This window comes from Streptomyces sp. DH10, assembly GCF_029813805.1.
GTDB lineage: Bacteria > Actinomycetota > Actinomycetes > Streptomycetales > Streptomycetaceae > Streptomyces > Streptomyces coeruleofuscus.
The window spans coordinates 56,321-113,018 of the sequence record NZ_JARVKU010000020.1; the positions used below are offsets into that span (position 1 = coordinate 56,321).

Below are 56,698 nucleotides of genomic sequence, written 5' to 3' on the forward strand. Positions count from 1 at the left end.
CCGGACAACTTCGACGACGTGGCGCTGCTCATCGCGCGGGCGACGGCACCGGACTGAGGTGCCGCCGCCGGCGTCCGGCTGCGTTCCGGCGTCAGGGTGCGACGCCGATCACCACATGGGCGTACAGCTCCTGCGAGACGGCCAGGTGTGCCGTCAGGCCGTTGCGTTCGAAGGCGTCGAGGGCGGTCTGTGCCTGGTGGCGGCTCGTCTCCACCAGGACGCAGCCGCCGGGCGCGAGCCAGTGGGGCGCCTCGGCCGCGACCCGGCGCAGGACGTCGAGGCCGTCCGCACCGCCGTCGAGGGCGACCAGCGGCTCGTGGGCGCGGGCCTCCAGCGGCAGCAGGCCTATCTCGCCGCTCGGTACGTACGGCACGTTGGCCGCGAGGATGCCGACGCGGCCCCGCAGGTCACCGGGCAGCGCATCGAACAGGTCGCCCTGGTGCACGTGGCCGCCGGCGGCGGTGACATTGCCGCGGGCGCAGCGCACCGCGGCGGGGTCGATGTCCGCGGCGTGCAGTTCGACGCGGCCGAGTCCGGCGGCCAGCGCCGCGCCGACGGCGCCCGAGCCGCAGCACAGGTCGACGACGACGCCGGCGCCGGGCGCCCGGGCCAGGGCCTGCTCGACCAGGAACTCGGTGCGGCGGCGCGGTACGAAGACGCCCGGGTCGACGGTGATGCGCAGGCCCCGGAACTCGGCCCAGCCGACGACGAGTTCGAGGGGAAGACCCGCGACGCGGCGTTCGACCATGGCGGCGGCTTCGGCCGGAGTGCGGGCGGTGGTGAGGATCAACTCGGCCTCGTCCTCGGCGAAGACGCAGCCCGCGGTGCGCAGGGCGACGACGACGGAGTCACGGGACGACGGTGGGACGGGAGACACGGAGGGCATGGAAGCCAGGGGCCTTTCGAGATTCGAAGGGCGCTCCTGCGGTCGCCTACGGCCGGCGATCCGCGCGACGTCGAGGAGAGAGCACCCGAGCTGACACAGCGGTAATGGGTCTCACCTCCTCGGTCCGGCGACGGCTGGGTCCGTCCGCAGCCGGCGGCAACACTACCCGACGGGTCTGCCGACCCGTACGGCACCTGATCCGCCTCCCCGTCGGCGGATGGTTGGGTTATGCAACCATGGAGTGACCGGAGGGCGACGTGGTGAGGAGGTCGGATGAAGCCTGCCGATGCCGTGGAGACCATCCAGCGGGAGATGACGGTCTTCGCCCGCCGTGCCCGTGCCGCGGCGGGGCGGATGCACCCGGAGCTGTCGCTGGTCTCGTACACGCTGCTCGGGCATCTGGAGGAGAGCGGCGGGTGCCGTGCCACCGACCTGGCCGCCCACTACGCCCTGGACAAGTCCACCGTCAGCCGCCAGGTGGCCGCGCTGGAACGCGCCGGTCTCGTCGAACGCCGCCCCGACGCGCAGGACCAGCGCGTCCAGGTGCTGCATCTGACGGAGGCCGGGCGGCGCATCCTGGCCCAGGTCACCGAGAGCCGCCGGGCGGCCTTCCGGGAGCGGCTGGCGGACTGGCCGGCCGAGGATCTAGCGCGGTTCGCGGACTACCTCGTGCGCTACAACGCGGGCCCTGGTTCCGGTCGCACGACCAGGGGCGCAGCACGTAAGCACGACTAGGGACGCATCCCACGTACGGTTGAACACGCAATCACTGATCACGCCGGCCCGGCGGGGCACCGTCGGCCCGGTCCGGAGGCACACCGCATGCACATCACCCGAGGCTTCACCGGGCGCCCACGCGTGGCCGGCCCCGGTCTGCCGCCCGGCCAGTACGACGCGGGCGACGACTGGCCCGTGCTGTCCGCCGAGGTCACTCCCGATCTCGCACCCGCCGACTGGACGTTCCGTATCGACGGTCTGGTGGACGAGCCCCGCACCTGGGACTGGGACGAGGCACACCGGCTGCCGCCGTCGGCGTACGAGGGAGCCATCCACTGTGTGACGAGCTGGTCGAAGTTCGGGGTGCGGTTCGCGGGGGTGTCCCTGGACGCGTTCTGGGATGTGGTCCGGCCCCATGGGTCGGCGACCCATGCCGTCGCCTACTCGCACACCGGCTACACCACGAACCTCCCGCTCGCCGACCTGACCGGCGGGCGCGCCTGGATCGCGTGGGAGTACGACGGCAGGCCGCTCGCCCCGGAGCACGGCGGTCCGGCGCGGCTGCTGGTGCCGCACCTGTACTTCTGGAAGAGCGCGAAGTGGATAGCCGGCCTGCGGATCCTCGACCACGACGAGCCGGGGTTCTGGGAGCGGAACGGCTATCACGAGCGGGGCAACCCCTGGCAGGAGCAGAGGTACTCCGGTGACTGAGACCTTCGTGCCTCCCACGCGGTTCGCCGTGCCCGGGCGCATCGCCGTGAGCGAGCAGGCCGCCTCCGTGTGGCAGACCGCCACGCTGACCGCGATCCGCCGCGAGACCGCGCGTGCCACCACCTTCCGGTTCGCCGTGCCCGGCTGGCCGGGGCACCTGCCCGGCCAGCACCTGATGGTGCGGCTGACCGCCGAGGACGGCTATGTGGCCCAGCGCCATTACTCGATCGCGTCCGTGCCGGACGACTCCGGGCACGTCGAGCTGACCCTCGATCACGTCGAGGGCGGCGAGGTCTCGGGCTGGTTCCACACCGTCGCCCGGCCCGGCGACCAGGTCGAGGTGCGGGGCCCGGTGAGCGGCTTCTTCGCCTGGCCCGGCGACCGGCCCGCGCTGCTGATCGGCGCGGGTTCCGGCGTCGTGCCGCTGATGTCGATGGTCCGGCACCACCGGGCGCGGAACCTACCCGTGCCGCTGCGGCTGCTGGTGTCCGCGCGCAGTCCGGAGGAACTCATCTACGCCCGGGAGTTCGGCGCCGAGACGACACCCGTGTTCACGCGGAGCGCGCCGGAGGGTGTGCCGGTGGGACGTATGGCGGCCGCACATGTGGCGCCGCTCCTGGCCGAGCAGCCTTCCGGTGGGTGGGAGGCCTATGTGTGCGGCTCCAACTCCTTCGCCGAGCACGCCTCCCGGCTGCTCGTGTCGGCCGGTCAGCCGGTGGACCGCATCCGGATCGAGCGGTTCGGCTGATCTCGGCGGCGGTCCTCCTGCCGTGGTGTCACAGGGGTGGCGTGGGGCTCGCCATCGGCGCGCCGGTCGCGGTCCGTCGTGTGCGCGGGCCGGTGTTTCGCCGCGGCCGGCCCGGGCACTCCGGCCGGAGGGCTCCGGCATGCGGCAACCCGGGCCGTGCCGAGCGATCGATGTGTGTCGGAGGGGTACCTGACCCGTGTGGGCACTCGCACGCGTGACGTGACGCGCAGGGAGCGGCGACGCCGCCGGCGCACGGCTGGTCGGGCCCTCCGGCCGCGGTGACGGCGAGGAGGTCGACATGCGAACCCGGGTGCGCGGCTGGCGCTGGCGGCGCAGTCCGCTGCGGCGCCGGTCGGATGCCGTCGAGGCGTGGACGGTGCTGGTGGTCGCCGTCCTGATACTCGTGGGCGCGCCTCTGGCCGGGGCGGCCGCCGCCTGGTGGGCCCACGACGAGGCGCGCTCGGTCTCGGCGGAGCAACAGGCCGAGCGTCACCGCGTCCGTGCCGAGGTGGTCGGCAGGAAGGGCGAGTCGCTGCCGTCGGTGCAGGCCGGCGGGCAGCACGCCTACCGGGCCACCGTGCGCTGGACCGAACCGGGCGAGGGCACGCGCACCACGACGGCACGGGTCCCCGGGGACACCCGGCCGGGTGAGGTCGTGGACGTGTGGTTCGACTCCCGGGGGCGGAGCGTGCCCCCGCCGGTGGACGGCACCGGCGTCTGGCAGCACACCCTCACCATGGGCACGTGCGCCGCGGTCGGCGAGGTGCTCGTGGTGCTCCTCGCCCACTCCGCGGTGCGCCGGGTCGCCCTGCGCCGCCGGCTGGCCGAGTGGGAGCGTGAGTGGGCCCGCACGGAGCCGGAGTGGACGCGTCGAGACGCGTGACGCGACCGAAGAACCGCAGGTGGACGGGCTACGGCAAAAATCATGGCGAGTCCTCCGACCACTCACGTAGTGTGATCATCCGCACTGTCTCCGCAGCCGTTCCTCACCCAAAGGCGGTCCTACATGGCCCAGTTCGACCTTCCTCTCGACGAACTCCGCGAGTACCGCAGCGCGTCGACCGAACCCGAGGACTTCGACGCGTTCTGGTCCAAGACGCTCCAGGAGGCGCGGGAGTACGACCTGGACGCCCGCTTCGAACCGGTCGACACGGGACTGTCCACTGTGCAGGTGTTCGACGTGACGTTCGCCGGGTTCGGCGGTCACCCGGTCAAGGGCTGGCTGATCCTGCCGGCGGGGGCGGACGGCCCGCTGCCGCTGGTCGTGGAGTTCATCGGCTACGGCGGAGGCCGCGGGCTGCCGCACGAGCATCTGCTGTGGGCGTCCACGGGCCGGGCGCACTTCGTGATGGACACCCGCGGGCAGGGCAGCGCCTGGGGCGGGGGTGGCGGCACGGCGGACCCGGTGGGTGGCGCGCCCGCGTACCCCGGTTTCATGACGCGCGGCATCGACGCGCCGGAGAACTACTACTACCGCCGGGTGTTCACGGACGCCGTGCGTGCCGTGGAGGCGGCCCGCTCGCACCCCCTCACCGACCCGGCGCGCACGGTCGCCGTCGGCGGCAGCCAGGGCGGCGGCATCACGATCGCGGTGGGCGGCCTGATACCCGACCTGGCGGGCATCGCCCCGGACGTGCCGTTCCTGTGCGACTACCCGCGCGCGGCGACGCTCACGGACCGTCACCCGTACCGGGAGATCGCCCTGTATCTCAAGACGCACCGCGGCCGTAGCGAGCAGGCGCTGCGCACGCTCTCCTACTTCGACGGTGTCCACTTCGCCACCCGTGGCAGGGCTCCCGCGCTCTTCTCGGCCGCCCTGGAGGACCAGACCTGTCCGCCCTCGACCGTCTTCGCGGCCTTCAACGCCTGGAGCCACGAGGACAAGACGATCGAGGTGTACGACTTCAACGACCACGAGGGCGGCGGTCCCTTCCAGGAGGCGGCCCAGCTGCGCTGGTTGCGTTCGTACATCTGAGTCCGCCGCCGTCCGGCGACTGATCCGGCCGTTTCACCGGGGCGGCCTTCCACCAAGTCCGACCAGTCGGTACGTTCTTCGCGCCCGGGCCGCTCACCGGCGGCCCGGCCCGGCGAGGTGGTGGAGGGGCCCATGCCCGAGGACGAGGCACAGGTGCACGGTCGCTGCGACGCGCGTTTCACGGCGGTACGCAGGACTTTCGAGGAGAACTTCCGGGAACGGGGCGAGCTGGGGGCGGCGGTGGCCGTCACCGTCGGCGGCAGGACCGTGGTGGACTTGTGGGGCGGCTGGGCCGACGCGGCACACACCCGGCCATGGGAACAGGACACGCTGGTCAACGTGTGGTCCACGACCAAGGGACCGGTGGCACTGTGCGCGCACATCCTCGCCGACCGGGGGCTGCTGGACCTCGACGCGCCGGTGGCCGTGTACTGGCCGGAGTTCGCCGCGGCGGGCAAGGAGAAGGTCCTCGTCCGGCACCTGCTGTCCCACCGCGCCGGTCTGGCCGGGCTGCGTGAACCGCACTCGCTGGAGCAGCTCTGCGACTGGGAGCTGACCACACAGCGGCTCGCGGCGACGCAGCCCTGGTGGGAGCCGGGAACCACGTCCGGCTATCACGCGCTGACCTACGGCCATCTGGTCGGCGAGGTCGTACGGCGGGTGTCGGGGCTGATGCCGGGGGCCTTCCTGGAGCGGGAGGTGACCGGGCCGCTCGGCATCGACTTCCGCCTCGGCCTGCCGGAGAAGGACCACGGGCGGGCGGCCGAGCTGGACCAGCCACCCGTCACCACGAGCAGTGAACAGGCCGCTGTCTTCGCCCAGTTGGCGCCCGCGGCGATCGCCGCGCTGACCAATCCCCCGGTGTCCGCCGCCGCGGTCGGCACGCCCGGGTGGCGGGCCGCCGAGATACCCGCGGCGAACGGGCACGGCACCGCGCGTGCGGTCGCCGAGCTCTACGGCGTCTTCGCGGGGCGCGGCTCGTACGGGGATCACCGTGTGCTGTCCCCCGAGGCGGCCGAGCGGGTGCGCGAGGGGCAGGGCAGGTGCCGGGATCTGGTGCTCGGCGCCGGGCTGGGCGAGACGGAGGCGGGGCTCGGGCTGTGGCTCAGCGGTTCCAACGGCTCCTACGGACCCAACCCGCGCGCTTTCGGTCACGACGGCTTCGGTGGCTCCTGCGGGCTCGCGGACCCGGAGGCGGGGGTGTCGCTGGGATACGTGATGAACCGCATGGGGCCTCATATCGCGGACGACCCGCGGAAGATGGCGCTGATCGACGCCCTGTACAGCGCGCTCTGACGGACGGCGCGGGCGGGCCGGTTTCGGCCGAACCGCCCGGCCGCCCTTCCCTGTTGGTTTAGACCAATGCTAGATCTGGTGGCGCACCGAGCCCGCACGGCTACCGAACGTCACCAACAGGAGGCGCGGCATGGCCCGCACCACCCCGCACGACCATCCGTCGGCCGAAGGAGAGCCCCTGTACCGGCGGATCGCCACGGAGTTGCTCGGCGAACTGTGCGACGGCACCGTGCCGCCCGGCGAACGGCTGCCGGGCGAGCGGCGGCTTGCCGGGCACTTCGGAGTCAGCCGGGAGACCGTACGGCAGGCGCTGGAGCTGCTGCGCCGCGACGGGCTGGTCGCCACCGACCGGCGCGGCAGCCACGCCACGCTGCCCGGCCTGCCGGTCGAGACCCCGGCCTCGCTCACCTTCCCGGTCGGCGCCCGGGCCGCGACCCCGGGCACGGTCGCCCGCGCCACCGTCGCCTGGGAGCCTCCCCCGCCGGACCACGCCGAAGTCCTGGGGCTGGCCCCGGGCCGGCCGACCCTGATTCACCGCTACCGGTACGCGACGGCCGACGGAAGCGGTCTGCGCACCGCCGTGACGTCCTTCTCGGCCGTGGCGCTCGCGGAGGTGGAGGAGCTGGCCCGCTACCGCGACCGCGCCGACGGCACCGCCGCCGCGCACCTGCGGCGGGCCTACGACTGGATGCGCCGGGCCGGTCTGACCCTGCACCACCGCGACGCCATCACCCGCCTCACGAGCACGCCGTCGGTGCGGGTCACGCGGCACGTACACGACCAGTACGCCCGCCCGCTGGAGATCACCGACCTCGTGGTGGATGCCCAACAGGACGCGCTGGTCTACGAGTTCACACTGCCGGGCCGGACGCCGGCGCCAAGCGGCACGTGAAGCGTCCGGGGTCGCTCAGATCCCGGACCGGTTACGCCCCGGCACCGTCGCAGCGCATCGGTCACTCGTTCGGCGGACCGCTCACGCCGATTCCCGCCGGGCGGAGCCGGTCCCCTACCGGCACCGGCGGCGCGAAGCATGGATCACGGAGATCATCGAGAGGAAGCCCAGGATCACACCCCGATGCCCCACCGAGAGGATGCTTCATGAGCACGTTCACCACGTCCGACGGAACCGAGATCTACTACAAGGACTGGGGCGAGGGGCAGCCCGTGGTGTTCAGCCACGGCTGGCCCCTCAACGCGGACGCCTGGGACGGGCAGGCGCGTCTGGTCGCCGAGCACGGCTTCCGGGCGGTCGCGCACGACCGCCGCGGGCACGGCCGCTCGGGTCAGCCGTGGCAGGGCAACCACATGGACCGGTACGCCGACGACCTGGCCGAGCTGATCGAGGCGCTGAACCTCGACGACGCGGTCCTGGTGGGCCATTCGACCGGCGGCGGCGAGGTCGCCCGCTACATCGGGCGGCACGGGACCGCGCGGGTCGCCAAGGCCGTGCTGCTGGGTGCGGTGCCGCCGCTGATGCTGCGGACGGAGGCCAACCCGGAGGGCACTCCGAAGGAGGCCTTCGACGGGATCCGCGCGGCCGTGGCGGCGGACCGCTCGCAGTTCTACTGGGAGCTGAGCGAGAGCTTCTACGGCTTCAACCGGCCGGGGGCCGCCGTGTCGGAGGGCGTGCGGCGGGCGTTCTGGATGTGGAGCATGCAGGCCGGGCTGAAGGGCGCCTACGACTGCGTCGCACAGTTCTCGGAGACCGACTTCACCGAGGACCTGGGGCGGATCGACGTGCCGACGCTGGTCGCGCACGGCGACGACGACCAGATCGTGCCGATCGGCGCCTCGGCCCAGCGGACCGCCCAGCTCGTCAAGGACGCGACGCTCAAGGTGTACCCGGGCGCGCCGCACGGTCTGGTGGGCGACTTCGAGAAGGCGTTCAACGACGATCTGCTGAACTTCCTGCGCGACTGACCAGTCCGGCGTCCGGACCGACTAGTCCGGCGTCCGGACCGACTAGTCCGGCGTCCGGACCGACTGGCCCGGCGTCCGGGCGACGACCAGACGCACCCGCGGGCTGCCGTCCCGTCGCCGCCCGAACTCCGGCAGCGCGTGGAGTTCCACCCGGAAGCCGGCCCGAACCAGCTCACGCCGTACGTCCCCGAAGCGGAACGCGCGGTAGTACATGACGAACGGAGGCCGCCACAGCGCGTTGCGCACCCGCATCACCACGTCGAAGCCGAGCAGCATCCAGTAGCCGAGCGAGCCCGGGCGGGGCGGGGCCACCAGCGGAAACGCGAAGCAGCCGCCCGGCCGCAGGACGGAGCGCACCTGCGCGAACAGTCCGGGCAGCTCGCGAGGCAGGAAGTGCCCGAAGGCCCCGAAGCTCACCACCAGGTCGAAGGCGGGCCCGAAGGGCAGGGCGCGGGCATCCGCGCGGACGAAGGAGACCGGCGGTCCGGCCGGCCGGACCCGCTCCCGGGCCACGTCGAGCATCCCCGCGCTGAAGTCGACACCGACGACCCGCTCCCGGCACACCCCTGCCAGCACGCCGACACCCGCGCCGGTGCCGCAGCACAGGTCGAGTCCGGCGTCGAAGGGTCCCGTCCGCCGCAGCGCCGACTCGACGGCGTCGAGGACCGCGTCGGGCGTCCGGAACGGGGTGTGGTCGAACTTCGGCGCGAGCAGGTCGTAGCCGCGCTCGACGGACGACAGCGCCTGGACGGCGAGCTCGCGCAGACTGGGGCCTTCGGGGCTGAACATCGGCTCAGACTAATCGGCTCGGCTCAGGGGAGCCCGCTGCTTGAGGATCGTGAGGACGCGCGCGCACCAGCGGAGGTTCTCCTCCTCGAAGGCGATGCCTCCCATCAGCGTGAGGTACGGGCCGATGCGGTCGGCCTCCCGCAGGTACTCCTCCTCGCCGCGGCCGGCCAGGAGGCGTTCGCGGACGCGCCCGTAGCGGGCGAGCTTGCCGCGAGACCACGCCTCTCCCTCCTCGACCAGCGCACGGGTGGCCTCGGGGTCCGCACCGTCCATGGCCTGGATCTTGATGAGGAGTTCGTCGCGGATGGCGGTGGGCCGGCGGGGCGGAGTGACGGCGAAGGCGCGCAGGTCCTGGCGGCCCGCCTCGGTGAGCGCGAACATCCGCTTGCCGGGCCGCCGTTCCTGGCGTACCACCCTGGCCTCGATCAGCCCGTCCCGCGCGAGACGCTCCAGCTCCCGGTAGAGCTGCTGCGGGGTCGCGGCCCAGAAGTTCGCGAGCGACACGTCGAACACCCTGGACAGCTCGTAGCCCGAGGCCTCGCCCTCCAGGAGAGCGGCCAGCACGGCGTACTTGAGAGACATGTGGACACGGTATCAACGGTTGATTAATCTACTCCGCACCTACTCAAATAATTAACTAAGGCGGGGTTCGATGCGTGCATTCCGTGAGGCGGTCGAGGCACTCGACCTCGACGCCGTCGAGGCGCTGCTGGCGCCGGACGTCGTCTTCACCAGCCCGGTCGTGTTCAAGCCGTACACCGGAAAGCCGATCACGGCGGCGATCCTGCGCGCCGTCTGCGGTGTCTTCGAGGACTTCCGCTACGTGCGCGAGATCAACGACGTGAACGGCCGCGACCACGCCCTGGTCTTCATCGCGCGGGTGGGCGACCGGGAGATCAACGGCTGCGACTTCATCCACGTCGACGAGGACGGGCTCATCGACGAACTGACCGTGATGGTGCGCCCGTTGTCGGCGGCGCAGGCGCTGGCGGCTGCCATGGGCGCGCAGTTCGAGCGGATCGCCGAGGAGGCGCGGGCGCGCTCGGTGTGAGCGACACGTCCGGCGGTCCGTTCCCTCGACTTGCCGCGTCCCGCGGCCCGTTCGCGGTTGGATGTCCCCATGACGTCCGCCGAGCACGACCGGCTGATGCGGGCCAACCAGGCGAACTGGGACGCCCGCACGCCCGTCCATCTCGCCAGCCGGTTCTACGGCCTGGACCAGGACCCCGATCCCGAGCGCTGGTTCGCGCCCTGGGAGTGGGAGGACCTCGGCGAGCTGACCGGACGTGATGTGCTGCATCTCCAGTGTCACCTCGGCACGGAGACGATCGCCTTCGCGCGGCGCGGTGCCCGGGCCGTCGGCCTCGACTTCTCCGAGGCGTCCGTGGCGGCCGCGACCGGCATCGCCGCGAAGGCCGGAGCGGACGTGACGTACGTACGGGCGAACGTGTACGACGCCGAAGACGCCTTGGACGGACGGCGGTTCGACCTCGTCTACACCGGCAAGGGCGCCCTGTGTTATCTGCCGGACCTCAACCGGTGGGCGGAGGTCGTCGGCCGGCTCCTGCGTCCCGGCGGGCGGTTGTACGTCGTCGAGTTCCACCCGCTGCTCAACTCGCTCGGCCCGAAACCCGCTCCCGGCGAGGGCCCCGAGCTGCTCCTGCGCCACGACTACCTGGGCGGCGACGGTCCCGTGCACCGGGACGCGACCCACACCTACACGGACGGCCCGGCCGTCGAGGGCGCCACGGACAGTTACGAGTGGATGCACGGAATAGGCGAGGTCGTCAACGCGTTGACGGGAGCGGGACTCACCGTCCGGCGGTTGCGGGAAAGTGACGAACTCCCCTGGCCGCGCTGGCCGCAGATGGTCCGTACGGAGTCCGGCTGGTGGCGGTTGACCGCGCCGCGGATCCCGCTGCTGTACGGCCTGCTGGCCACGCGCTGACGCGCATCTCCCTCCCCCGGCACCCCGTCGGGTGGTAACCTGCGAGCAGCACTCGTGCACGCCCCCTTTTGTGGGCGCCGGTGCGGTTCTCCCTTTCTCTCCATCTTTTCCGGCACCTGACGTGCTCTGCCACATCCCAGGTGCTGTTTCCCGCCGCCGGAGGCGCGCCCCAGGCCCTCCCTTCGCGGCCCTCTCCCCCTTCCCTTCGCATGTCCCATGCCTGCCGTCCGTGAAAGGACACCTCACCATGACCACCACACTCGACACCCCTCCCGCCCAGCAGCAGACCGAGCCCCGGACCGCCCTCGGCGTCCTCGACGTCGACGCGAGCGGGAAGGGTCACCTGCGCGGCGAGGACTGCCTGCCCGCGCCCACCGATCCCGCGGTCTCACCCGCCCTGATCCGCCGCCACGGCCTGCGCAAGGGCGACCTCGTCGAAGGGCCCTTGGGCGAGCGGCGCGGTCTCACCGACGTCACACGGGTCGACGGCCGTGCGCCCCTGCGCGGCCGCCGGCACTTCCGGGACCTCACTCCCCTGCATCCGCACGAGCGCCTCCGCCTCGAACATCCGGCCGCCGGACTGGCGGGCCGGGTCGTCGATCTGATCACGCCGGTCGGCAAGGGCCAGCGCGGGCTCCTCGTGGCCCCGCCAAAGACCGGCAAGACCGTCATCCTCCAGCAACTGGCGGCCGCCGTCAGCGGCAACCATCCCGCGTGCCGGCTGATGGTGCTGCTGCTCGACGAGCGGCCCGAGGAGGTCACCGACATGCGGCGCAGCGTGCGGGGCGAGGTGTACGCCTCGACCTTCGACCGGAGCGCCAAGCAGCACATCGCGCTCGCCGAGCTCGTGATCGAGCGGGCCAAGCGGCTCGTCGAGGCGGGCGAGGACGTCGTGATCCTCCTCGACTCCCTCACCCGGCTGTGCCGGGCGCACAACAACGCGGCCGCCTCCGGAGGCCGCATCCTCACCGGGGGAGTCGACGCGTCCGCGCTGACCGGCCCCAAGCGGTTCTTCGGCGCCGCCCGGTCGGCCGAGGAGGGCGGCTCCCTCACGATCCTCGCGACGGCACTGGTGGAGACCGGCTCCCGGGCGGACGACTTCTACTTCGAGGAGCTGAAGAGCACGGGCAACATGGAACTCCGCCTGAGCCGCGAGCCGGCGACCCGCCGCTTGTTCCCGGCCGTCGACATCATCCCCTCCGGCACCCGTCGCGAGGAACTCCTGCTACCCCCGGCCGAGTTGGCGGCCGTACACGGACTGCGCCGCGTGCTCCAGAACCGGGACGGGCAGGGCGCCCTGGAGACCCTCCTGGACCACATGCGCGACACCCCGGACAACGCCTCGTTCCTGCGGCGCATCCAGCCGACGCTGCCCCTCTGACTGAGGCGCGGCCGTCGCACCGGCCGGCTCCGCCACCCGCCCGGACGTTCTCCGTCTGCGCCGGCGTCGCGATCATCACCGCCACCGCCGGCCGCACGTGCGGCATACGGGTGCTCGCGCGTGGTGTCCGGCCCGGTCGTCGCCGTACGGAGCACATCCGTTTCTACGTTGATCATATGATCCTCGGATTCTCTTCCCGGGTGGCCTCGTCCGCCTGTGCGCTCTGTGCGGCGGGGCTTCTGGCCCTGATGCCCGCCGCGGCGGCCAGTTCCGGCCGGGCGGAACCCAGTCCGCCGGCCGGGCCGAGGGCGGCAGCCCCGCACCCCTCACTGCTGTACCGCCCCGGCACGCAGGTCCGTCCGCGCGCCGGGGCGCCCCGTCTCCCGGAGACCTCGGCGCGGTCCTGGCTGGTGGCCGACGCCCGCACCGGCGAGGTGCTCGCCGCCCACAACGCGCACCGCAGGCTGCCCCCGGCCAGCACCCTGAAGACCCTCTTCGCCCTCACGGTGCTGCCCTCGCTGCCGGCGGGCATCCGGCACACGGTCCGCGAGGAGGAACTCCGGGGCGTCGGAGCCGGCAGCAGCCTGGTCGGGCTCGCCGAGGGCCGTACCTACCGGGTCGCCGACCTGTGGCGGGGTGTCTTCCTCAACTCCGGCAACGACGCCGTGCGCGTCCTGGCCGAACTCAACGGCGGCTGGCGGGCCACGGCCGATCGCATGCAGGCCAAGGCCCGGTCCCTCGGCGCCCGCGACACGCGCGTGGTCTCCCCGGACGGCTACGACGCGCCGGGCCAGGTGTCGTCGGCGTTCGATCTGGCGGTCTTCGGCCGGGTCGGGCTGCGCAACCCCGACTTCGCGCGGTACTGCGCCACCGTCGAGGCCCGGTTCCCGGGCGGCGGAGGCTGGTCGTACCCGATCCGCAACACCAACCGGCTGCTGAGCGGCGCCCGTGGTGTGAAGCCGTACCGGGGGCTGATCGGCATCAAGAACGGCTACACCAGCAAGGCGGGCAGCACGCTCGTCGCGGCGGCGCGGCGGGACGGGCGCACCCTCGTCGTGACGGTGATGAACCCTCAGGAGGGCGGCGGATCCGCGGTGTACGAGGAGGCCCGCTCGCTGCTCGACTGGGGCTTCAAGGCCGGCAGACGGGTCGATCCGGTGGGTTCGCTCGACGTGTCGAGGGCTGCCGCGCCACCGGCGGCGAAGACCCCGCCCGCCGTCGCGGCCGCCGTGCCGCGGGAGGCGGCCGACTCCGGCTGGTCGGAAGCGGGGCTGATCGCGGGGGCCGCCGGGCTGGGTGCGGCGGTCGTGGTACTCGTACTGCGGCTGCCGGTCCGCCGGTCCGGAGGCTGCTGACCGACCGGCAGCCACAGCAGCAGGCCCAGGGTGATCCAGGCGTAGGTGTTGCTGCCCAGGAATCCGTCGACGCCGGACGCGTCGTCGAACCACAGCCACACCACGCTGGTGCACAGCACCGCGTACAGGGCGCCCGCGATCCGGGCGTGCCCGGTACGGATCAGTACGGCGAAGGACGGCAGCAGCCACACGAGATGGTGCACCCAGGTGATCGGACTGACGAGACAGGCGGCGAGACCGGTCAGGGCGAACGCCGCCGTCCAGTCCCCCGCGGCGACCGCCCGGCGGGCCCGCAGCGCCCACACGCCGAGGACCAGCAGGACCGCCGCCGCCCACACCGCCCGGTCCGGTTCCCCCAGGCGGGCCAGGATGCCCTGCACCGACTGGTTCGAGACGTAGCCGAGGCGGCCCACCCGGCTGGTGTCCCAGAGCGCCTCGGTCCAGTAGAAGCGTGAGGCCTCGGGGTCCGCCGATGCCGCGAGAGCCGTGGCACCGAGGGCGACGACCGTGGCGACCGCCGCCGCGCGCCACCGCCTGGCCACCAGCAGCAGTCCGATGAACAACGCCGGCGTCAGCTTGATCGCGGCCGCGAGTCCGATGCCGACGCCCGCCCAGCGTGTGCGTCCGGTGGCGATCAGCGCCGCGTCGGTGAGGACGAGCGCCAGCAGCAGCAGGTTCACCTGACCGAAGCTGAGGGTGTCGCGGAGCGGTTCGAACAGCGCGAGGGCGCAGGCGGTCAGGGCCCAGCCGTACCAGCCGTGGCGCCGCCAGGCGGGCCCGGCGAGCAGCCGCAGGACCAGCACCAGGGCCGCCAGGTTGAGCAGCAGGGCGGCGGCGATCGCGGTGTGGAGGTCCAGCAGGGCCATCGGCAGCATGACGACGGCGGCGAACGGCGGGTAGGTGAAGCCGTACGTCGTGCCGGGGACCCGGTAGTCGTAGATCCGGCCGCCGTGGTGGACCCAGCTGTCGATGCTTCCGTAGTAGACGCGCAGGTCGAACCAGTCGCGCAGCAGGGGCACGGTCGCGGTGAAGACCGTCACCAGCGTGGCGAGGGCGAGCACGAGCAGCAGTCGTCCGCGGTCGGTGCGCGGCGGGGCCGGGGTCATGCCGCACGTCCCAGCGCCGGGGCCAGCTGGGCCTGGTGGGCCTGCCACAGCACGACGACCGCGAGTGCGCCGCCGGAGACGGCCAGCACGAGTTGCCCGGTGTCGGCCGGGCCGCCGCTGGGCAGCACGCAGAGCGCGAGCACGCCGGTCACGGCCGCCATGCGGTGGCGTACGGAGGTGCTGGGCGCGGCGGCGGCGATGAGGAACAGGCCCCACAGGGCGTACCAGGGGCGGATCGCCGGGCCGAGCGCGGCCACAGCCGCCAGGCTCAGGCCCAGCGCGTACACCGGTCGCGGGCGCAGCCGGAGCCAGATCACGACGATCGCGGCCCCGGCCGCCACGACGCCCAGCGCGTGCCAGGCGGGGATCGCCAGGGGCGCCAGATCGCTGCCGAGATGTTCCAGCAGGGCCCGGGTGGCGCGGCCCAGCAGGGTGGTCAGGGCCCAGTTCTGGGGCGAGACGGGGGTGTTCAGGGCGCCGATCCAGCCGTATCCGGTGCCCGCCGCGGCCGTGGCCACGACGGTCGTCCCCGCGGCCGCGACGGCGGTCGTCACGAGGGCCTTCGCCGTACCGCGGCCCGCGCGGACCTGGAGGACGACGACCGCGGCCAGCCCGAGCACGGCGGGCGCCTTGACGAGCGCGGCGAGCGTGACGAGGACGGCGCCGAGGTACGGCCACCGGCCGAGCGCCGCCACCAGGCCTATCCCGAGGAGGCCCAGCATGACGGCGTCGTTGTGGGCGCCCGCGACCAGGTGCAGCAGGACGAGCGGGTTGAGGACGCCCAGCCACAGCGCGGCGGCCGGGTCGGCGCCGCTGTGGCGGGCGAGGCGGGGCAGCGCGGCCGCCATCAGGGCCACTCCGGCGAGCGCGACGAGCCGCATCCCGAACAGTCCGGCCGGCACCTCATCGCGTGTCAGCGCCGACAGGGCCGCCGCGACGGCGAGGAACACCGGGCCGTACGGGGCGCCGGTGTGCCGCCAGAGCGGGGCGACCTCGTCGGCGAGCGGGCCGCCGAGGCGGGACGGCCCGTGCGCGTACACGTCCATGTGCGCGTCGACCATCGCCCCCTGGGCGAGGTAGCTGTACACGTCCCGGCTGAACAGCGGCGGCGCGAGCAGCAGCGGGGCGGCCCAGACGGCGAGGACGGGCAGCAGGGCGCGGGGCGCGGGCGGTCTCGGTCCTCGGACCAGCCGGCCCAGCAGCACCCAGGCCGCGATCAGCAGGACGAGTCCGAAGTACACCCCCACCAGGCCGAGGGCGGCGCGCGCGGAGGCCGGGTGGAGGAGGTCCCGTACGGGCAGGGCTCCGGACGTCTCACCGCCTGCCGCGAGGAAGGCGGTACCGGCCAGACCGAGTATCTGGCAGCGGCGGAGATCGACGGGGAAAGCCATGGCCAACACTCCGGCAGCGTGTCAACGCGGGGTGGCTTCACGGCGACGTGGAGCCCTCCGGCGGGGAGCGGGAGTGTGACCGGCCGGTGATCAGGTGAGGGCCAGGAGGTTCTGTCAGAACACCGACAGTCCGGTCAGCGTCGTGAATCTGTCCAGGGCCGCCACGCCCGCCACCGAGTTGCCCCGTTCGTCCAGGCCCGGGCTCCACACGCACAGCGTGCAGCGGCCCGGGACGACCGCGATGATGCCGCCGCCCACGCCGCTCTTGCCCGGCAGGCCCACGCGGTAGGCGAAGTCGCCCGCCGCGTCGTACGTGCCGCAGGTCAGCATGATCGCGTTGATCTGCTTGGCCTGGCTGAGGGTGAGCAGGCGGGTGCCGTCGGCGCGGATGCCGTGCCGGGCGAGGAAGGCGGTGGCGAGGGCGAGGTCGGCGCAGGACGCCGCGATCGAGCACTGCCTGAAGTACTGGTCGAGCAGGACCGGCACGGGGTTGTCGATGTTGCCGTAGGACGCCATGAAGTGCCCGAGCGCGGCGTTGCGGTCGCCGTGCGCGGATTCGGAGGCCGCGACCTCCTTGTCGAAGGTGAGGTCCTGGTTGCCGCTCTCCGCCCGCAGGAACGACAGCAGTTCGCCCGACGCGTCGCCGGTACGGGTGTGCAGCCGGTCGGTGACGACGAGGGCGCCCGCGTTGATGAACGGGTTGCGCGGGATGCCGTTCTCGTACTCCAGCTGGACCAGGGAGTTGAAGGGGTTGCCGGAGGGCTCGCGGCCCACGTGTTCCCACAGGGCGTCGCCCTCGCGGGCCAGGACGAGGGCGAGGGTGAACACCTTGGTGATGGACTGGGCCGAGAACGGCCGCCGCCACTCCCCCACGCCGTACACCGTGCCGTCCGGCTCGGCGACGGCCATGCCGAAGCTGCGCGGGTCGCAGGCGGCGAGCGCCGGGATGTAGTCGGCGGGCCGGCCACGGCCCGGGGTCCGTTCGATCTCCTCGGCGATGCGCTCCAGGACCGGCTGGAAGGTGGTTGACGACGTCATGATCTCGATTGTCCCTCCGTGCCGGTCCCGGTCCGCTCGCGTGGGTCAGGCCACCGGAGCCGGGCCGCTGCCCGCCAGGACCTCCGGGCGCAACAGCCCGGCGAGCGTCTCGGCGGGCAGCAGGCCCTTCTCCAGCACGAGTTCGGCCACGCCCCGGCCGGTGGCGAGGGCCTCCTTGGCGATGTCGGTGGCGGCCGTGTAGCCGATGTGCGGGTTGAGGGCGGTGACGAGACCGATGGAGTTCTCGACGGTCGCGCGCAGCGCCTCGGTGTTGGCGGTGATGCCGGCCACGCAGCGTTCGGCGAGGGTGAGGCAGGCCGCGCGAAGGTGGGTGATGCTCTCCGACAGGGAGTGCAGGATGATCGGCTCGAAGGCGTTGAGCTGGAGCTGCCCGGCCTCCGCGGCCATCGTGATGGTGACGTCGTTGCCGATCACCTCGAAGGCGACCTGGTTGACGACCTCGGGGATCACCGGGTTGACCTTGCCGGGCATGATGGACGAACCGGCCTGCACCGGCGGCAGGTTGATCTCGCCGAGCCCGGCGCGCGGGCCGGAGGACAGCAGCCGCAGGTCGTTGCAGCTCTTGGAGAGCTTGACCGCGATGCGCTTGAGCACACCGGACATCTGGACGAAGGCGCCGCAGTCCTGGGTGGCCTCGACGAGGTTGGCCGCCGTCACCAGGGGCAGGCCGGTGATGGCCGCGAGGTGGCGGCGGGCCGACTCGGCGTATCCGGCGGGGGCGTTGAGGCCGGTGCCGATCGCCGTGGCGCCGAGGTTGATCTCATGGATCAGCTGGACGGCCTCGGCAAGACGGGACCGGTCCTCGTCAATCATGACGGCGTAGGCGGAGAACTCTTGCCCCAGCGTCATGGGGACCGCGTCCTGCAACTGTGTACGGCCCATCTTGAGCACGTCGTGGAACTCGACGGCCTTGCGGGCGAAGGCGTCCTGGAGGACGGACATCGCCTCGAGCAACCCGCGCACCGCGAACACCGTCGCGATCTTGACGGCGGTCGGGTAGACGTCGTTGGTGGACTGGCCGAGGTTGACGTCCTCGTTCGGGTGCAGGTACCGGTACTCGCCCTTGGCGTGACCCAGCAGTTCCAGCGCCCGGTTCGCCACGACCTCGTTGGCGTTCATGTTGGTGGACGTGCCCGCGCCGCCCTGGACGACGTCGACCACGAACTGGTCGTGCAGCTCGCCGTCGCGGATCTCCCGGCAGGCGGCGACGATGGCGGCTGCCTTCTTCGGGTCCAGCAGCCCGAGTTCCTCGTTGGCGAGGGCCGCGGCCTCCTTCACCGCGGCCAGGGCGTCGATCAGGTGCGGGTAGGCGGAGATCGGCATACCCGAGATGGGGAAGTTCTCCGTGGCCCGCAGAGTGTGCACACCCCAGTAGGCCTCGGCGGGAACGTCACGGTCACCGAGCAGGTCGTGTTCGGAACGGGTGGCGGCGGTCATGACGGTGAGGGGCCTCTTTCTGGGGGAAGTGAGGGTGGGTGTGCGCCCCTTCAGGGGCGCGGGGCTGTATTTGATGTGCGGCTACCGCCGCGCGGGCGCGATCAGCCACAGGGGACCCGCAGCCGCCGGCCGGGAGAACCCGGCACATCGTCAGGCGCGGGCAGCACCGGCAAGCGGCTCGAGCGAACGAACGGGCCGCACCCGCCCGACCTCCCGGCCACCGCCCAGCAGCGGCTCGCCCTGGAACTCGGTGAGCAGTTCCGGGTCGACACCCGCCCGGGCCAACGCCGCGGCGGTCACCGGCACACGGGCCCGGTTCGCACCATCCGCGATCTTCACAGCGACGGCCCGCCCATCGGCCAGCGCAGCCACCTGCACCCCCTCGAAGCCGTCCTTGGACAACAGCCCCGGCACGGCCCGCATCATCGCGGCGACGTCCCGGCCGGAGCCGGAGGCCATCTCGGCGTGCTCGCGCATCGCGTCGGCGACGCGGGCCTCGGGCGTCCCCGGCGCTGCCGTGGCGATCCGCGCCGTGGCCCGGGCGAGGCCGTGCAGGGAGATGGAGAACAGGGGCGCGCCGCAGCCGTCGACGGTCACCCCGGCGATGCGCTGCCCGGTGAGGTCCTCGAGGATCTCGGCGATGGCCTGCTGGAGCGGGTGGCCGGGGTCGAGGTAGTCCTCCAGCGGCCAGCCGTTGAGCATGCAGGTGTAGAGCATGGCCGCGTGCTTGCCGGAACAGTTCTGCGCGAGCCGGGAGGGCAGCCGGCCCTCGCGCACCCAGGCGTCCCGGACGACCGGGTCGAACGGCAGGTCGGGGACGTTGCGCAGGTGGTCCTCGGTGAGCCCGGCGAGGTCGAGGATGCGCCGGGCACCGGCGAGGTGGCGTTCCTCGCCGGAGTGGCTCGCCGCGGTCAGTGACAGCAGCTCGCCGTCGAGCGGGAGCCCGGCCCGTGCCATGGCCACGGCCTGGACGGGCTTGAGCGCGGAGCGGGGGTAGAAGGCGGCCTCGATGTCTCCGATCTGGAGCCGGACCTCTCCGTCGGCGCCGAGGACGACGACGGAGCCGTAGTGGATGCCTTCGACTATTCCGCCGCGTATGAGGTGGGCGACGGGGGCGTGGACGGGTTCACGGACCAGGGGTGCGTCCGCGAGGGAACTGCTGTACATCACTGCCTGCTTCTCGTGGAGCGGCGCGTCTGTCACGCGTCGGCTCCGGTCGTGGACTTGCGCGCGACACGGCCGCGGACGGCGAACCATCCGGCGACCAGTGCCCCGACGATCAGCGGCAGGCACAGCACTGTGGTGCGTCCCGCGCCGCCGTCGGCGTACATGAGGACCAGGACGGAGGCGAGGAACGCCAGCGTCACGATCTCGGTCCAGGGGGAGCCCGGCAGCCGGTAGCCCGGGCGGGTCAGCTCGCCCTTCTGGGTCTTCTGCCAGAAGAGGAGGTGACAGATCATGATCATGCCCCAGGTGGCGAGGATACCGATCGCGGCGAAGTTCAGCACGATCTCGAACGCCTCGGCGGGCACGACGAAGTTGAGGCCGACACCCAGGACGCAGATGCCGCTGGTGAGCAGGATGCCGCCGTAGGGGACCTGGCTGCGGCTCATCACGGAGGTGAACCGGGGCGCGGATCCGGCCATGGCCATGGAGCGCAGGATGCGGCCGGTGGAGTACAGACCGGAGTTGAGGGAGGACATCGCGGCGGTGAGGACGACGAGGTTCATCACGTCACCGGCCGCCGGGATCCCGATGTTGGACAGCACGGTCACGAAGGGGCTCTCGCCGGCGGTGTACTTGTTCCACGGCAGCAGCATCGACAGCAGGACGACCGAGCCGACGTAGAACACACCCACGCGCCACATGATCGAGTTGATCGCCTTCGGCATGATCTTCTCGGGGTTCTCGGTCTCGCCTGCCGCTACGCCGACCAGCTCGACGGAGGCGTAGGCGAAGACGACGCCCTGGATGATCAGCAGCATGGGCAGCAGGCCGTGCGGGAAGACGCCGCCGCTGTCGCTGATGAGGGACGGGCCGGGGCTGTGGCCGTCGACGGGGTGCTGGGTGACCAGCAGGAAGATGCCTATGCACATGAAGACGACGAGCGCGCCGACCTTGATGATCGCGAACCAGAACTCCAGCTCGCCGAAGATCTTCACCGAGATCAGGTTCACGGTGAGCACGACCGCCAGCGCGATGAGCGCGATCACCCACTGCGGGATGTCGGAGAACATGCCCCAGTAGTGGGTGTAGGTCGCGACGGCGGTGATGTCGGCGATGCCGGTCGTCGCCCAGTTGAGGAAGTACATCCAGCCCGCGGTGTAGGCGCCCTTCTCCCCCATGAACTCGCGGGCGTACGACACGAACGCGCCGGAGGAGGGCCGGTAGAGCACGAGTTCGCCGAGGGCGCGGACGACGAGGAAGGCGAAGAGGCCGCAGACCGCGTAGGCGAGGAAGAGGGAGGGGCCCGCGTCGGCGAGGCGGCCGCCGGCGCCGAGGAAGAGGCCGGTGCCGATGGCGCCGCCGATGGCGATCATGTTGACGTGCCGCGACTTCAGGGACTTGCTGTAGCCGGCGTCTCCGGCATCGACATGGCCGGAACGTTTCTGCACGCCTTCGTGCAGGGACTGCTCGCTCACGCCTCGGGTCCGCCTTCCGTGGGGGTGTCCGTGCGCGGGGAACGCACGATGTCGGTGAGGGTCGTCTCGACCCGGTCGAGGTGGTGGGCCATGGCCTCCACCGCGTCGTTCTCGGAACCGTCGGTCAGCGCCTCGACGATCGCCCGGTGCTCGCGGTTGGACTGCTCGCGGCGGCCGCCCAGCTCGTTGAGGAAGGCGGACTGGCGGGCCAGCGCGTCGCGGATCTCCTCGATGACCCGGCGGAAGACCGGGTTCTGGGCGGCCTCGGCCACGGCGAGGTGGAACAGCGTGTCCATCGCGACCCACGCCGTGGTGTCCGTCTCGCGTTCCATCCGGTCCAGGAGGTGGGCCAGGTGGTCGAGGTTCTCCGGGGTGCGGCGCCGGGCCGCGTACCCGGCGACCGGGATCTCGACGTGGCGGCGCACCTCCAGCAGGTCGCTGGCCGAGTAGTCGCCGAAGGTGGGGTCCTCGACGGTGCTGGCGACGACGAAGGTGCCCTTGCCGGTCCGGGAGACGGTCAGGCCCATGGTCTGCAGCGCCCTGAGCGCCTCGCGCAGCACGGGCCGGGAGACCTCCAGGGTGCGGCACAGCTCCGCCTCGGAGGGAAGCTTGTCGCCGATCGCGTAGTCACCGCGCTCGATGGCGTCGCGCAGGTGCGCCAGCACCGCTTCCATGGCACTGATGCGACGTACGGGCTGTCCGGCTGTCCGGCTGTCTGACAGGTTCACGGGGTGATCCTCCGGGGCGGGCGAGGCACCTGTCAAGGGCCCGAAAGGAAAGGTTCAGGGGGCCGGAAGCCGGCGTTCACGTTCTCGGCCCCTGGCTCCTCTCGACCGGTCAGCTGTGCAGCACACCAACTCCGAGCAGGCCGAACAGCAGGACTCCCACGACGATCCGGTAGATCACGAAGGCGTTGAAGGAGTGCTTGGCTACGAACCTCAGCAGCCAGGCGATGGAGCCGTAGGCCACCACGAAGGACACGATCGTGCCGACGGCGAGCGGGGCCGCCCCCACGCCGGCGCCCAGGGCGTCCTTGAGTTCGTAGAGGCCGGCGCCGGTCAGGGCGGGGATGCCGAGGAAGAAGGAGAGCCGGGTGGCGGCGACGCGGTCCAGGTCAAGGATCAGCGCCGTGGACATGGTGGCGCCGGAGCGGGAGAAGCCGGGGAAGAGCAGGGCGAGGATCTGGGAGCTGCCGACCAGCATGGCGTCCTTGAACGAGGTGTCGTCCTCGCCGCGCTTGTGCCGGCCCATCTGGTCCGCCGCCCACATCACCCCGCTGCCGGCGATCAGCGAGCCGGCCACCACCCACAGCGAGGCCAGCGGGCCCTCGATGAGCGGCTTGGCGGCGAGTCCGACGGCGACGATCGGGACCGTCGCACAGATGACCCACCAGGCGAACTTGTAGTCGTGGTGGTAGCGCTCCTCGCGGTCGCGCAGGCCCCTCCCCCACGCGGAGACGATCCGCACGATGTCCTTGAAGAAGTAGACGAGCACCGCGGCGATCGCACCGACCTGGATGACGGCCGAGAACCCGATCACGGCATCGTCGTCGACGGGGATGCCCATGAGCCCTTCGACGATCTTCAGATGGCCGGTGGAGGAGACGGGCAGGAACTCGGTGACCCCCTCGACGGCTCCGAGGACGAGGGCCTGACCGACGCTGATGACGCTCATGGGATCCAGTTCTGTGCGGGATAGGACGGGCATGGCGAGGACCGTCCTACTACACGCGGGCGAGAACCGATCTCACAGACGCGCGAGCGCCACCCCTGCGAACGCCGCTCCGAGACCGGCCGCCAGGCTCGCCGTCACATTGAGGACGGCGTAGCCGCGGGCCCCCGTCTCCACCAGGCGCAGCGTCTCGTAGGAGAACGTCGAGTACGTCGTCAGGGCTCCGCACAAACCCGTCCCGAGCAGCAGCTGCACGTGTCCGGCGACGCCGGTGAGCAGGCCGAGGATCAGGCAGCCGGCGACGTTCACCGCGAAGGTGCCCCAGGGGAAGACGGAGTCGTGCCGGGACTGCACCGCGCGGTCGGTGAGGTAGCGCAGCGGCGCGCCGACCATCGCGCCCCCGACGACCAGCAGCCAGTTCACAACGACCTCTTACCCTTCACGTCCGTTTCGCCCGGAATGTCCTCGCGGGAGGTGTACCGGATGACCTCACAGTCGTCGAGGGTGACCAGGCCCTCGGTGACGAGTTCGTCGAGCTGGGGCAGGAAGGCCCGCACGCGTGGCTCGGTGTCGACGATCACGACGGCGACGGGCAGGTCCTCGCTCAGGGACAGCAGCCGCGAGGTGTGGATCAGCGAGGAGGCGCCGAAACCCTCGACACCCCGGAAGACGCTGGCGCCCGCGAGGCCCGCCGCGTGGGCCCGGTGGACGATCTCCGAGTAGAGCGGTTTGTGGTGCCAGGTGTCGTTCTCGCCGACGAAGACGGTCAGGCGCAGGGCCCTGCCGGTCAACCGTGTCATGGCTGCCTCCGTTTCAGGGCGCGGCGGGTCGACCAGGCCGCGAGCCACACCGCCGTGAGCGACGCCAGCGGGGTCGTGGCGAGGTAGGCCAGGGCGGTGCGGAGGTGGCCGCCGTCGGCCAGCTTCTGGATGTCGACGGCGTAGGTCGAGAAGGTCGTGAAACCCCCGAGGACGCCGGTGCCGAAGAAGGGGCGGACCAGACGGTGGGCGGGCCGGAACTCGGTGATGACCACCATGAACACGCCGATCACGGCGCAGCCGACGACGTTGACCCAGAAGGTCGTCCAGGGAAAACCTCCCGTGGGCGAGGGCCACCACAGGGACGCCGCGTACCGGGCGGCGGCCCCCGCTCCCCCGCCGAGCGCCACCACCGCGACGACCGGCGCCTGTGCGCGCCAGGCGGGCGGGCGCGGGGCGGAGGGCTGGATGCGGAGGCTTTCCGCCTCGGGGGCCGTCATGGTCGTACGTCTCCTACTCGCCGGGGCCCGGGGTCGTGCGGGCGCGTGCCGTCGCAAGTAGGGACCGTTGGCGGCGTCCGTGCCGCGGTTCGGGTACGGCGGGCCCCACCGCCGCGCCGCGAGGGTGTCGCGGCCGGGGTTCAGGTTAACCCCGGCGGCGAACCGGCGTCACTTCGGGCCGGGCGGCTCGCAGACCGCCACGCCCGGCTCCCAGAGGCTGCCCAGCACGAGGTGTCCGCCCGCTTCGCACACGCTGGTGACCATCCGGTAGCCGGAGTGGCGGCGGGCGAGGTGGTGGACGACGCGGCCCTCGTCGTCGAAGGCCAGGACGGCGATGGCGCCGGTGGGGCGGAAGGGGGCGCGCACGGCCACGCGGGCGGCGGCGCGGCGGACCGCGGGCGGGCCGCGGTGGAGCAGGTCGAGAGCGGGGACACGGGGGCCGGCCAGCGCGACCCAGATCGGTCCGTCCGGGGTGCCGCGCCAGAGGTTGTCGGGCATGCCCGGGAGGTTCTCGGCGAAGGGCTCGCTCCGGCCGGCCTCGGGCCCGGTGAGCCGGTAGCGGGTGAGCCGGCGGGCGCCGGTCTCGGCGACGACGAGGAACGACTCGTCGGCCCCGGCGGCGAGCCCGTTGGCGAACCGGAGGCCGTCCAGCACCACCTCGGGAGTGTCCGCGCCGGGCGCGAGGCGCAGCAGCCGTCCCGTCCCGGTGTGTTCGACGATGTCGCCGATCCAGTGCTCCAGGGGGTGGCGGCGGCTGGAGACGGTGAAGTACACGCTGCCGTCGGAGAGGGACACGACGTTGCTGGCGAACCGGAGCCGCTCCCCCGCCACCGCGTCGGCGAGGATGCGGACCGTGCCGTCGCCGGTGCCGACGCGCAGCAGTCCGCGTTCGGCGTCGCACACCAGCAGGTCGCCGTCCGGGAGGAGTTCGAGCCCGAGCGGCCTGCCGCCGGTCTCGGCGATCACCTCGGTACGGGCCGTCACCGGGTCCCCCAGGCCGTCCAGGCGCAGGATGCGGCCGTCCGCCAGGCCGGTCAGCACCCGGCCGCGCGGGTCGGCGACCACGTCCTCGGGGCCGTGGCCCACCGCGACGTAGTGGCGTGGGACGAGTGCCGTGGGACGGTCCATCGCGCGTGTGTCCTTCAGCGTTGGGGGAGATTCCGCTGTACCGGGGGGGGCCGGGGTCGTAACGGGTGGCCTACCAGCCCTTTTCAAACATCCGGGCGACCTCGGCGATACGCATGTCGTCGCGGTGGTAGTGGACGCGGCCCTCGGACCGGCTGGTGCGCAGCATGCCGGTGGCCTGGAGCAGCCGGAGGTGGGTGACGGCGACCGGGTGGGGCATCGAGAACCTCTCGGCGACGGCGTCCGCGGTGACGCCGTCCGCGGCCGGGCCGGGTTCCTTCAGCCAGGCCAGGATGCGCAGGCGCGTCTCGTCCGTGGGAGTCCTCAGCATGTCGTGCCCCTGCCTCGCGGCTCTCGTCCTCTTACCGCGTCTTCCCACTGTCGCGCAGTCGAAGCCGCCTCGTCCGGGACTCGCCATCGTTGACCGATACCGAACTGCCGTAGCTCAGAGGCGAGTTCGGATATGAACGAGGGCCCGGCCGCGTGCGTGCGGCCGAGCCCCCCTTCCCCGCGTGGTCAGCGGTGGCGGAACCAGGACATCGACGAGAGTGCCCGGTCGTCGTAGCCGAACAGCGCCTGGTTCTCCCAGGCGTTGCCGGATGCCGGGTCGGTCGGGTCCCAGCCGTTGCCGTTCACCGCGGTCCAGGTCGCCTCCCAGTAGAAGATGCCCAGGCCACGGCCGTTCGGGACGGCCTCCACGATGCTCGCCACGTCGTTCATCCACCGGGTCTGGCCGGCCACGCTCGCCGGATAGCCGGAGACCAGTTCGGCACTGGTGTCGATGATGTTCTCGTGGGAGTCCTCGCTGTCGAGGCGGAACGGGTAGGCGGTCTCGGCGACGAAGACCGGCTTGCCGTAGCGGGCGGCCGCGTCGTCGAGGGTCGTCTGGAAGTCGGCCAGCGTGCCGTGCCAGTAGCCGTAGTACGACAGGCCGATCGCGTCGAACTTGACGCCGTTGGAGCGCGCGCTGTCGAACCACCAGCGGGTTCCGGCCAGGTCACCGCCCTTGGCGAGGTGCAGGGCGACGGTGGTGTTCGAGTTGACCGCCTTGACCGCGTCGTAGCCGGAGTTGAGCAGACCGGCCAGCTGTGACCAGTTGGAGGTCGATCCCTCGTTCCACAGCATGCCGCCGTTGATCTCGTTGCCGACCTGGACCATGTCGGCGGTGGTGCCCTGCGCCTTCAAGGCGTTCAACACGTCGTAGGTGTGGTTGTACACGTCGGTCCTGAGCTGACCGTACGAGTGTCCGGCCCAGGCCGCGGGCTTGTCCTGGCGGCCCGGGTCGGCCCAGAAGTCCGAGTAGTGGAAGTCGACCAGCAGCTTCATGCCCTGGGCCTTGACGCGCTTGGCCAGGGCCAGGACATGCGCCTTGTTGTTGTAGCCGTCGGCCGGGTTCACCCAGACCTTGAGGCGCGCGTAGTTCATGCCGGACGACTTGAGGATCGCGAGGGCGTCGCCGGACGTGCCGGAGCCGTTCCGGTAGATGCCGCCCTTGGCCTCGCTCTTGGGCAGGGAAGAGATGTCGGCACCCTTGATCGATGTACCGGACGTGCCCGACGTGAAGGTCAGGTCGTCGACATTGATCCAGTTGCCGGCGTTCGCGTCACTGTTGACGCTGATCGTGCACTGGTTGCTGGTCACATTGACCGGCACGACGATCCGGATCCACCCGCCGGCCGAGACCGGCAGATCGGTGCGCTGCTCGGCGCCGCCGCAGTTCTTCAGCGCTATGTACGCGGACTTCTGCCCGCCGCCGGAGCGCACCCAGGCGGTGAGCTTGTAATTGCCGTTGGTGAGTCCGGACAGGTACTGGTACGTCTCCACCTTGTGGGCGGTGGAGGCCCAGTGGCTGAGGCGGTAGCTGCCGCCGTGACCGCCGGACTCGGTGAACGAGGCGCCGGTGTCGCCGTACTCGGACCAGCCGCCCGGTGTGGCCGCGCCCGCGCCGTCGGACTCGAAGCCGCCGTTGGTCAGCGTGCTCGCGGCGTGGGCGGAGGTGGCGGGCAGGGCGGTGAGGGCGAGCCCCGCCGCGAGCGGGAGCAGCAGGGTTCTGAGCGTGCGTCTGGGATGGAACATCGTCGTCCGTCGTCCCTTCGACGTGGGGGTTGGGGGTGCCCCTCGCCCGGAGGTGAGGCGAGGGGGCCCCTCCGCCCGCGGCTCCTGCGGCTCGCACGGGCGGAGGGGAGTCGGTTCAGCCGTCGAGCCGGACGATCCGGACGGCTCCGGCCGGGACCGCCAGGCGGCCCGCGGCGCGTTCACCGGTCAGCAGTTCGGTGCCGTCGGCCTCCAGCGGCACCTTGGCGTCCGAGGCGGTGTGGTTGACGGCGAACAGGTAGGTGCCCGACTCGCCGGTGCGGCGCACCACTTCGACGTCCCGGGGCAGGTCGGCGCGCGGGGCGAGCCGGGCGTCCTCGACCGCCCAGCCGAGCAGCGCGTCGAGGCCGTCGGCGCCGAGCCGGGTGGAGACGTACCAGGCGGTGCCCTCGCCGAGGCGGTGCCGGGTGACGGCGGGCCGCCCGGCGGTCAGCCCGTCGGCGTACGTCAGGACGGTCTCGGCGCCGCGCGGCACGACGAACTCCGTCCACACGTCGGCGCCCAGCTCGGATCCGTCGGGGCCGGTGACGCTCACCCGTTCACCGGGCAGCAGCGGGGAGAACTCCTCGACGGTGAGGCCGAGGACGTTACGCAGCGGGCCCGGGTAGGCGCCCTCGTGGACGGCGTCGTGCTCGTCGACGATGCCGGAGAAGTAAGAGACGACCAGCGTGCCGCCGTTCTCGACGTAGGCCTTCAGATTGCGCCCGGCCGCTTCCGTCATCAGGTACAGGGCCGGTACGACGACAAGGGGATACCTCGACAAGCCGGCTTCCGGGTGGGCGAAGTCGACGGTGAGGTGGCGGTCGTAGAGGGCCTCGTAGAAGGAGTCGGCGCGCTCGCGGGCGTCGTGGTCGACGCTGGGGCGCCAGTCGAGGTTCTGCGCCCACCAGGAGTGCCAGTCCCACAGCACGGCCACGTCGGCCTCGGTGCGGGTGCCGCGGATCTCGCTCAACGCCGCGACGGACGCGCCCAGTTCGACGACCTCGCGCCACACACGGGTGTCGGTGCCGCCGTGCGGGACCATCGCCGAGTGGAACTTCTCGGCGCCGCGCCGGGACTGGCGCCACTGGAAGAACATGGCGCCCTCGGAGCCGCGCGCCACGTGCGTGAGGGAGTTGCGGGCCATCTGGCCGGGGGCCTTGGCGGGGTTGCGGGGCTGCCAGTTGACGCCCGAGGTGGAGTGTTCCAGCAGCAGCCAGGGGGCGCCGCCCGCGACGGAGCGGGTGAGGTCGGCGGCCATCGCCAGGTTGACGTGGGTGCGGCGGCCGTCGGTGATCAGGTAGTGGTCGTTGGTGACGATGTCGACCTCACGGCCCCAGGCCCAGTAGTCGACGGAGTCGCACTGGCTCAGCGCGGTCATGAAGTTGGTGGTGACCGGGACGCCGGGAGACAGGCGGTGCAGGATGTCCCGTTCCCTCACGAAGTTCTCGCGCATGGTGGCGTCGGCGAACCGCTTGTAGTCCAGCGCCTGGCCCGGGTTGACGGCCGCCGGGGTGAGCCGGGGCGGGTTGATCTGGTCGAGGTCCGCGTAGCGCTGGCCCCAGAAGGCCGTGCCCCAGGCCTCGTTGACCGCGTCGACCGTGCCGTACGTCGTCGCCAGCCAGCGGCGGAAGTGTGCGGCGCACGAGTCGCAGTAGCACGCCGAGACGGGGACGCCGTACTCGTTGTGCACGTGCCACATCGCCAGGGCGGGATGGTCGCCGTAGCGCTCGGCGAGCTTCGTGGTGATGGCGGCGGCGGCCGCGCGGTAGTCCGCGTTGCTGTGGCAGATCGCGGCGCGGGAGCCGAACTCGTAGCGCACGCCCTCGGCGGTCACGGGCAGGGCCTCGGGATGGGCCCGGTAGAACCAGGCGGGCGGTACGACGGTGGGGGTGCCGAGGTCGACGCGGACGCCGTTCTCGTGCAGCAGGTCCAGGAGCCGGTCGAGCCAGCCGAACTCGTACGTGCCGGGTGAGGGCTCCAGCAGCGCCCAGGAGAAGATCCCGACGCTCACCATGGTGACGCCGGCCTCGCGCATCAGCCGGACGTCCTCCTGCCAGACGCTCTCCGGCCACTGCTCGGGGTTGTAGTCCCCACCGAAGGCGAGCCTGGTGAGGCCCCTGGGGGTGGTCTCCGGCATGGATGGTCTCCCGGTCGGTCGATCAAATGGGAACGTGCACACACGATGGCGCAGTGCGGAGCCCAACATAACCGCACAGCAACAACCATTGACAAGTGTCCGGGATGTTTCTCTACTGTGAACGCTCACAGAAGCATGGCAGGTTCTCGCAGCAGGCGAGGACCCCAGGTCAGGGGAGAGATCCATGCCGTACACGAAGCGCCGCCGCCTCGTGACATCCGCCGTCGCCGTAGCGCTCGGCGCCACCGCCCTCGCCGCCTGCGGCTCGGAGTCCGGGGACAGCGAGACCGAGTCGGGACCGGTCTCGCTGACGTACTGGACCTGGACGCCCGGCATGGACAAGGTCGTGGACCTGTGGAACAAGGGGCCGGGTAAGAAGGACCAGATCACCGTCACGGTGAAGAAGCAGGCGTCCGGCGACACCCTCGTCACCAAGATCCTCACCGCGCACAAGGCGGGCAAGGCGCCCGACCTGGTGCAGGCGGAGTACCAGGCGCTGCCCACGCTGGTCAGCAACGACGCCCTGGCGGACATATCGGGGAACGTGGGCGAGGCGAAGGACAGTTTCGCCGACGGCGTCTGGCAGCAGACGACGCTGGGCACCGACGCGGTCTACGCGGTCCCGCAGGACATCGGGCCGATGATGTTCTATTACCGCGAGGACCTGTTCAAGCAGTACGGCCTGACGGTGCCGACGACCTGGGACGAGTTCGCGGAGACCGCGCGCAAGCTGAAGAAGGCCGCCCCCGACAAGGACCTCACCACCTTCTCGGCCAACGACTCCGGCCTCTTCGCGGGCCTCGCCCAGCAGGCGGGCGCCAAGTGGTGGACGACGTCCGGTGACCAGTGGAAGGTCTCCATCGACGACGCTGCGACGCAGAAGGTCGCGAAGTTCTGGGGCGGCCTGGTCAAGGAAGGCGCCATCGACAACCAGCCGATGTACACCCCGGCCTGGAACAAGGCGCTCAACACCGGCAAGCAGATCGCCTGGGTCAGCGCCGTGTGGGCACCCGGCACACTGACCACCGCCGCGCCCGAGACCAAGGGCAAGTGGGCCATGGCCCCGCTCCCCCAGTGGTCCGCGAGCGAGAACCGCACCGGCAGCTGGGGCGGCTCCTCCACGGCCGTCACCACGGACTCCAAGCACCAGCAGGCCGCCGCCAAGTTCGCCTCCTGGCTGAACACCGACAGAGACGCCCTGAACGCGCTGGCCAAGGAGAGCGGCATCTACCCCGCCGCCAAGACCGCCCAGACCAGCGGCGCCTTCCTCAAGCCGCCGGCCTACTTCTCCAACCAGGCCGACTTCTACTCCAAGGCCGCCGACATCGCGGAGACCACCGCGCCGTCCGCCTGGGGCCCCAACGTGAACGTCGCCTACACCACCTTCAAGGACGCCTTCGGGGCCGCCGCGAAGAACAAGTCGGACTTCGGCTCCGCACTCGGCAAGATGCAGGACGAGACCGTCGCCGACATGAAGAAGCAGGGCTTCGAGGTCGCGGAGTGAAAAGCACGGCACGCCGGCAGTCGTACGGGGTCAAGGGGGCCCCGTACGCCTTCCTCGTCCCCGCGACGATCCTGTTCACCCTGTTCTTCGCCCTGCCCATCGGCTACGCGCTCTGGCTCAGCTTCCACAAGGTGAAGGTCTCCGGCCTCGGCCTCGGCTCCGGCGCCCGCAAGGAGGTCTGGGCCGGCCTGGAGAACTACACCGACGCCCTCACGGACAGCGAGCTGATCAATGGGGCGTTGCGGGTGCTGGGCTACGGCTGCATCGTCGTCCCGGTCATGCTCGGCCTCGCCCTGCTGTTCGCGCTGATGCTGGACTCCGAGAAGGTGCGGCTGGCCCCCTTCACCCGGCTCGCGATCTTCCTGCCGTACGCCATCCCCGGTGTGGTGGCGGCGCTGCTGTGGGGCTTCCTGTACCTGCCGGACGTCAGCCCCTTCTACTTCGTGCTCGGCAAGCTGGGGCTGCCGCAGCCGGACCTGCTGGACGGCGGGCCGCTGTATCTGGCGCTGTCGAACATCGCGGTCTGGGGCGGTACCGGCTTCAACATGATCGTCATCTACACCTCGCTCCAGGCGATCCCGGCGGAGGTGTACGAGGCGGCGAAGCTGGACGGCGCCACCCCTGCGCAGATCGCCCTGCGGATCAAGATCCCGATGGTGGCGCCGTCGCTGGTGCTGACCTTCTTCTTCTCGATCATCGCGACGCTCCAGGTGTACAACGAGCCGACCACCCTCAAGCCGCTCACCAACTCCGTGTCCACGACGTGGAGTCCGCTGATGAAGGTGTACCGGGACGCGTTCGGCGACGGTGACATCTACGGCGCCGCGGCGCAGGCCGTGATCATCGCGTTCGCCACCCTCCTGCTGTCCTTCGGCTTCCTGCGAGCCGCGAACCGTCGACAGAAGCAGGAGGCAGCCCGATGAGCTCCCTTGCCGTTTCCCAGGCCGAGCCGGTGGCGGACAGCACGCCCGGTGCCGCCCAGGGCCGCCCGCCCCTGCGCCGCCGGATCGCCCTGATCCCCACGGTCACGCTGTTCCTGGGCGCGGTCTACTGCCTGCTGCCGGTGGCCTGGGTGGTCATCGCCGCCACCAAGTCGGGCCGTGAGCTGTTCTCCACGTTCACGTTCCTGCCGGGCACGGGCTTCGCCGACAACTTCCAGGACCTGAGCGCCTACCGCGACGGCGTCTACTGGTCGTGGATGGGCAACTCCGCCCTGTACGCGGGGCTCGGCGCCCTGCTGTCGGCGTGCGTGTCGGCGTTCAGCGGCTACGCGCTGGCGATCTACCGTTTCCGGGGCCGCGAGACGATCTTCAACGTGCTGCTCGCGGGTGTGCTGATGCCGCCGGTGATCCTGGCAATCCCGCAGTACCTGCTGCTGGCGAAGGCCGACCTCACGGACTCCTACCTGTCCGTCCTGCTGCCGCAGATCCTGTCGCCGTACGGCGTCTACCTGGCGCGGATCTACGCCGCCGCCGCGGTACCCGCCGACGTGGTCGAGGCCGGCCGGATGGACGGAGCAAGCGAGTGGCGGATCTTCACCCGGGTCGCGCTGCCGATGATGATCCCCGGCATGGTGACGGTGTTCCTGTTCCAGTTCGTGGCGATCTGGAACAACTTCCTGCTGCCGAACGTCATGCTCAGCGACGACGAGAAGTTCCCGATCACCCTCGGCCTGTTCACGTTGCTGGAGCAGGGCGCCAACACCCCGGCGCTGTACACGCTGGTGATCACGGGCGCGTTCCTCGCGGTGCTCCCGCTGGTCGCGCTGTTCCTGGTCATCCAGCGGTTCTGGAGTCTGGATCTGCTCTCCGGAGCCGTAAAGTCATGACCATGAACGCTGCGGGGGGCAGGCGCAGGCCGCCCACGATCCACGACGTGGCGCGCGAGGCGGGGGTCTCGCGCGGCACCGTCTCGCGTGTGCTCAACGGCGGCCACTACGTCAGCCCGGCCGCCCAGGAGGCGGTGAACGCGGCCATCCGCAGAACGGGTTACGTCGTCAACCGGCACGCCCGCTCGCTGATCACGGGCCGCTCCGACTCGATCGGCTTCCTGCTGACCGAACCGCAGGAGAAGCTGTTCGAGGACCCCAACTTCAACGTCCTGCTGCGCTGCTGCACCCAGGCGCTGGCCGCGCACGACATCCCCCTGCTGCTGATGCTGGCCGGCACGCAGGACGAGCGGCGCCGGATCACGCGGTACATCACCGCCGGCCACGTCGACGGCGTGCTGCTCGTCTCCAGCCACTCCGCCGACCCGGTCGCCGAGCAACTGCACGAGGCGGGGGTGCCCCTCGTACAGTGCGGCAAGCCCATGGGGCGCGGCACCAAGGTGAGCTACGTGGCGGCGGACGACCGGGACGGCGCCCGCGACATGATGCGCCACCTGCTGTCGCTGGGCCGCCGCCGTATCGGCATGGTGAACGGCCCGGTGGACACCCCGGGCGGTGTCGATCGCCTCGCCGGCTACAAGGAGGTGCTGACGGAAGCGGGCCTCGAGATCGACGAGCGGCTCATCGTCTCGGGTGACTGGGGCCGGGCCAGCGGCGAGGCGGGCGCCGAGCGGTTGCTGGCGCAGGCCCCGGACCTGGACGCGGTGTTCGTCGCCTCGGACCTCATGGCGCAGGGCGTGCTGGCGGCCCTCCAGCGGGCGGGGCGGCGCGTGCCGCAGGACGTCGCGGTGGGCGGCTTCGACGACTCCCCGGCCGCCCTGGCCTCCAGCCCCGAGCTCACGACCATCCGGCAGCCGTGGGACCGGATCAGCGCCGAGATGGTGCGGGTGCTGCTCGCGCAGATAGGGGGCGAGGATCCGGCGGCGGTGATCCTGCCGACGGAGCTGGTCAAACGGGAGTCGACATAGGGCCCCGCTCCCGGCGACGTGGGGTCCCCGCTCCCGGCGACGTAGGGTCCCGCTCCCGGCGAGGGGCGCGCACTGCATGCACGGTCATGGAACGCCGCGCCGGTGTTACCGTTCACATATGGCGTCGAAAACGGCTGGTGGGCGGCTCGAGGAACGGTGGCGGGACATCCTGTCGGCGCACGCGCGCACGATGTGCGAGATCGACCGGGCTCTGCATCCGCACGGTCTCGGCGCGTCCGATTTCGAGGTCCTGGACATCCTCGCGACCGCGGCGCCCGAGGAGGGCGAGCAGTGCCGGGTCCAGAACCTGGTCGGTCGGGTCCACCTCAGTCAGAGCGCGCTGTCCCGGCTCATCGCCCGGCTGGAGAAGGACGGGCTGGTGACGCGTTCGGTGTGTGTGGAGGACCGGCGCGGCGTGTGGGTGGCCCTGACCTCCAAGGGCCGTGACCTGCACGCGGAGGTACTGCCGCTGCAGCGGGCCGCGCTGGCCCGGACCCTGGGCGCGTAAACCGCCCGGGCCCGGGCTCCGGCCCGCTCGGTCCTACGGGCGTGCCAGCAGGGTGCGCACTCCCTCCGAATTGAGCGTCAGGCGGTGCTCCGAGCTGCCGTCTATGGTGAGCGACAGGTCGTCGGCGGGCCATTGGGCGGCCAGGGCGCCGAGCGGCACCAGGCGGTAGCGGGAGACGAACGGCAGCAGCCCGGCCATCTCCACCTCGGAGGTGAACACGGGCACCACCGGCTCGCCGCCCGGCTGCTCCAGCACCGGCAGTGCCACCGCCGAGGGGTTGGCGGTGTCGGCGTCGTTCGCGTCGTCGGGCACGGGGATGAGCACGTCGCTGTTGGCGAGCGCGTCCAGAGCCGCCGCGTCCTCGGTGTTGTCGGCGAGGACGTCCAGAGCCCGCTGGGCGGGCGTGGGCGTGGGGTCGTTTGCGGGTGTCTCCATGGCAGATTCCCTGGTAGCGGCGGTCGTGCGGCCCGCCCGGGACAAGATCCGCCCCGGGCGCGGTCCTGCTCGCGTACCCGATCGCGCCCGAAGCAATCCTGTTGATCTTCCGAGGTTCGGGGGATCAGCGGGATGTGGCCGGAGGTTCGGGAGCGCCTCGCCTACCGGGAGGCCCCGAGCAACCGGCTTGGCAGCGCACGCTCGCTCACGCCACCGCCCCCGGCCGGTTCCACCCGGTACACCCCGGCCCCCCGCGCCCGGGTGACGGATTCCGTCGGCACACCGTCCGTGAAGAGCACTCCGGCCCCGTCCTCCACCGCCCAGCCCGACGGCAGGTGTCCCGCTGCCACGGCCGCGCGGTAGGAGGGCCGACGACCCGGTTCGCTGTCGTAATGCGGGCAGACGGAACCGGGCAGCAGCCCCAGGCCGTCGGGGAGACACGTCAGCGGCCCGAAGGAGTCGGTGTGCGAGCCCTCGGCCCAGCAGTTGGCGCCGGCGCTGATGCCGCACAGCAGCGTGCCGTGGTCGTAGGCCTCCCGCAGCAGCCGGTCCACGCCGTGGGTTCGCCATACCGCGAGGAGGTTGGCCGTGTTGCCACCGCCCACGTAGACGACGTCCTGGGCGAGCAGGTGGGAGCGCAGTGCGTCGTCGTCCAGCTCTCGGCGGAACAGGTGCAGGACGGAGGGTTCGCAGGCGGGGCGGTCCCCGAACGCCGTACGGAACTGTTCGATGTAGGCCGGCGCGTCTCGCTGGCCGTGGGCACGAAACACACCTTGGGGCGGGAGGCGCGTGCCCGGGCCAGTACCCAGTCGTCCAGCAGGCCGTCGTCGTCGGTGGAGAAGCCGCCGCCGAGGAGGGCGAGGCGCTGCGGGCCTTCGACGGCCATGGCGGTGTCTTCCCGACTCAGAGGTTGACCCCGGGGCCGCCGTGCAGGACGGCGAACACTCCTCGGGCGCGGGTGCCGTCCGGGAGCTGCCAGGAACCGGTGACCTGGCCGGTCACTCCCGGGGAGGGCGGGAGCGGGCCGTCCGGGGCAGGTCGCAGGACCCGGTGCAGGCGGAGGGTCGTACCGTGCGGGGTGGTCAGTTGGGTGCCGTCCTGGTCGTCGGTGGTGACGAAGTCCGTGAGGATCGGGCCTTCGCCGGTGTGGGACGCGACGACCTCCCGGTCGGGGACATCGCTGATGTTCTGGTCCTGTGCCTGCGCCCGCCCCTCGATCAGGGCCGCCAACCGGTCGAGCAGCACGGGGTCGTGGCAGCCGTCGTAGGCCCAGCGCCGCCCGAGCACGCCGTGCTCCATGGTGCCCACGAGGGCGTGCTCCGCCCCGGCGAGCGGGGCGCCGCGGTAGGTGAGCGGCACCAGGTAGGTGGCCGGGTCAGGGCCGGAGGCGTCGGTGACGACGATGAACTCGATCCCGACCTCGCCCTGCGGGTCGTCCAGCCGGAACCCGCCGGCCTTGGCCGGCTTCGGTTCGCCCGCGCCGCCGCGGTACCACGGGCGGGAGGGCAGCCAGGAGGTGAGCAGTTCCAGCTTGGTCGGATGGAGCGAGGTGTTGTGGATGACGGCCACGGTGAAGGTTTCCTTCCGTTACGCCGGCCCGAACACACGGTTGCGACGCAACTGCCCGGCACACCACCGGAAGTGTCCGTCGCGGTCGTCCAGGCCGAACAGGTCGTAGGTGGTGAGGGCGTAGGCGGCTTGATAGGCGGTGAGGGCCGCGGGCGCGTAACCGAGCTCCCGCGCGAAGAGCTCGGTGAGTTCCGCGGTGTGCTCCTGGGCGTGCGGGCCGTACATGTCGCAGACGGCGGCGGTGACGGCCGCCTCGAAGGCCGGGTCGCCCGCGGCCGTGTAGAAGCCGAAGTCGAGTACGGCGACGGGTCGACCGGCCGGGTCGACGTGGATGTTGGGCGGCACGAGATCACCGTGGATCGCGGTGACCGGGGCGTCGGGCAGCGACCGCAGCGCGTTCAGCGTGCGCTCGACCCCGGCGTCGAAGTCGGGCACCCGCGCGGCGAGGGCGGCGCCGTGCCGGGCCGCGGCCCGGGCGACCAGGGCCGCGAGCGCGTCCTGAAAGCGGTCGTGGCCCTGCCAGAGGGGCCGGTCGTCGCCCTGGACGGTCAGCCGGCGCATCGCGTCCGTGCCCGGCACCGAGGCCAGACCGCGCAGGACGGCGAGCAGCGTGTCCTTGTGCCGGGCGGGCAGTTCGCGCTCGTACTCCTCATGTGCGGAGTCGCCCCGCATCGGCACACCGGGCAGCTCACGTTCGTACGTCACCACGGTGCCCCGGTGCTCTTGGACGTCGAGGATCTCGGGGGTGGCGAAGGGCAGGCGGTGTGCCGCGACGTCCGCGTAGACCTGGCGGGTGAGCTCGCTCGGCGGCCTGCCGGTCCACACCTTGGCGACCCGGCCGGCGCCCAGCCCGTAGACGACACCCTCGACGCCGGCGCCGATACGGCGGGCCCGCGGGTGTCCGCGGTCGGCGAAGTATCCGGGCCAGGGGTCGGCGGCGGGACGCTTTTCGTCGCTCCTGGGGATCTCCACGCGCGCATTAGATCAGCCAACGCACCGGCTCGACCACGCGATTACAGGAGTGCTCACAGCGGCGGGGAACTCGCCCGGAGCTTCCCATTCGTGCCGTCAAAGGGTGTCGGCAGGTCTGATGTTACCGGTAACATCACCCTTCTCCACCGTCGGCCGTACCCCGGAGTCCGCGTGACCGACCAGCCCGCCGCACAGCGCGCGACCACCCTCTCCCCCGCTCCCTCCACCCCAATCTTCAGCCGGTCCGCCGCGATCGCCTCCTGTGTGGGCTTCGTGCTCATGGGTGCGTTGCAGGCCCTGTACGGGCCCGCGATCCCCGGCTTCCGTGCGGAGTTCGGGCTCTCGCCGTCCGCCGCCGGGCTGGGGCTCAGTGCCCACTTCGTCGGTGGCGTGGCCGGTGTGCTGCTGTTCGACCGGCTCTACGGGCGAGTCGGCAACCGGCACCTCCTCGGCGGCTCCTACCTGCTGATGGCGGTCGGCGCGGCGGGTGTCGCGCTGGCGCCCGGCTGGCCCACCGCACTGGCGGCGGCCCTGCTCGCCGGGCTCGGTTTCGGCGGCATCGACTACGGGCTCAACCAGCTGTTCGCCGTGGGCTTCGGCCACCGTTCGACCGCGATGCTGAACATCCTCCACGCCCACTTCGGCATCGGCGCCATCCTCAGCCCCGTCCTGATCGGCGTGGTCGGCTCCGAGCACTACCCGGCCGTCTTTCTCGGTTTCGCCCTCGTCAACCTGCCGTTGCTGCTGTGTCTGAGGGGCGTACGGAACGAGGCGCCCGTTCCGGCCGGTGACGAGGCGAGCGGTGGGGCGGTACTCCGGCGGAGCCTCGCCTCGGTGCTCGCCGTCTTCGTCGCGCTCTACGTCCTGCACGTGGGCATCGAGGCCGGTGTCGGCGGCTGGGAGCCCACGCATCTGGAGACCGTCGGCTACGGCGCGGGTGTCGCCGCCACCGCCACCTCCGTGTACTGGCTGATGATGACCGTCGGCCGCTTCCTGGTCGCGCCGCTCGCGCTGCGCTTCTCCGCCCAGGTGATCATCACCGTCTCCTGCGCCGGCATGACGGTGTGTCTGCTGGCCGCGTCCGTGCCGGCGCTGGCGCCGTACGCGTACGCCGGTGTCGGTCTGTTCATCGCGCCGATCTTCCCCACCGGGCTGCCCTGGCTGAACCGGGCCGCCCCGCGGGCCCGCAGAGCCGGTGCCCTCGTCATAGCCGCCCCCATGGTCGGCGGTGTCGTGGCGGGTCCGGCGCTGGGCAAGGCCATCGAGTGGTCGGACGTCCGCGCGGTGCCCCTGCTGCTGTGCGGTGTCTCGGCGCTGTGCCTGGCCGCGACGCTCTGGCTGATCCGCGTCACCCGCTCCCACTGAAACGCCCATCGACGCCCCCCTGACTTCCACCCGCATCCCGAAGGGAAGCCTCCTCATGCCCGCCCTGACGACGACGTCCGACGGATTCCTGCTGCACGGCGAGCCGTTCCGGATCATCTCCGGTGCGCTGCACTACTTCCGTGTCCACCCCGGCCTGTGGTCCGACCGGCTGCGCAAGGCACGGCTGATGGGTCTCAACACGGTGGAGACGTACCTCCCGTGGAACCACCACCAGCCCGATCCCGACGGGCCTCTCGTGCTCGACGGCCTCCTCGACCTGCCCCGGTTCCTCCGACTCGCCCAGGACGAGGGGCTTCACGTGCTGCTGCGTCCCGGTCCGTTCATCTGTGCCGAGTGGGACGGCGGCGGCCTGCCCGACTGGCTGACGTCGGACCCGGACATCCGGCTGCGGTCCAGCGACCCGCGTTTCACCGGCGCCGTCGACCGCTACCTCGACCTGCTGCTGCCGGCGCTCCGGCCGTACCTGGCCGCGGCCGGAGGCCCGGTCATCGCCGTGCAAGTGGAGAACGAGTACGGGGCCTACGGCGACGACAGCGCGTATCTGAAGCACCTGGCGGACGCGTTCCGCTCCCGGGGCGTCGAGGAGCTGCTGTTCACCTGCGACCAGGCCGACCCCGAGCACCTGGCCGCCGGAAGCCTGCCGGGTGTGCTGACGGCCGGCACCTTCGGCAGCCGCGTCGAGCAGAACCTCGGGCGGCTGCGCGAGCACCGGAGCGAAGGCCCGCTGTTCTGCGCGGAGTTCTGGATCGGCTGGTTCGACCACTGGGGCGGGCCGCACCACGTGCGGGACGCGGCCGACGCCGCCGCCGATCTGGACCGGCTGCTGTCCGCCGGGGCGTCCGTCAACATCTACATGTTCCACGGCGGCACCAACTTCGGCTTCACCAGCGGCGCCAACCACAAGCACGCCTACGAACCCACCGTCACGTCGTACGACTACGACGCCGCGCTCACCGAGTACGGTGACCCGGGCCCGAAGTACCACGCCTTCCGCGAGGTCATCGCCCGCCATGCCGGAGTCCCCGACGAGCCCGCCCCGGCTCCCGGGCCCAAACTGCCACCGGTCGACGTCGAGCTGGACGGCCGGTCCCCCCTGCTTCCCCTCGCCGCCGCGCTCGCCACTCCCGTCCGCGCCGACGACCCGGTGACCATGGGCGAGCTCGGGCAGCACACCGGCTACGCGCTCTACCGCACCGTCCTTCCCGCCTCCGGTGACGGCCTGCTGCACTTCGCCGGCGGTGTCGGCGACCGTGCCCAGGTCTTCGTCGACGGCGCACCCGTCGGTGTCCTGGAGCGCGAGCGCCACGACGAGACGCTCCCGGTGCGCATCCCGCACCCGGGCGCCAGGCTGGAGGTGCTCGTCGAGAACATGGGCGGCGTCAACTACGGTCCCCGCATCGGCGCCCCGAAGGGCCTGCTCGGGCCCGTCTCCTTCAACGGCACCGTCCTGCGCGGCTGGGACTGCCACGCGCTGCCGCTGGACCACCTGGACGCGGTGCCGTTCACCCCGGGCGACGGGACGCCGGTCACCGTGCCCGGCTTCCACCGCGGCACCTTCGAGGTGGACACGCCCGCCGACGCCTTCCTCTCCCTGCCCGGCTGGACGAAGGGGCAGGCCTGGGTCAACGGCTTCCATCTGGGCCGCTACTGGAACCGCGGCCCGCAGCACACGCTGTACGTCCCCGCGCCGGTCCTGCGGCCGGGCGCCAACGAGCTGGTCCTGCTGGAGCTGCACGGCACCACCGCCATCCGCGCCCAGCTCACCGACACGCCCGACCTCGGCCCGGAGAACACCTGGTGACCCCGCACCGGCTGCGCGTGCCCTCGCCCTCCGCTCCCCCGCTCACCGGTCACCTGCCCTTCGCGGACGCGCCGGGCGTACCCGACCCGATCGGGGTCACCAGCCGCTGGCTCACCCGTGGCGGCCGCCCCTGGTTCCCGGTCTCCGGCGAGTTCCACTACTCCCGCTACCCGGCCCGGGAGTGGGAGGAGGAGCTGCTGAAGATGAAGGCCGGCGGGGTGACCGCCGTCGCGTCCTACGTCATCTGGATCCACCACGAGGAGACCGAGGGGCGGATCCGCTTCGACGGCGACCGCGACCTGCGTCGCTTCGCCGAACTGTGCGCCCGCCACGGTCTGGACTTCATCCCGCGCATCGGACCCTGGTCCCACGCCGAGGTGCGCAACGGCGGCCTGCCCGACTGGCTGCTCGCCCGCGCCTGCACACCGCGCACCGACGATCCGGCCTATCTGGAGCCCGTGCGCGCCTGGTTCACGGAGATCGCCGGGCAGTTGCGCGGACTGGACCGGGCGCACGGCGGCCCGATCGTCGCGATCCAGATCGAGAACGAGCTCTACGACCAGCCCGGCCATCTCCACACCCTGAAGCTGCTGGCCCAGGAGGCCGGACTGAGCGCGCCGCTGTGGACGTCGACCGCCTGGGGCGGGGTCCAGCTCCCGGGCGAGGAACTGCTTCCGCTGTTCGGCGGCTATCCGGAGGCGTTCTGGACGGAGGCGGACGGCGGCTGGCCCGACACCTGCCGCAAGCACTTCTTCTTCACCCATGAGCGCGACGACGAGGGCATCGGCGCCGATCTGCGGCCCACGACCGTGCGGGGCGCCGAACCGGTACCGGCGGACCGCTTCCCCTGGGCCACTTGCGAGTTGGGCGGCGGCATGGCGGTGGCCTACCACCGGCGGCCCAGGGTCGAGGCCGCCGACGTGGGTGCCCTGGGGCTCACCAAGATCGGCTGCGGTTCGGTGTGGCAGGGCTACTACATGTTCCACGGCGGGACGAACCCACCCGGTGAGCTGACGTCCCTCCAGGAGTCGCACGCCACCGGCTACCCCAACGACCTGCCCGTCCTGACCTACGACTTCCAGGCCCCGCTCGGCGAGTACGGCCAGGTGCGGCCCTCGTACCACGAACTGCGGCTCCAGCACCTGCTGCTGGCCGACTTCGGGCACCGGATCGCGCCCATGGAGTCCGTGCTGCCCGAGCGGCTGCCGACCGGGCAGCACGACCGGGACACGCTGCGCTGGGCCGTCCGCACCGACGGCACCTCGGGCTTCCTGTTCGTGACCAACCACCAGCCGCACGAGCCGCTGCCCGACCACCCGGACACGGTCTTCACGGTCGACTTCCCGGACGCACCGCCGCTGACGCTGCCGAGCGCTCCCGTCACCGTGCCCTCCGGCGCCTGCTTGTGCTGGCCCCTGCGGCTGGACGTGGCCGGGCTGCGGCTGGAGTGGGCGACCGCGCAGCCGGTGTGCACCGTCGAAGCGGGCGGACGTACGGTCCTGGTGCTGGCCGCGACCGACGGCATCGCGCCCGAACTCGCCCTGGACGCCGACACGGTGGCGTCCCTCGCGACACCGACCGGGGAGGTCACGCCGGTCGGCGGCCGGGTCCTGGTCAGCGGGGTGCGGCCCGGCACCGACGCCCTGGTCGAGGTGGACGCCGCCGAGGGTTCACGCGTCGGGCTGCTGGTCCTGGACGCGGCGACGGCCCGAACCGTCTACCGGGGTGACGCCTGGGGAGCCGAGCGGCTGGTGCTGTGCGGGGACGGGGTCGTCTTCGACGGTGACGAGGTCCGGCTGCACAGCCCGGCCGCCGAGCCGTCGTTCGCGGTGCTGCCCGCGCCGGATTCCCTCCCGGTTGTGGCGGGGGCACGGCTGCGGGCGGCGGCGGACGGCGTGTTCACCCGCTGCACGATCGAGGCGGCGCCCCTCGCAGCCACCGCTGCCACGACCGAGGCCGCGTCCCTCGCGGACATCGCGGTACCCGTCACCCTGGTCAGGCCCGCCGGTCCGGCGCCCGAGCCGGTGAACGGCGTGCAGGGGCGGGCGAGCGTACCGGCGGACAAGTACGTGGAGACGGTGGCCGCCGAGTACCGCGTCGACGTACCGGAGGACCTGCTTCGGGCGCCTGCCGGTGTCCTGCTGCGGCTGCGCTGGACGGGCGACCTGGCCCGGGCCTACGTGGGAGACGTCGTGGTCGCCGACCAGTTCTACTCGGGCCGGGTCTGGGACATCGGCCTGGACCGGCTGCCGGTGGAGGAGGTACGGGCGCGTGGCCTGCGGCTGAGGGTGCTGCCGCTGGCCGAGGACGCTTCCGTGCACGTGCCGGGGCAGGCGGGTGACGACTGGCGGGCGGCCGGGGTGCGGCACGCCGAGTGGGTGGTCACGCGCTCGTGGACGGTGCGGGCCGGCTGAGCAGCCCGCGGGCCCCGCCCGGCCTATGCTGTGCTCCTGCCGGGCGGGGCCAAGGACCGCCGTAACCGACGTCGAGGAATCACCCGTCATGACACCGAGCGCCACCGACAGCCCTGTCCCGAAGGGCCGCAGCCGGCGCAACTTCGCGGGGGCGCGGCCGGTGATGGCCGACGTGGCCCGGCTGGCCGGCGTCTCCAAGCAGACCGTCTCCCGGGTGCTCAACGACCATCCGGCCGTCCGCCCCGCGACGCGCGAGGCGGTCCTGGACGCCATGCGCACGCTCGGCTACCGGCCCAGCCGCAGCGCGCGCTCGCTGGCCAGCGGCCGGACCCGGATGCTGGGGGTCATCTCCTTCGACGCCGCCCGGTACGGTCCCGCCTCCATCCTGACGGCCATCAACACCGCGGCGCAGGAGGCCGGTTACCTGGTGAGCTCCATCGCGCTCGACACGGCCGACCACGACACCGTCGTGGAGGCCGTGAACCGGCTGTCGGCCGAGGGCGCGGACGGCGTGATCGCGATCGCCCCGCAGCAGTGGGTGGGCCTGGCCCTGGCGGAGACCGACGTCGGGACTCCCCTGGTGGTGCTGGAGAGCGCCCTCGACGACAGCACGCCTCTGGTCACCGGCGACTCCCGCACCGGGGCCCGCAAGGCGACCGAGCACCTCCTCGGCCTCGGGCACGCCACGGTCTGGCACATCGCGGGCCCCGCGGGATGGACCTCCGCCGAACACCGCCTGGCGAGCTGGCAGGCGACGCTCCAGGCGGCCGGTGCGGACATCCCGGCCCCGCTCGCCGGGGACTGGAGCGCCGACTCCGGGTACGACCTGGGCCGCCGGCTGGCCCGGCGGCCGGAGGTGACGGCGGTGTTCGCCTCGAACGACCAGATGGCGCTGGGTCTGCTGCACGCCCTGCACGAGTCCGGGCGGTCCGTCCCCGGGGACGTCAGCGTCGTCGGTTACGACGACATCCCCGAGGCCGCGCATCTCCTGCCGCCGCTGACCACCGTCCGCACCGACTTCGCCGAGATCGGTACCCGTTCCCTGCGGCTCCTGCTGGACCGCATCGACGGACCCGGGGAGGTGCCCCTCGTCGACACGCTCGTCCCCGTGGACCTCGTGGTGCGTGCCAGCAGCGGCCCGCCACCGGTGAACTGACGGCGTTCCTCAGGCGTTCCCCTCGGCGGCCGCCCGCTGCCAGGCCGTCTCCCGCAGCAGACGCAGGCCGTTCAGACCGACCAGGACCGTGGAGCCCTCGTGGCCGGCGACGCCCAGCGGCAGCGGCAGGTTTCCGGCCAGGTCCCAGATGACGAGACCGGCGATGAACACCCCGGCGATGACGAGGTTCTGGACGACCAGCCTGCGCGCACGCCGGGACAGGGCGACGGTGGTGGGGACCGCCGCGAGTTCGTCGCGCACGATCACGGCGTCGGCGGTCTCCAGGGCGAGGTCGGAGCCCGCCCGGCCCATGGCGATTCCGGTGTGGGCGGCGGCCAGGGCGGGCGCGTCGTTGACGCCGTCCCCGACGACCAGCACCTTGCGGCCCGCGCCCTCCATCTCCTGGACGGCCGTCAGCTTGTCCTGCGGCAGCAGCCCCGCGCGCACGTCGTCGATGCCGGCCTCGGCGGCGAGGTGCGCGGCGGCCCGGGGGTTGTCGCCGGTGAGGAGCGTCGGGGCGGTGCCGGTGAGCGTGGTGAGCGCGGCGACGGTGGCGGCGGCGTCCGGGCGCAGCCGGTCGGCGATGCCGAGCAGCCCGGCGGGGGACCCGTCGACCAGGACCAGGACGGCGGTACGGCCGGACTCCTCCAGCTCCTCGGCGACGGCGGTGACCCTGCTGCCGGTGCCGTCCAGCAGGCGGGCCGGAGCACCGACGGCGACCCCACGGCCGTTCACGACGGCGGTCACTCCCACGCCGGGCGCGGAGGTGAAGTCCTCGGCGCCGGGCAGGTCGAGACCGCGCTCGCGGGCCGCGTCCACGACCGCCCGGGCCAGCGGATGCTCACTGGGCCGCTCGGCCGCCGCCGCCAGCGTCAGCAACTCGGCTTCGTCCAGGCCGGATCCGGCCAGCGGCCGGACATCGGTGACGCGCGGGCTGCCCTCGGTCAGCGTGCCCGTCTTGTCCAGTGCGACCGCGTCCACCTGGCCGAGCCGCTCCATCACCACGGCCGACTTCACCAGCACGCCGTGCCGTCCGGCGTTGGCGATGGCCGACAGCAGGGGCGGCATGGTGGCCAGCACGACCGCGCACGGAGAGGCCACGATCATGAACGTCATGGCACGCAGCAGCGCGTCGGTGAGCTGCTCGCCGAAGGCGAGCGGCACCAGGAAGACGGCCAGGGTCGCGGCCACCATGCCCAGCGAGTAACGCTGTTCGACCTTCTCGATGAACAGCTGCGTGGGCGCCTTGGTCTCGGACGCCTCCTCCACCATCCGGACGATCCGGGCGATCACCGAGTCGGACGCGTCGCGCTCGACGCGGACCCGCAGGGCGCCGGTGCCGTTGAGGGTGCCCGCGAAGACCTCGTCGCCCGGCTCCTTCGCCGCGGGGAGCGGCTCGCCGGTGATGGTCGCCTGGTCCACGTCGCTCGCCCCGTCCAGCACGCGGCCGTCGGCGCCGACGCGCTCACCGGGCCGGACGAGGACGGTGTCACCGACCGCCAGCTCCTCGGCGGGGACGGTCTGTTCACCGCCTTCCGGGGTCAGCCGGGTTGCCGTGGCGGGGGCGAGATCGAGCAGGCCGCGGACGGAGTCGGCGGTGCGGGCGGTGGCCAGCGCCTCCAGCGCGCCGGAGGTGGCGAAGATGACGATGAGCAGGGCACCGTCCATCACCTGCCCGATGGAAGCGGCGCCCAGGGCGGCGACGACCATGAGCAGGTCGACGTCGAGGGTGCGCTCCTTCAGCGCCTTGAGCCCTTCCCAGCCAGGCTCCCAGCCGCCCGTGACGTACGACAGGGCGTAGAGCGGGCCCCAGGTCCAGGCGGGGGCGCCGGTCAACTGCAAGGGCAGCGCGAGCAGGAAGAAGACGGTGGCGGCAGTGGCCCAGCGCGCCTCGGGGAGCGCCAGGACACGGGTACGCCGCCGGGGCGCGGCCCCGGTACGGGCGGGCTCCGCCCGGTCGACCGGCTGCGGCGTGAGGGTGGAGGTCATCAGAAGAGTCCTTCGGGCGGGGGCATGCCTCCCCACCATACAGGAACACATGAAGACTGATTCATGTCTTCATCGATGACCCGACTCAGCCGTTGGGGATCGCTCCGGGACTAGTGCTTCTCGGTGGCTCCCCACGTGTCGAGGTAGGACTCGGCGCCGCGGAACAGGTCGTCCACCACGTCCTGGCCACCGACCCGGCGGATGTCCTCGATCCAGTCCGGGACCAGGCCGTAGTGGGCGGCGCCGTCGGTGTTCAGGTCCCAGGTGCGGTCCCCAGTGGTCTGCCGGTCGATGACGGAGCCGCCGTCGACACTCTTGAAGGGGTAGGTGACCTTGTTCGGGGCGTCCGCACCCCGTGGGGCCGGCCAGCCGCCGACGCCGTTCATGTCGGTGCCGTAGCCATAGCCCACGCCGTACTTGTCGCGCAGGGCCTCCGTGCGCTTCGCCTCCGCGATGAATCCCTCGGAGCCGTGCATGTACTGGGCGATGAAGCCACCGAGGCCGTAGACCCGTTCGGTCCAGTCCAGGTCCATCCAGCTGTGCGAGGAGAGCACTCCCGGGTAGGACTCGGCCTCGAAGATGTCGAGCACCCGGCCGGTGGCCTTGACGCTCATGTGGTCGATCTCCAGCATCATCCCGCGTTGCATCATGCCGCGGACGGCGTACTCGCCGAGTCCGGTGAGTCCTCGGACGTTGCACTGGGCGTCCGCCTTGTACGAGGGAACCCGCACACCCGCCGGAAGCTTCTTCTCGGCCGCGGCCGCCGTCGCGTCGCCGATGGGGTTGTCGTGCTGCGGGCCCTTGCACGTCTCCGTCTTCCAGAAGGTGCCCGTCGAGAGGAACTGCCCGACGTTGATGGCCGTTCCGAGCGTGCCCGAGTCGAAGCGGACACCGCACAGCGCGTTGTCGAACTTGTGGCACAGGAACATGCTGCGCACGCCCAGCGCGTACAACTCGTCCAGGCCCTTGTCGATGTCGGCCCTGCTGCACTGCGGGATGTCGAGGACCTGCTTGCAGCCGAAGGGCTCAGAGGTCTCGACGCCGAGGACGACCGCCAGCTTGCCCTGTTCGATGACCTCACGGGCCTGCGCGCTGTCGGTGACGATCCGGAACCAGCCCTTGCCGGGCCCGCCGTACATCTTGTCGACGAAGGACTGCATGTCGTACGTCAGTTTCGCCTGGAGCCGGATGGACGTCATCTCGTCGCAGCCGCGGTCCTTGAAGAAGTAGACGGAGCAGATGACGCCGTTGGTGACGAGGTCGTTGACCAGGACCCGCTGGCCGCCGCGCCAGGCCCGCTCCACCCAGGCGTAGTAGTTCTGCTGGTGGGTCAGCGAGTCGTGGGCCGGCCAGTCCTTGAAGGTGGGCCAGCCCACCGGGTCGTGCTTGCCGTCGCCCCCGTTGGTGATGAAGTCGAAGATCGCGAGCGAGCCGTCCGGGTAGTGCTCGGGACAGTCCTTGAGCGCGTCGGCGACACCCTGCTCGGAGAACGGCTTTCCGCAGATCAGACGACCGCCGAAGCCCTCGTTGGCGAAAATGTGGTCGTGCGCGTCGACGAAGCCGCGCACTTCGCCCTTGGCGTCGGTGCCGGTGAACGGCTCGCCCGTGACGTTGATCCGGGAGTCCGGCCCGGGCCGTGCGGTCGGGTTCCACCAGCCGGATCCGGCCGCCGAACTGGGCGTCGGGCCCAGCGCGACGGCCAGGACGAACAGTAGGAGCGACACGACGGTGACGTTCTTGCGTCGGCGGTACGGGCGTCCTGCACTGATCACGGCCCACGTCCTCGGTCGGGGGGTGGCGGGGTCGACGTACCGGCCGCCCGGGGCCCCGAAGGCCCGGAACCGAGGGCCGGGTTGTCATGACCTCATCCAAGGGTCCGACGAGGATGGCCACTGCCGCGCCACGAGTCAAGAGCCCGTGACCCATGACCTACTGACGGGTCATCAGATCACCGCCGTTAGGCACAGCGCCCCCTGGTGCCACCGGCACCAGGGGGCGCGACACCGTCAACGCACAGGCACCGCGACGTACTGGTACTCCAGGAACTCCTCGATGCCGACCCGGCCGCCCTCACGGCCGAGGCCGGACTGCTTGACCCCGCCGAAGGGCGCGGCCGGGTTGGAGACGAGGCCGGTGTTGAGGCCCACCATGCCGACCTCCAGACCCTCGCTGACGCGCAGCCCGCGGTCCAGACCCTGGGTGAAGACGTAACCGACCAGGCCCCAGGGCGTGTCGTTGGCGCGACGCAGGACCTCGTCCTCGTCGTCGAAGGTGAGGATCGCCGCGACGGGGCCGAAGATCTCCGTGTCCATCAGGCGGCTCTCGGGGGAGACGTCCGTGAGCACGGTCGGCGGGTAGAAGCAGCCCGGCCCTCCGGGCGTACGGCCGCCTACGAGCACCCGGGCGCCGCGCTCCACCGCGTCGGCGACGAGTTCCTCGACCTTGCCGCGTCCGGTCCTGTCGATCAGCGGGCCGACATCGACTCCGTCGCGGGTACCGGGGCCCACCACGAGCGCGCCCATCCGCTCGGCGAGCCGCCGGCCGAACTCCTCCGCGACCGACCGGTGCACGAAGAAGCGGTTCGCGGCGGTGCACGCCTCGCCCATGTTGCGCATCTTGGCGACCATCGCACCGTCCACGGCCACGTCCAGATCGGCGTCGTCGAAGACGATGAACGGCGCGTTGCCGCCCAGCTCCATCGAGGTCCGTACGACGGTGTCGGCGCACTGGGCGAGCAGGATGCGGCCGACGCCCGTCGAACCGGTGAAGGACAGCTTGCGGATCCGGCCGCCGCGCAGGAGGGGTTCGCAGACCTCGCCGGCGCGGGAGGTGGTCACGATGTTCAGCACACCGTCCGGGAGCCCGGCCTCCTTGAGGATCCCGGCCAGGGCCAGGCTGGAGAGCGGGGTCTGCGGGGCCGGCTTGAGGATCATCGTGCAGCCCGCCGCGATGGCCGGGCCGATCTTGCGGGTGCCCATGGCCAGCGGGAAGTTCCACGGCGTGATCAGCAGGCACGGGCCCACCGGGCGGCGGGAGAGCAGCATGCGGTTGCGTCCGTCGGGCAGCGTGCCGTAGCCGCCGTCGATGCGGACGGCCTCCTCGGAGAACCAGCGGAAGAACTCGGCGGCGTACGCCACCTCTCCCCTGGCCTCGGCGAGCGGCTTGCCCATCTCGGACGTCATCAGGTGGGCGAGCTCGTCCGTGCGCTCGAGGATGAGCTCGTGGGCTCGGCGGAGGATCTCGCTGCGGGCCCGGGGTGCGGTACGTGCCCACTCCTGCTGGGCCTGAACGGCCGCTTCCTCAGCGAGCTTGGCGTCCTTCGGGCCGGCGTCGGCGACGTGGCAGAGGATCTCGCCGGTCGCGGGGTCGTCGACGGGCATGGTGGCGCCGTCCGCGGCGTCCACCCAGGCGCCACCGATGAACAACTGGTTCAGTACCTCGGTCATGATGTCTCTCCTGTTCGATCGGCGGCGGGGTCCAGGAGTTCCGCGAGGTGCAGGGCACGGATGTCCCGGTCGCCGGCGAGGTGGTCGATCTGGGTGGCGCAGCTGAAGCCGTCGGCGACGACGGTGCGTCCGTCGAGGTTGTCGATGCGGGGTTTGAGAGCGAGGTCGGCGACGGCCATGGAGGTGTCGTAGTGCTCTGCCTCGAAGCCGAAGTTGCCTGCGAGTCCGCAGCAGCCCTCGGCCTCGTCGACACTGCCTACGCCGAGTCGGCGCAGGAGGTCGGCGGGGCGGCTGCCCTTGAAGGTGGCGTACTCGTGGCAGTGGGTCTGGAGGACGACGTTCTCGGGCAGCGGCGGGGGGCTCCAGTCCTGGTCGGCGAGGTCGGTGAGGGCCCCGGTGAAGGTCTGGACACGGCTCGCCACGCGCTGGGCGGCCTCGGTGCCGAGCAGTTCGGGGACGTCGCGTTTCAACGCGGCCGCACAGCTCGGCTCGGCCACGATGATCGGCCGGTCGTCGCCGGTGTCGAGCGCGGCGACCGTGCGGGCCATGATCCTTCGGGCCACGGACAGCTGGCCGGTGCTGACCCAGGTCAGTCCGCAGCACAGTCCGTCCTGCGGCGCGCAGGAGATACCGGCGTCGGCGAGCACACGGCTCGCCGCTCCGGCGACCTCGGGACGGAAGGCGCGGGTGAAGCTGTCGACGAAGAGCACCGCCTTCGCCCGCTGTGCGGTTCCGGCGGCGCGCAGTGTCTTGCGCAGGGCGCGCCGGGAGGCGAAGGCGGGGATCCTGCGCTTGGTGGTGACGCCGCCGAGGCGGGCGAGGAGCTTGCCGAGCGGTCCGCGCAGCAGCGCGTTGACCGGGCGGGCGGCGTATCCGGCCAAGGCGGAGGTCAGCGGCAGCCAGCCCAGTGAGTAGTGGGAGCGGGGGCGCAGGCGGCCCTTGTAGTGCTGGTGCAGGAACTCCGCCTTGTAGGTGGCCATGTCGACGCCGACCGGGCAGTCGCTGGAGCAGGCCTTGCAGGACAGGCACAGATCGAGGGCGTCCTTGACCTCGGTCGAGCGCCAGCCGTCGGAGACGGCCTCGCCGCGGACCATCTCCTGGAGCATGCGGGCCCGGCCGCGGGTGGAGGCGTTCTCCTCGCCGGTGGCCCGGTAGCTCGGGCACATCACGCCGCCGGAGTCGCTGCGGCAGCGGCCCACACCGACGCAGCGGCGTACCGCGCCCGCGAAACCGTCCTCGTCATGCGGGAAGCCGAACGTCGTCTCCAGCAACGGGAGTTCACGCAGCGCGAGGTCGGCGTCCAGCGGGGCCGGATCGACGATCACGCCGGGGTTCAGCAGTCCCTCGGGGTCGAAGGTCTTCTTGAAGGCGGCGAACGCGGCGATCATGCGGTGGCTGTACATGACCTGGAGCAGCTCACTGCGGGCGCGTCCGTCACCGTGCTCTCCCGACAGGGTGCCGCCGTGCTCGACCACCAGCGCGGCCGCCTCGGTCAGGAAACGCCGCATGACCGTCCGGCCGGCCTCGGTGGCCGGGTCGAAGTCGATGCGCACGTGGACGCAGCCCGCGCCGAAGTGCCCGTACAGCACGCCCGTCAGGTCGTGCGAGGCCAGCAGTTTACGGAAGTCGCGCAGGTAGGCGGCGAGGTTCTCGGGTGCGACGGCCGCGTCCTCCCAGCCGGGCCAGGACTCCCCGCCGTCCACGAGCCGGGCGGCCAGCCCGGCTCCGTCCTCGCGCACCCGCCACAGCGAACGCCGCTCGGCCGGGGTCTCGACGACCCGGCCGCCGGTCATCCGCCCCCGGTCCTTGAGAGCATCGAGGAGCTCGGCGGCGCGGGCGTTGACCGCTGCCTGGTCGTCGCCTTCGAGTTCGACGTACAGCCAGGCCCGTCCCTCGGGCAGGCCGGTGACGGAGTCCGGGCCACGGCGGGCGCGCATGGTGGCGACGATCGCCTCGTCCATGCCCTCCACCGCGCTGGGCGACCAGCGCAGGATCTCCGGCACGTCCTCGGCCGCCTCGACCACGTCCTCGTAGCCGAGCGTCAGCAGTGTGGAGGCCTGTGCGGTCGCCACCAGGCGGACCGTCGCGGCGGTGACGACCGCACAGGTGCCTTCGGTGCCCACCAGAGCACGGACCAGGTCGAACCCGTTCTCCGGCAGCAGGTGGTGCAGCTGGAAGCCGGATACCTGACGCGGAATCCGGCCCAGCTCGGTCCGGATCAGCGCCAGATTGTCCTCGACCAGCCGCTTCAGGCCGGATTCGAGCCGGGTGACGCGCCGCACAGCCTCCGCGTCACCCGGCTCGGCGGCACGCAGCCCGGAGTGGTCGGCCACGGCCCGCACGCCGTCGGCCGTCACGATCTCCAGGGCCTCGACGTGGCCGCTGGTCCGCCCGTCGCGCACCGACCGGTTGCCGCACGCGTCGTTGCCGATCATGCCGCCGAGGGTGCAGCGGCTGTGCGAGGACGGGTCGGGTCCGAAGTCGAGCCCGTGCAGGGCGGTCGCCCCGCGCAGCGCGTCGAGGACGACACCGGCCTCGACCCGCGCGGTGCGTGCCTCGACGTCGATGTCGAGGATCCGGTTCATGTACCGGGAGAAGTCCAGGACGACTCCGAGCCCGACGGCGTTGCCCGCCATGCTGGTGCCGCCGCCCCGGGCCGTGACCGGAACACCCGCCTCCCGGCAGGCCCGCAGCACCGCGACCACGTCGTCGGCGGTGCGCGGGAAGGCCACCGCCCGCGGCAGCACACGGTAGTTGGAGGCGTCGTAGGCATACGGGCCCGTCGCCCCCGGGCCGGTCTCCACCCGCAGACCGGGCGCGATCTCGGCGATCCGGGCCGTGAGACCCGCCAGGTCGCGGGTGGCGGTGGTCATCGGTCCGCCGCTCCCGAGGTGCCGGCCTCGACGGCGTTCGCCCAGGCCTGGAGGCCCTCGTCCACGCCCGCCTCGTCGATGACGAGCGCCGGGATCATGCGGACCACCTGGTTCCAGGCGCCGCACAGCAGCAGGAGCAGGCCCTCGTCGATGGCGGCGCGCTGTACGCGGGCGGCGGTCTCGGGGTCGGGGCTGCCGTCCTCGGTGACGAACTCGGTGGCGAGCATGAGTCCGAGGCCGCGGACGTCGCCGATGCCCGGGGTCCGGTCGGCCACCGCCTCCAGGCCGTGGCGCAGCCGCTTGCCCATCGCCTCGGCGTTCTCGACGAGCTTCTCGTCGCGCACGACGTCGAGGGTCGCGCAGGCCGCGGCGCAGGCGACGGCGTTGGCGCCGTACGTGCCGCCCTGCGAGCCGGGCCACGCCTTGGACATCAGTTCCTCGGACGCGGCGATGCCGGAGAGGGGGAAGCCGCTGGCCAGGCCCTTGGCGGTGACGAGGATGTCCGGGGTGACGCCGAAGTGGTCGTGTCCCCAGAAGCGCCCGGTGCGGCCGACGCCGGTCTGCACCTCGTCGAAGATCAGCAGGAAGCCGTGCCGGTCCGCCCGCTCGCGCAGCCCCTCGATGAAGGCGCGGTTCGCGGGCACGTAGCCGCCCTCGCCGAGCACCGGCTCGACGATGATCGCGGCCGTGTCGGCGGGCGACGAGATCGTCTGGAGCGTGTAGTCGAGCTCCTTGAGGGCGAAACGGGTGGCGGTCTCCTCGTCCCAGCCGTACCGGAAGGGCGTCGGGAACGGGGTGACGACCACGCCGCTCATCAGCGGGGAGAAACCGGACCGGAAGCGGATGCCGGAGGTGGTCATGGAGGCGGCGGCGACGGTACGGCCGTGGAAGCCGCCGTGGCAGACCAGGACGTTGGGGCGGCCGGTGGCCTGGCGGGCCAGCCGCAGTGCCGCCTCGACGGCCTCACTGCCCGAGTTGGTGAAGAACAGGCTGTCGAGGCCGGCCGGCAGCACCTCGCCCAGCTTGTCGACGAGGCGGCGCAGCGGCTGGTGCATGACGGTGGTGTACTGGCCGTGGATCAGCGTCCCCACCTGCTCCTGCGCCGCCGCCACGACCTTGGGGTGGCAGTGCCCGGTGCTGGTGACGCCGATGCCGGCGGTGAAGTCCAGGTAACGGCGGCCGTCCTCACCGTAGAGGTGGACGCCCTCGCCCCGGGCCGCCAGCACGGGTGTGGCCTGGCGAAGGTGCGGTGACAGTGCGGTCATGGTGTCTCCCGGCCGTACGTCGAGGGGTGGTTGCTTGGCTCAGCTCCGGTAACCGAGCATCCGAGCCCCCGCGTGGGGCGACAACGCGTGATCTGTCCAGCCGGAACGCGTTGTTCGGACGTTGTGTCAACCTCCGAACCCCCCGCGTCCCGCCTGCCCCTGCCGTGGACAGCTCTTGCGCAGGTCAGTGCCGCTTGTCAGAGTGACCGGGCGAGCAGGGAGTCACCGTGAACGAGAACGACCCGAAGGCCCCGGCCGGTCGCGCGCCGACCGTCGCCGACGTGCTGGCCCTGCCCGTCCTGGCCGCCGGACAGCCCCAGGTCGTCACCGGGCTGCCGTATCTGGACCGGCCGGTGCGCTGGGTGCACATCACCGAGCTGACGGATCCGGCGTCCTTCCTCAAGGGCGGGGAGCTGGTCCTGACGACGGGCATGCCCCTGCCCGAGGACGCCGCGGGGGTCCGCCGCTACGTCGACGAACTCACCGACGTGGGAGCGGCCGCCCTGGTCATCGAGCTGGTACGGCGCTACCACCGCCCGCCCGACGCCCTCGTCCAGGCCTGCCGCGCCCGGGGGCTCCCGCTGGTCACCCTCGCCCGGGACGTCAACTTCCTGGAGGTCACCCAGGTCGTCCACGCGCTCATCCTCGGCAACCAGGCCGAGGCGATGCGCCGGACCCAGCGGATCCACGAGGCGTTCACCGCGCTGACGCTGCGCGGGGCCGGGCCGGAGGACGTGGTGCGCGCGGCGGCGGAGATGAGCGGCCGCACGGTCGTCCTGGAGAACCTGGCGCACCAGGCACTGATCTGCGAGCCGTCGGGGAGCACGGTGGGGGAAGCGCTCACCGGCTGGGAGCAGCGCTCCCGGGCCACCGAGCCGCGCGACCACACGGAGGTGGGCGGTCCGGAGGGGTGGCTGACCGCGCCGGTCTCCTACCAGGGCGAACGCTGGGGCCGGCTGGCCATGCTCCGGGCTCACGACGACGGGCCGGTCTTCGGGCCGGAGCACGTCACCGTCCTGGAGAGGACGGCGATGGCGCTGACCGTCGCCCGCCTCATCCACGCCACTCCGTGGGAACACACGGCCCACCGCAACGCCCTGCGGGAACTGGCGGAACAGCGCCACCACTCCCCCGCGGACGCCCGTGCCCGCTGCGCCGCGCTGGGCCTGCCCACCGAGGACAGCCGATACGTGGCGCTCCTCGTCGACCTGGGCCCTGGTGTGTCGGGGACCGAGCCGGAGTCCCGGCTGCACCGGGAGCTCAGGTCGGCGGGGGTCCCGGCGCTCGTCGGGGAGATCTCGCCCGGCCGCCTCGGTGTCCTGCCGGCCCTGCGCGCCGCCCAGCCCTGGCGTCCGGTGGCCGAGCGCCTGAGCCGCACGGCGCTGGGGCTGTCCCCGGAGGCGCTCGTGAGTGCCGGCTCGGAGGTGGCGGACCTCGCCGACATCACCCGTTCCTTCCGGGAGGCGGCCCGCGTCATAGAGGCCACCCCGCCCGGCCAGCCCCTTCCCCCGGACCGCTCCTTCCACGAGCTGCCGGACATCGACCTGCGCCGCCTGCTGTACGCCCTGCGCGAGGACACCCGGATCCAGGACTACACCGAGCGGCGGCTCGGCCGGCTCATCGACCACGACAGCCGGCACGGCACCGACCTGATGACGACGCTCGGCCACTACCTGGACGCCGCCGGCAACAAGACCACCGCGGCCCGCCGCGGCGGCCTGTCCCGGGAGACCATGTACCAGCGTCTGCGCACCATCGAACGCCTCCTCGACACCGACCTCGAATCCGGCGAACGGCGCACCGAACTCCACGTGGCGCTCACGGCGTTGCGCGTACTGCGCGACGGCTGAGCATCAGTGGGGCCGGGGTCCCGCCTGCCGGACCAGCCGCCACTCCTGCGAGCCGTCGGCGGCCTCGTTCTGGAGGGTCAGCGGCGCCCCTCGGGACGCACCGGTCAGGTAGAGGCCGGGGTTCTTCGCCGCCTGGAACCTGTAGTAGCCGTCGCCGGTGCTGATGACGTTCCAGGTGCCGGTGGCGTTGTCGTCGACCCACTGGCCGATGCGCTGCCCGGCGGAGGCGGTCCCGGTCCAGATCGCCGCCGCCCGGCCGCCCGACTTGTTCAGCAGGGTCGTACCGCCCCGGGGCCGGGTCACCACGTGCCAGTACTGGGTGTCCTCGTCCGTGGCCGCGCCGGCGTCCTCCAGGCGGACGTCGGGGACGTCACCGTTGCCGATGTTCGCGTCGTTGGTCCTGCCGCCGGTGCCGATGACCTGGCCGGTCCGGCGGTTGACGAGCCGGTGGTAGGCGCCGTCCGAGTGGCCGAGGTCGACCTCGGCGTGGGCGATCACCGACGTGTCCTGGTTGTTGAGGATCACGATGCGGCCGGTGCCGGCGACGTACTGGAGATTGCGGCTGTAGCCGGCCCGTGAGGTCGTCTGGTACTCCTTCCACACCCCGTCGCCGCGGCCGCTGTCGTTGACCCAGACGTTGCCGCTGCCGGCCGCGTTGTAGACCAGGCGCCCGTCGGGGAGCCGGATGACGACCGGGCTGCCGCAGGTGGCGAGGGGGCGGGAGCCGGTGTCGACCGGCAGGGAGGTGACGCCCTCTCCGGTGGGAGACCCGCGGTGGAACGTCAGCTGGTCGTCGGCCAGCACGTATCTCGTGTTGGCTCCGCCGCCCCAGTGTTCGAAGGTGAGCAGCCACTTGCCGTCCGAGGTCCGCACCACGTTCGTCATGCCCGGGCGCCCGCCGCCGATCTCCGTCTTGCCGCCGCCCATGTCCTGGGTGTGTCCCGCGACGTCCACGACGGGCTCGCTCCACCCGGCGGCGCGTCCGTCCCACGTCCTGTGCACGAGGATCTGGCCGTGCGAGTCCGGCGCGGTGTCGTTCGCGGGAT

General features: G+C 72.0%; 49 protein-coding genes and 2 pseudogenes (2 of these 51 cut by a window edge). 23 read left to right on the top strand and 28 right to left on the bottom strand.

Annotated features, from left to right (window positions below):
• Positions 1–57, top strand: partial view of a SpoIIE family protein phosphatase gene (locus QC385_RS32805; RefSeq protein ID WP_279544989.1) — the 3' portion only. The gene continues 2,022 nt to the left of window position 1, outside the view; only the last 57 of its 2,079 coding nucleotides appear in the window; its start codon lies beyond the left edge, outside the window; it ends in the stop codon at positions 55–57.
• A 34-nt stretch (positions 58–91) separates the two neighbouring features.
• Here QC385_RS32805 and QC385_RS32810 read toward each other — a convergent pair whose 3' ends face one another.
• Positions 92–886, bottom strand: a complete 795-nt coding sequence (locus QC385_RS32810) for a putative protein N(5)-glutamine methyltransferase (RefSeq protein ID WP_279544990.1) — start codon at positions 884–886, stop codon at positions 92–94.
• A 273-nt stretch (positions 887–1,159) separates the two neighbouring features.
• On the opposite strand from QC385_RS32810, the gene QC385_RS32815 reads away from it, so the two are divergent.
• The 8 genes from QC385_RS32815 (at position 1,160) to QC385_RS32850 (ending at position 8,253) form a co-directional block, all read left to right on the top strand.
• A complete protein-coding gene (locus tag QC385_RS32815) occupies positions 1,160–1,621 on the top strand; it encodes a MarR family winged helix-turn-helix transcriptional regulator (protein ID WP_279544991.1) in 462 nt (153 codons plus the stop codon).
• An 87-nt stretch (positions 1,622–1,708) separates the two neighbouring features.
• Positions 1,709–2,314, top strand: coding sequence for a sulfite oxidase-like oxidoreductase (locus QC385_RS32820; protein ID WP_279544992.1), 606 nt, complete (start codon positions 1,709–1,711; stop codon positions 2,312–2,314).
• A complete protein-coding gene (locus QC385_RS32825) occupies positions 2,307–3,062 on the top strand; it encodes a ferredoxin reductase (protein WP_279544993.1) in 756 nt (251 codons plus the stop codon). Before QC385_RS32820 ends, QC385_RS32825 begins: the two co-directional genes overlap by 8 nt.
• A 298-nt stretch (positions 3,063–3,360) precedes the next feature.
• Positions 3,361–3,945: an Rv1733c family protein gene (locus QC385_RS32830; protein ID WP_279544995.1), complete on the top strand. Its 585-nt coding sequence runs from the start codon at positions 3,361–3,363 to the stop codon at positions 3,943–3,945.
• A gap of 123 nt (positions 3,946–4,068) precedes the next feature.
• On the top strand, positions 4,069–5,037 hold the full coding sequence (locus tag QC385_RS32835) for an acetylxylan esterase (RefSeq protein ID WP_279544996.1): 969 nt from the start codon (positions 4,069–4,071) through the stop codon (positions 5,035–5,037).
• A 132-nt stretch (positions 5,038–5,169) separates the two neighbouring features.
• Positions 5,170–6,333 (top strand): serine hydrolase domain-containing protein, encoded by a 1,164-nt coding sequence (locus QC385_RS32840; RefSeq protein WP_279544997.1) that lies wholly within the window; start codon positions 5,170–5,172, stop codon positions 6,331–6,333.
• A gap of 130 nt (positions 6,334–6,463) precedes the next feature.
• Entirely contained in the window at positions 6,464–7,225 is a 762-nt protein-coding gene (locus QC385_RS32845) for a GntR family transcriptional regulator (protein ID WP_279544998.1), read from the top strand.
• 206 nt (positions 7,226–7,431) lie between these two features.
• Positions 7,432–8,253, top strand: a complete 822-nt coding sequence (locus QC385_RS32850) for an alpha/beta fold hydrolase (RefSeq protein WP_279544999.1) — start codon at positions 7,432–7,434, stop codon at positions 8,251–8,253.
• A 42-nt stretch (positions 8,254–8,295) separates the two neighbouring features.
• Here QC385_RS32850 and QC385_RS32855 read toward each other — a convergent pair whose 3' ends face one another.
• Both QC385_RS32855 and QC385_RS32860 read right to left on the bottom strand, forming a co-directional pair.
• Positions 8,296–9,042 carry a class I SAM-dependent methyltransferase gene (locus tag QC385_RS32855; protein WP_279545000.1) on the bottom strand — a complete coding sequence of 249 codons (747 nt, stop codon included), beginning with the start codon at positions 9,040–9,042 and terminating at the stop codon, positions 8,296–8,298.
• A gap of 9 nt (positions 9,043–9,051) precedes the next feature.
• Positions 9,052–9,624 (bottom strand): PadR family transcriptional regulator, encoded by a 573-nt coding sequence (locus QC385_RS32860; RefSeq protein WP_279545001.1) that lies wholly within the window; start codon positions 9,622–9,624, stop codon positions 9,052–9,054.
• 70 nt (positions 9,625–9,694) lie between these two features.
• Here QC385_RS32860 and QC385_RS32865 point away from each other — a divergent pair, with 70 nt between their 5' ends.
• The 4 genes and pseudogenes from QC385_RS32865 to QC385_RS32880 form a co-directional block, all read left to right on the top strand.
• Complete coding sequence (locus QC385_RS32865; RefSeq protein ID WP_279545002.1) at positions 9,695–10,093, top strand: nuclear transport factor 2 family protein; 399 nt, start codon at positions 9,695–9,697, stop codon at positions 10,091–10,093.
• Between the two features lie 69 nt (positions 10,094–10,162).
• Positions 10,163–10,990 (top strand): class I SAM-dependent methyltransferase, encoded by an 828-nt coding sequence (locus QC385_RS32870; protein WP_279545003.1) that lies wholly within the window; start codon positions 10,163–10,165, stop codon positions 10,988–10,990.
• A gap of 247 nt (positions 10,991–11,237) precedes the next feature.
• A complete protein-coding gene (gene rho, locus QC385_RS32875) occupies positions 11,238–12,371 on the top strand; it encodes a transcription termination factor Rho (RefSeq protein ID WP_279545004.1) in 1,134 nt (377 codons plus the stop codon).
• 248 nt (positions 12,372–12,619) lie between these two features.
• Positions 12,620–13,384, top strand: a pseudogene (locus QC385_RS32880) (D-alanyl-D-alanine carboxypeptidase family protein); the annotation flags it as partial.
• 59 nt (positions 13,385–13,443) lie between these two features.
• Here the strand turns inward: QC385_RS32880 and QC385_RS44130 are convergent.
• From QC385_RS44130 to QC385_RS32955, 15 genes are all read right to left on the bottom strand, one after another.
• On the bottom strand, positions 13,444–14,832 hold the full coding sequence (locus QC385_RS44130) for a glycosyltransferase 87 family protein (protein WP_336621339.1): 1,389 nt from the start codon (positions 14,830–14,832) through the stop codon (positions 13,444–13,446).
• A complete protein-coding gene (gene mptB / locus QC385_RS32890; protein ID WP_279545006.1) occupies positions 14,829–16,223 on the bottom strand; it encodes a polyprenol phosphomannose-dependent alpha 1,6 mannosyltransferase MptB in 1,395 nt (464 codons plus the stop codon). The genes QC385_RS44130 and mptB overlap by 4 nt, the downstream gene beginning before the upstream one ends.
• A 114-nt stretch (positions 16,224–16,337) precedes the next feature.
• Positions 16,338–17,261 carry a glutaminase gene (locus QC385_RS32895; protein ID WP_279545007.1) on the bottom strand — a complete coding sequence of 308 codons (924 nt, stop codon included), beginning with the start codon at positions 17,259–17,261 and terminating at the stop codon, positions 16,338–16,340.
• 45 nt (positions 17,262–17,306) lie between these two features.
• The gene (aspA, locus tag QC385_RS32900) at positions 17,307–18,719 is read right to left on the bottom strand and encodes an aspartate ammonia-lyase (protein WP_279545008.1); all 1,413 of its coding nucleotides are present in this window, start codon (positions 18,717–18,719) and stop codon (positions 17,307–17,309) included.
• A gap of 150 nt (positions 18,720–18,869) precedes the next feature.
• Complete coding sequence (locus QC385_RS32905; RefSeq protein ID WP_279545097.1) at positions 18,870–19,886, bottom strand: asparaginase; 1,017 nt, start codon at positions 19,884–19,886, stop codon at positions 18,870–18,872.
• A gap of 32 nt (positions 19,887–19,918) precedes the next feature.
• A complete protein-coding gene (locus QC385_RS32910; protein ID WP_279545009.1) occupies positions 19,919–21,361 on the bottom strand; it encodes an amino acid permease in 1,443 nt (480 codons plus the stop codon).
• Positions 21,358–22,035 carry a FadR/GntR family transcriptional regulator gene (locus QC385_RS32915; RefSeq protein ID WP_086847753.1) on the bottom strand — a complete coding sequence of 226 codons (678 nt, stop codon included), beginning with the start codon at positions 22,033–22,035 and terminating at the stop codon, positions 21,358–21,360. Before QC385_RS32915 ends, QC385_RS32910 begins: the two co-directional genes overlap by 4 nt.
• Before the next feature lie 163 nt (positions 22,036–22,198).
• Positions 22,199–23,035 (bottom strand): undecaprenyl-diphosphate phosphatase, encoded by an 837-nt coding sequence (locus QC385_RS32920; RefSeq protein ID WP_279545010.1) that lies wholly within the window; start codon positions 23,033–23,035, stop codon positions 22,199–22,201.
• 72 nt (positions 23,036–23,107) lie between these two features.
• Complete coding sequence (gene crcB, locus QC385_RS32925; RefSeq protein ID WP_279545011.1) at positions 23,108–23,455, bottom strand: fluoride efflux transporter CrcB; 348 nt, start codon at positions 23,453–23,455, stop codon at positions 23,108–23,110.
• Positions 23,452–23,832 (bottom strand): DUF190 domain-containing protein, encoded by a 381-nt coding sequence (locus QC385_RS32930; protein ID WP_279545012.1) that lies wholly within the window; start codon positions 23,830–23,832, stop codon positions 23,452–23,454. Before QC385_RS32930 ends, crcB (QC385_RS32925) begins: the two co-directional genes overlap by 4 nt.
• The gene (crcB, locus tag QC385_RS32935; protein WP_279545013.1) at positions 23,829–24,290 is read right to left on the bottom strand and encodes a fluoride efflux transporter CrcB; all 462 of its coding nucleotides are present in this window, start codon (positions 24,288–24,290) and stop codon (positions 23,829–23,831) included. Before crcB (QC385_RS32935) ends, QC385_RS32930 begins: the two co-directional genes overlap by 4 nt.
• 168 nt (positions 24,291–24,458) lie before the next feature.
• Positions 24,459–25,418 (bottom strand): SMP-30/gluconolactonase/LRE family protein, encoded by a 960-nt coding sequence (locus tag QC385_RS32940; protein WP_279545014.1) that lies wholly within the window; start codon positions 25,416–25,418, stop codon positions 24,459–24,461.
• A gap of 70 nt (positions 25,419–25,488) precedes the next feature.
• Positions 25,489–25,746 carry an ArsR/SmtB family transcription factor gene (locus tag QC385_RS32945; RefSeq protein ID WP_279545015.1) on the bottom strand — a complete coding sequence of 86 codons (258 nt, stop codon included), beginning with the start codon at positions 25,744–25,746 and terminating at the stop codon, positions 25,489–25,491.
• A 185-nt stretch (positions 25,747–25,931) separates the two neighbouring features.
• Positions 25,932–27,491, bottom strand: a complete 1,560-nt coding sequence (locus QC385_RS32950; protein WP_279545016.1) for a glycoside hydrolase family 53 protein — start codon at positions 27,489–27,491, stop codon at positions 25,932–25,934.
• Between the two features lie 115 nt (positions 27,492–27,606).
• Positions 27,607–29,628, bottom strand: coding sequence for a beta-galactosidase (locus QC385_RS32955; RefSeq protein ID WP_279545017.1), 2,022 nt, complete (start codon positions 29,626–29,628; stop codon positions 27,607–27,609).
• 184 nt (positions 29,629–29,812) lie between these two features.
• On the opposite strand from QC385_RS32955, the gene QC385_RS32960 reads away from it, so the two are divergent.
• From QC385_RS32960 to QC385_RS32980, 5 genes are all read left to right on the top strand, one after another.
• On the top strand, positions 29,813–31,132 hold the full coding sequence (locus QC385_RS32960; RefSeq protein ID WP_279545018.1) for an ABC transporter substrate-binding protein: 1,320 nt from the start codon (positions 29,813–29,815) through the stop codon (positions 31,130–31,132).
• Positions 31,129–32,055 (top strand): carbohydrate ABC transporter permease, encoded by a 927-nt coding sequence (locus QC385_RS32965; protein ID WP_279545019.1) that lies wholly within the window; start codon positions 31,129–31,131, stop codon positions 32,053–32,055. The genes QC385_RS32960 and QC385_RS32965 overlap by 4 nt, the downstream gene beginning before the upstream one ends.
• Positions 32,052–32,960 carry a carbohydrate ABC transporter permease gene (locus QC385_RS32970; protein WP_279545020.1) on the top strand — a complete coding sequence of 303 codons (909 nt, stop codon included), beginning with the start codon at positions 32,052–32,054 and terminating at the stop codon, positions 32,958–32,960. Before QC385_RS32965 ends, QC385_RS32970 begins: the two co-directional genes overlap by 4 nt.
• Positions 32,957–33,988: a LacI family DNA-binding transcriptional regulator gene (locus QC385_RS32975; protein ID WP_279545021.1), complete on the top strand. Its 1,032-nt coding sequence runs from the start codon at positions 32,957–32,959 to the stop codon at positions 33,986–33,988. The genes QC385_RS32970 and QC385_RS32975 overlap by 4 nt, the downstream gene beginning before the upstream one ends.
• A 118-nt stretch (positions 33,989–34,106) precedes the next feature.
• Positions 34,107–34,496, top strand: a complete 390-nt coding sequence (locus QC385_RS32980) for a MarR family winged helix-turn-helix transcriptional regulator (RefSeq protein WP_279545022.1) — start codon at positions 34,107–34,109, stop codon at positions 34,494–34,496.
• A gap of 33 nt (positions 34,497–34,529) precedes the next feature.
• On the opposite strand, the gene QC385_RS32985 is transcribed toward QC385_RS32980, so the two are convergent.
• The 4 genes and pseudogenes from QC385_RS32985 to QC385_RS33000 all read right to left on the bottom strand — a co-directional run bounded on the left by QC385_RS32985 (position 34,530) and on the right by QC385_RS33000 (position 37,472).
• On the bottom strand, positions 34,530–34,931 hold the full coding sequence (locus tag QC385_RS32985; RefSeq protein ID WP_279545023.1) for an SseB family protein: 402 nt from the start codon (positions 34,929–34,931) through the stop codon (positions 34,530–34,532).
• 161 nt (positions 34,932–35,092) lie between these two features.
• Positions 35,093–35,817: pseudogene (locus tag QC385_RS32990) on the bottom strand (Type 1 glutamine amidotransferase-like domain-containing protein).
• A gap of 17 nt (positions 35,818–35,834) precedes the next feature.
• On the bottom strand, positions 35,835–36,500 hold the full coding sequence (locus QC385_RS32995) for a maltokinase N-terminal cap-like domain-containing protein (RefSeq protein ID WP_279545024.1): 666 nt from the start codon (positions 36,498–36,500) through the stop codon (positions 35,835–35,837).
• Positions 36,501–36,518: 18 nt separating this feature from the next.
• Complete coding sequence (locus QC385_RS33000) at positions 36,519–37,472, bottom strand: aminoglycoside phosphotransferase family protein (RefSeq protein WP_279545025.1); 954 nt, start codon at positions 37,470–37,472, stop codon at positions 36,519–36,521.
• Between the two features lie 171 nt (positions 37,473–37,643).
• Here QC385_RS33000 and QC385_RS33005 point away from each other — a divergent pair, with 171 nt between their 5' ends.
• The 4 genes from QC385_RS33005 (at position 37,644) to QC385_RS33020 (ending at position 44,229) form a co-directional block, all read left to right on the top strand.
• A complete protein-coding gene (locus QC385_RS33005) occupies positions 37,644–38,837 on the top strand; it encodes an MFS transporter (protein WP_279545026.1) in 1,194 nt (397 codons plus the stop codon).
• 55 nt (positions 38,838–38,892) lie between these two features.
• Positions 38,893–40,659, top strand: a complete 1,767-nt coding sequence (locus QC385_RS33010; RefSeq protein ID WP_279545027.1) for a glycoside hydrolase family 35 protein — start codon at positions 38,893–38,895, stop codon at positions 40,657–40,659.
• Positions 40,653–43,073, top strand: a complete 2,421-nt coding sequence (locus QC385_RS33015; protein ID WP_279545098.1) for a beta-galactosidase — start codon at positions 40,653–40,655, stop codon at positions 43,071–43,073. Before QC385_RS33010 ends, QC385_RS33015 begins: the two co-directional genes overlap by 7 nt.
• 88 nt (positions 43,074–43,161) lie before the next feature.
• Positions 43,162–44,229, top strand: a complete 1,068-nt coding sequence (locus QC385_RS33020) for a LacI family DNA-binding transcriptional regulator (RefSeq protein ID WP_279545028.1) — start codon at positions 43,162–43,164, stop codon at positions 44,227–44,229.
• A 9-nt stretch (positions 44,230–44,238) separates the two neighbouring features.
• Here QC385_RS33020 and QC385_RS33025 read toward each other — a convergent pair whose 3' ends face one another.
• The 5 genes from QC385_RS33025 to QC385_RS33045 form a co-directional block, all read right to left on the bottom strand.
• Entirely contained in the window at positions 44,239–46,218 is a 1,980-nt protein-coding gene (locus QC385_RS33025) for a heavy metal translocating P-type ATPase (RefSeq protein WP_279545029.1), read from the bottom strand.
• Between the two features lie 110 nt (positions 46,219–46,328).
• Entirely contained in the window at positions 46,329–47,990 is a 1,662-nt protein-coding gene (locus QC385_RS33030; protein ID WP_279545030.1) for a membrane dipeptidase, read from the bottom strand.
• 234 nt (positions 47,991–48,224) lie between these two features.
• On the bottom strand, positions 48,225–49,664 hold the full coding sequence (locus QC385_RS33035; protein ID WP_279545031.1) for an NAD-dependent succinate-semialdehyde dehydrogenase: 1,440 nt from the start codon (positions 49,662–49,664) through the stop codon (positions 48,225–48,227).
• On the bottom strand, positions 49,661–52,537 hold the full coding sequence (locus QC385_RS33040) for an FAD-binding and (Fe-S)-binding domain-containing protein (RefSeq protein ID WP_279545032.1): 2,877 nt from the start codon (positions 52,535–52,537) through the stop codon (positions 49,661–49,663). Before QC385_RS33040 ends, QC385_RS33035 begins: the two co-directional genes overlap by 4 nt.
• Positions 52,534–53,802 (bottom strand): aspartate aminotransferase family protein, encoded by a 1,269-nt coding sequence (locus QC385_RS33045; RefSeq protein WP_279545033.1) that lies wholly within the window; start codon positions 53,800–53,802, stop codon positions 52,534–52,536. The genes QC385_RS33040 and QC385_RS33045 overlap by 4 nt, the downstream gene beginning before the upstream one ends.
• A gap of 227 nt (positions 53,803–54,029) precedes the next feature.
• Here QC385_RS33045 and QC385_RS33050 point away from each other — a divergent pair, with 227 nt between their 5' ends.
• Positions 54,030–55,652, top strand: a complete 1,623-nt coding sequence (locus QC385_RS33050) for a PucR family transcriptional regulator (RefSeq protein ID WP_279545034.1) — start codon at positions 54,030–54,032, stop codon at positions 55,650–55,652.
• 3 nt (positions 55,653–55,655) lie between these two features.
• On the opposite strand, the gene QC385_RS33055 is transcribed toward QC385_RS33050, so the two are convergent.
• Positions 55,656–56,698, bottom strand: the 3' portion of a protein-coding gene (locus tag QC385_RS33055; RefSeq protein ID WP_443033056.1) for an RICIN domain-containing protein. The gene runs 721 nt beyond the window's last position; only the last 1,043 of its 1,764 coding nucleotides appear in the window; its start codon lies off the right edge, out of view; it ends in the stop codon at positions 55,656–55,658.

Bases quoted from the DNA above. Each gene is read 5' to 3' on its own strand.
- QC385_RS32810 (WP_279544990.1), bottom strand. From the start codon at position 886: ATGCCCTCCGTGTCTCCCGTCCCACCGTCGTCCCGTGACTCCGTCGTC.
- QC385_RS32815 (WP_279544991.1), top strand. From the start codon at position 1,160: ATGAAGCCTGCCGATGCCGTGGAGACCATCCAGCGGGAGATGACGGTC.
- QC385_RS32820 (WP_279544992.1), top strand. From the start codon at position 1,709: ATGCACATCACCCGAGGCTTCACCGGGCGCCCACGCGTGGCCGGCCCC.
- QC385_RS32830 (WP_279544995.1), top strand. From the start codon at position 3,361: ATGCGAACCCGGGTGCGCGGCTGGCGCTGGCGGCGCAGTCCGCTGCGG.
- QC385_RS32835 (WP_279544996.1), top strand. From the start codon at position 4,069: ATGGCCCAGTTCGACCTTCCTCTCGACGAACTCCGCGAGTACCGCAGC.
- QC385_RS32840 (WP_279544997.1), top strand. From the start codon at position 5,170: ATGCCCGAGGACGAGGCACAGGTGCACGGTCGCTGCGACGCGCGTTTC.
- QC385_RS32845 (WP_279544998.1), top strand. From the start codon at position 6,464: ATGGCCCGCACCACCCCGCACGACCATCCGTCGGCCGAAGGAGAGCCC.
- QC385_RS32850 (WP_279544999.1), top strand. From the start codon at position 7,432: ATGAGCACGTTCACCACGTCCGACGGAACCGAGATCTACTACAAGGAC.
- QC385_RS32855 (WP_279545000.1), bottom strand. From the start codon at position 9,042: ATGTTCAGCCCCGAAGGCCCCAGTCTGCGCGAGCTCGCCGTCCAGGCG.
- QC385_RS32860 (WP_279545001.1), bottom strand. From the start codon at position 9,624: ATGTCTCTCAAGTACGCCGTGCTGGCCGCTCTCCTGGAGGGCGAGGCC.
- QC385_RS32865 (WP_279545002.1), top strand. From the start codon at position 9,695: ATGCGTGCATTCCGTGAGGCGGTCGAGGCACTCGACCTCGACGCCGTC.
- QC385_RS32870 (WP_279545003.1), top strand. From the start codon at position 10,163: ATGACGTCCGCCGAGCACGACCGGCTGATGCGGGCCAACCAGGCGAAC.
- rho (WP_279545004.1), top strand. From the start codon at position 11,238: ATGACCACCACACTCGACACCCCTCCCGCCCAGCAGCAGACCGAGCCC.
- QC385_RS44130 (WP_336621339.1), bottom strand. From the start codon at position 14,832: ATGACCCCGGCCCCGCCGCGCACCGACCGCGGACGACTGCTGCTCGTG.
- mptB (WP_279545006.1), bottom strand. From the start codon at position 16,223: ATGGCTTTCCCCGTCGATCTCCGCCGCTGCCAGATACTCGGTCTGGCC.
- QC385_RS32895 (WP_279545007.1), bottom strand. From the start codon at position 17,261: ATGACGTCGTCAACCACCTTCCAGCCGGTCCTGGAGCGCATCGCCGAG.
- aspA (WP_279545008.1), bottom strand. From the start codon at position 18,719: ATGACCGCCGCCACCCGTTCCGAACACGACCTGCTCGGTGACCGTGAC.
- QC385_RS32905 (WP_279545097.1), bottom strand. From the start codon at position 19,886: ATGTACAGCAGTTCCCTCGCGGACGCACCCCTGGTCCGTGAACCCGTC.
- QC385_RS32915 (WP_086847753.1), bottom strand. From the start codon at position 22,035: ATGGAAGCGGTGCTGGCGCACCTGCGCGACGCCATCGAGCGCGGTGAC.
- QC385_RS32920 (WP_279545010.1), bottom strand. From the start codon at position 23,035: ATGAGCGTCATCAGCGTCGGTCAGGCCCTCGTCCTCGGAGCCGTCGAG.
- QC385_RS32930 (WP_279545012.1), bottom strand. From the start codon at position 23,832: ATGACACGGTTGACCGGCAGGGCCCTGCGCCTGACCGTCTTCGTCGGC.
- crcB (WP_279545013.1), bottom strand. From the start codon at position 24,290: ATGACGGCCCCCGAGGCGGAAAGCCTCCGCATCCAGCCCTCCGCCCCG.
- QC385_RS32940 (WP_279545014.1), bottom strand. From the start codon at position 25,418: ATGGACCGTCCCACGGCACTCGTCCCACGCCACTACGTCGCGGTGGGC.
- QC385_RS32945 (WP_279545015.1), bottom strand. From the start codon at position 25,746: ATGCTGAGGACTCCCACGGACGAGACGCGCCTGCGCATCCTGGCCTGG.
- QC385_RS32950 (WP_279545016.1), bottom strand. From the start codon at position 27,491: ATGTTCCATCCCAGACGCACGCTCAGAACCCTGCTGCTCCCGCTCGCG.
- QC385_RS32955 (WP_279545017.1), bottom strand. From the start codon at position 29,628: ATGCCGGAGACCACCCCCAGGGGCCTCACCAGGCTCGCCTTCGGTGGG.
- QC385_RS32960 (WP_279545018.1), top strand. From the start codon at position 29,813: ATGCCGTACACGAAGCGCCGCCGCCTCGTGACATCCGCCGTCGCCGTA.
- QC385_RS32970 (WP_279545020.1), top strand. From the start codon at position 32,052: ATGAGCTCCCTTGCCGTTTCCCAGGCCGAGCCGGTGGCGGACAGCACG.
- QC385_RS32975 (WP_279545021.1), top strand. From the start codon at position 32,957: ATGACCATGAACGCTGCGGGGGGCAGGCGCAGGCCGCCCACGATCCAC.
- QC385_RS32980 (WP_279545022.1), top strand. From the start codon at position 34,107: ATGGCGTCGAAAACGGCTGGTGGGCGGCTCGAGGAACGGTGGCGGGAC.
- QC385_RS32985 (WP_279545023.1), bottom strand. From the start codon at position 34,931: ATGGAGACACCCGCAAACGACCCCACGCCCACGCCCGCCCAGCGGGCT.
- QC385_RS33010 (WP_279545027.1), top strand. From the start codon at position 38,893: ATGCCCGCCCTGACGACGACGTCCGACGGATTCCTGCTGCACGGCGAG.
- QC385_RS33020 (WP_279545028.1), top strand. From the start codon at position 43,162: ATGACACCGAGCGCCACCGACAGCCCTGTCCCGAAGGGCCGCAGCCGG.
- QC385_RS33025 (WP_279545029.1), bottom strand. From the start codon at position 46,218: ATGACCTCCACCCTCACGCCGCAGCCGGTCGACCGGGCGGAGCCCGCC.
- QC385_RS33035 (WP_279545031.1), bottom strand. From the start codon at position 49,664: ATGACCGAGGTACTGAACCAGTTGTTCATCGGTGGCGCCTGGGTGGAC.
- QC385_RS33040 (WP_279545032.1), bottom strand. From the start codon at position 52,537: ATGACCACCGCCACCCGCGACCTGGCGGGTCTCACGGCCCGGATCGCC.
- QC385_RS33045 (WP_279545033.1), bottom strand. From the start codon at position 53,802: ATGACCGCACTGTCACCGCACCTTCGCCAGGCCACACCCGTGCTGGCG.